Source organism: Pseudoalteromonas sp. OFAV1 (genome assembly GCF_021532595.1).
In the GTDB taxonomy this organism is placed as follows: domain Bacteria; phylum Pseudomonadota; class Gammaproteobacteria; order Enterobacterales; family Alteromonadaceae; genus Pseudoalteromonas; species Pseudoalteromonas lipolytica_C.
Genome location: NZ_JAKGBG010000008.1, coordinates 1 through 57,671, shown reverse-complemented (window position 1 = coordinate 57,671; position 57,671 = coordinate 1). Strand labels below are relative to the sequence as shown.

Annotated in this window: 61 protein-coding genes, 4 tRNA genes and 1 riboswitch (1 of these 66 running past the window's edge); of the genes, 27 read left to right on the top strand and 38 right to left on the bottom strand. The window is 42.0% G+C overall.

All coding sequences use genetic code 11. The annotated features are described in order from the left end of the window. Together L1267_RS06680 and L1267_RS06675 are read left to right on the top strand one after the other, a co-directional pair. A protein-coding gene (locus L1267_RS06680) for a Do family serine endopeptidase (protein ID WP_135923443.1) crosses the window boundary here: on the top strand, positions 1–1,303 show its 3' portion. The gene continues 50 nt to the left of window position 1, outside the view; the window shows 1,303 of its 1,353 coding nt (coding positions 51–1,353); its start codon lies off the left edge, out of view; the stop codon is at positions 1,301–1,303. A 98-nt stretch (positions 1,304–1,401) separates the two neighbouring features. Further along, positions 1,402–2,484, top strand: coding sequence for a trypsin-like peptidase domain-containing protein (locus L1267_RS06675; protein ID WP_135923442.1), 1,083 nt, complete (start codon positions 1,402–1,404; stop codon positions 2,482–2,484). Positions 2,485–2,533: 49 nt separating this feature from the next. On the opposite strand, the gene murA is transcribed toward L1267_RS06675, so the two are convergent. From murA to mlaF, 7 genes are read right to left on the bottom strand one after another with little or no spacing between them, the layout of a single operon-like run. Continuing rightward, positions 2,534–3,793, bottom strand: a complete 1,260-nt coding sequence (gene murA, locus L1267_RS06670; RefSeq protein ID WP_135923441.1) for a UDP-N-acetylglucosamine 1-carboxyvinyltransferase — start codon at positions 3,791–3,793, stop codon at positions 2,534–2,536. Between the two features lie 15 nt (positions 3,794–3,808). Continuing rightward, a complete protein-coding gene (locus L1267_RS06665; protein WP_065978178.1) occupies positions 3,809–4,066 on the bottom strand; it encodes a BolA family protein in 258 nt (85 codons plus the stop codon). 5 nt (positions 4,067–4,071) lie between these two features. Beyond that, positions 4,072–4,365: an STAS domain-containing protein gene (locus L1267_RS06660; protein WP_135923440.1), complete on the bottom strand. Its 294-nt coding sequence runs from the start codon at positions 4,363–4,365 to the stop codon at positions 4,072–4,074. After that, a complete protein-coding gene (locus L1267_RS06655; RefSeq protein WP_135926229.1) occupies positions 4,358–5,035 on the bottom strand; it encodes an MlaC/ttg2D family ABC transporter substrate-binding protein in 678 nt (225 codons plus the stop codon). The genes L1267_RS06660 and L1267_RS06655 overlap by 8 nt, the downstream gene beginning before the upstream one ends. 2 nt (positions 5,036–5,037) lie before the next feature. Further along, the gene (gene mlaD, locus L1267_RS06650; RefSeq protein ID WP_135923439.1) at positions 5,038–5,586 is read right to left on the bottom strand and encodes an outer membrane lipid asymmetry maintenance protein MlaD; all 549 of its coding nucleotides are present in this window, start codon (positions 5,584–5,586) and stop codon (positions 5,038–5,040) included. A gap of 13 nt (positions 5,587–5,599) precedes the next feature. Continuing rightward, a complete protein-coding gene (gene mlaE, locus L1267_RS06645; protein WP_135923438.1) occupies positions 5,600–6,379 on the bottom strand; it encodes a lipid asymmetry maintenance ABC transporter permease subunit MlaE in 780 nt (259 codons plus the stop codon). Beyond that, positions 6,372–7,190 (bottom strand): phospholipid ABC transporter ATP-binding protein MlaF, encoded by an 819-nt coding sequence (gene mlaF, locus L1267_RS06640; RefSeq protein ID WP_135926228.1) that lies wholly within the window; start codon positions 7,188–7,190, stop codon positions 6,372–6,374. The genes mlaE and mlaF overlap by 8 nt, the downstream gene beginning before the upstream one ends. A gap of 247 nt (positions 7,191–7,437) precedes the next feature. Here mlaF and L1267_RS06635 point away from each other — a divergent pair, with 247 nt between their 5' ends. From L1267_RS06635 to mgtE, 12 genes are all read left to right on the top strand, one after another. Further along, a complete protein-coding gene (locus tag L1267_RS06635; RefSeq protein ID WP_235382421.1) occupies positions 7,438–8,409 on the top strand; it encodes a calcium/sodium antiporter in 972 nt (323 codons plus the stop codon). Between the two features lie 3 nt (positions 8,410–8,412). Then, a complete protein-coding gene (locus L1267_RS06630; RefSeq protein WP_138558036.1) occupies positions 8,413–9,384 on the top strand; it encodes a KpsF/GutQ family sugar-phosphate isomerase in 972 nt (323 codons plus the stop codon). 3 nt (positions 9,385–9,387) lie between these two features. Next, positions 9,388–9,939, top strand: a complete 552-nt coding sequence (gene kdsC, locus L1267_RS06625; protein ID WP_235382420.1) for a 3-deoxy-manno-octulosonate-8-phosphatase KdsC — start codon at positions 9,388–9,390, stop codon at positions 9,937–9,939. Further along, positions 9,936–10,490: an LPS export ABC transporter periplasmic protein LptC gene (gene lptC / locus L1267_RS06620; protein ID WP_135923434.1), complete on the top strand. Its 555-nt coding sequence runs from the start codon at positions 9,936–9,938 to the stop codon at positions 10,488–10,490. The genes kdsC and lptC overlap by 4 nt, the downstream gene beginning before the upstream one ends. Further along, positions 10,480–11,001, top strand: coding sequence for a lipopolysaccharide transport periplasmic protein LptA (gene lptA / locus L1267_RS06615; protein ID WP_135923433.1), 522 nt, complete (start codon positions 10,480–10,482; stop codon positions 10,999–11,001). The genes lptC and lptA overlap by 11 nt, the downstream gene beginning before the upstream one ends. Then, entirely contained in the window at positions 10,998–11,723 is a 726-nt protein-coding gene (gene lptB / locus L1267_RS06610; protein WP_135923432.1) for an LPS export ABC transporter ATP-binding protein, read from the top strand. Before lptA ends, lptB begins: the two co-directional genes overlap by 4 nt. 117 nt (positions 11,724–11,840) lie before the next feature. Then, positions 11,841–13,337 (top strand): RNA polymerase factor sigma-54, encoded by a 1,497-nt coding sequence (locus L1267_RS06605; protein WP_135923431.1) that lies wholly within the window; start codon positions 11,841–11,843, stop codon positions 13,335–13,337. A gap of 26 nt (positions 13,338–13,363) precedes the next feature. Next, positions 13,364–13,651, top strand: a complete 288-nt coding sequence (hpf, locus tag L1267_RS06600; protein ID WP_135923430.1) for a ribosome hibernation promoting factor — start codon at positions 13,364–13,366, stop codon at positions 13,649–13,651. A gap of 3 nt (positions 13,652–13,654) precedes the next feature. Further along, complete coding sequence (gene ptsN / locus L1267_RS06595) at positions 13,655–14,107, top strand: PTS IIA-like nitrogen regulatory protein PtsN (protein WP_135923429.1); 453 nt, start codon at positions 13,655–13,657, stop codon at positions 14,105–14,107. Next, positions 14,108–14,953, top strand: a complete 846-nt coding sequence (rapZ, locus tag L1267_RS06590; protein ID WP_135923428.1) for an RNase adapter RapZ — start codon at positions 14,108–14,110, stop codon at positions 14,951–14,953. Between the two features lie 11 nt (positions 14,954–14,964). Beyond that, positions 14,965–15,237: an HPr family phosphocarrier protein gene (locus tag L1267_RS06585; protein ID WP_135923427.1), complete on the top strand. Its 273-nt coding sequence runs from the start codon at positions 14,965–14,967 to the stop codon at positions 15,235–15,237. 211 nt (positions 15,238–15,448) lie between these two features. Continuing rightward, entirely contained in the window at positions 15,449–16,807 is a 1,359-nt protein-coding gene (gene mgtE, locus L1267_RS06580) for a magnesium transporter (RefSeq protein WP_135923426.1), read from the top strand. Between the two features lie 35 nt (positions 16,808–16,842). On the opposite strand, the gene L1267_RS06575 is transcribed toward mgtE, so the two are convergent. Continuing rightward, complete coding sequence (locus tag L1267_RS06575) at positions 16,843–19,020, bottom strand: YgiQ family radical SAM protein (RefSeq protein ID WP_135923425.1); 2,178 nt, start codon at positions 19,018–19,020, stop codon at positions 16,843–16,845. A 121-nt stretch (positions 19,021–19,141) separates the two neighbouring features. Beyond that, a complete protein-coding gene (locus tag L1267_RS06570) occupies positions 19,142–21,337 on the bottom strand; it encodes a bifunctional diguanylate cyclase/phosphodiesterase (RefSeq protein WP_235382419.1) in 2,196 nt (731 codons plus the stop codon). Between the two features lie 233 nt (positions 21,338–21,570). Between L1267_RS06570 and L1267_RS06565 the strand changes: the two genes are divergently transcribed. Further along, the gene (locus tag L1267_RS06565) at positions 21,571–22,107 is read left to right on the top strand and encodes an SRPBCC family protein (RefSeq protein WP_135923423.1); all 537 of its coding nucleotides are present in this window, start codon (positions 21,571–21,573) and stop codon (positions 22,105–22,107) included. Further along, positions 22,076–22,975 carry a TIGR03899 family protein gene (locus L1267_RS06560; protein WP_235382418.1) on the top strand — a complete coding sequence of 300 codons (900 nt, stop codon included), beginning with the start codon at positions 22,076–22,078 and terminating at the stop codon, positions 22,973–22,975. Before L1267_RS06565 ends, L1267_RS06560 begins: the two co-directional genes overlap by 32 nt. A 19-nt stretch (positions 22,976–22,994) precedes the next feature. On the opposite strand, the gene L1267_RS06555 is transcribed toward L1267_RS06560, so the two are convergent. The 9 genes from L1267_RS06555 to L1267_RS06515 all read right to left on the bottom strand — a co-directional run bounded on the left by L1267_RS06555 (position 22,995) and on the right by L1267_RS06515 (position 29,215). After that, entirely contained in the window at positions 22,995–23,762 is a 768-nt protein-coding gene (locus L1267_RS06555) for a TIGR04219 family outer membrane beta-barrel protein (protein ID WP_135926227.1), read from the bottom strand. A 4-nt stretch (positions 23,763–23,766) separates the two neighbouring features. Then, positions 23,767–24,753 (bottom strand): DUF2333 family protein, encoded by a 987-nt coding sequence (locus L1267_RS06550; RefSeq protein WP_235382417.1) that lies wholly within the window; start codon positions 24,751–24,753, stop codon positions 23,767–23,769. An 8-nt stretch (positions 24,754–24,761) separates the two neighbouring features. Beyond that, a complete protein-coding gene (locus L1267_RS06545) occupies positions 24,762–25,268 on the bottom strand; it encodes a copper chaperone PCu(A)C (RefSeq protein WP_135923420.1) in 507 nt (168 codons plus the stop codon). A gap of 80 nt (positions 25,269–25,348) precedes the next feature. Continuing rightward, complete coding sequence (locus L1267_RS06540; protein ID WP_135923419.1) at positions 25,349–25,675, bottom strand: hypothetical protein; 327 nt, start codon at positions 25,673–25,675, stop codon at positions 25,349–25,351. Positions 25,676–25,684: 9 nt separating this feature from the next. Then, entirely contained in the window at positions 25,685–25,891 is a 207-nt protein-coding gene (locus L1267_RS06535; RefSeq protein ID WP_135923418.1) for a PspC domain-containing protein, read from the bottom strand. A gap of 10 nt (positions 25,892–25,901) precedes the next feature. Further along, positions 25,902–26,576 carry a PspA/IM30 family protein gene (locus tag L1267_RS06530; RefSeq protein WP_235382416.1) on the bottom strand — a complete coding sequence of 225 codons (675 nt, stop codon included), beginning with the start codon at positions 26,574–26,576 and terminating at the stop codon, positions 25,902–25,904. A gap of 236 nt (positions 26,577–26,812) precedes the next feature. Next, on the bottom strand, positions 26,813–27,790 hold the full coding sequence (dusA, locus tag L1267_RS06525; RefSeq protein WP_135923416.1) for a tRNA dihydrouridine(20/20a) synthase DusA: 978 nt from the start codon (positions 27,788–27,790) through the stop codon (positions 26,813–26,815). 227 nt (positions 27,791–28,017) lie between these two features. Beyond that, positions 28,018–28,440 (bottom strand): hypothetical protein, encoded by a 423-nt coding sequence (locus L1267_RS06520; RefSeq protein ID WP_171040436.1) that lies wholly within the window; start codon positions 28,438–28,440, stop codon positions 28,018–28,020. Positions 28,441–28,594: 154 nt separating this feature from the next. Further along, positions 28,595–29,215, bottom strand: coding sequence for a MarC family protein (locus L1267_RS06515; protein WP_135923414.1), 621 nt, complete (start codon positions 29,213–29,215; stop codon positions 28,595–28,597). Positions 29,216–29,309: 94 nt separating this feature from the next. Between L1267_RS06515 and L1267_RS06510 the strand changes: the two genes are divergently transcribed. The 3 genes from L1267_RS06510 (at position 29,310) to L1267_RS06500 (ending at position 30,709) form a co-directional block, all read left to right on the top strand. Next, complete coding sequence (locus L1267_RS06510) at positions 29,310–29,744, top strand: transcriptional repressor (RefSeq protein ID WP_138558083.1); 435 nt, start codon at positions 29,310–29,312, stop codon at positions 29,742–29,744. A 75-nt stretch (positions 29,745–29,819) separates the two neighbouring features. Next, positions 29,820–30,287 (top strand): chemotaxis protein CheX, encoded by a 468-nt coding sequence (locus tag L1267_RS06505; protein WP_135923412.1) that lies wholly within the window; start codon positions 29,820–29,822, stop codon positions 30,285–30,287. Then, the gene (locus L1267_RS06500) at positions 30,284–30,709 is read left to right on the top strand and encodes a secondary thiamine-phosphate synthase enzyme YjbQ (RefSeq protein WP_235382415.1); all 426 of its coding nucleotides are present in this window, start codon (positions 30,284–30,286) and stop codon (positions 30,707–30,709) included. The genes L1267_RS06505 and L1267_RS06500 overlap by 4 nt, the downstream gene beginning before the upstream one ends. A gap of 70 nt (positions 30,710–30,779) precedes the next feature. On the opposite strand, the gene L1267_RS06495 is transcribed toward L1267_RS06500, so the two are convergent. From L1267_RS06495 to orn, 5 genes are all read right to left on the bottom strand, one after another. Beyond that, positions 30,780–30,855, bottom strand: a tRNA-Gly gene (locus L1267_RS06495). An 85-nt stretch (positions 30,856–30,940) separates the two neighbouring features. Then, positions 30,941–31,016: transfer RNA gene (locus L1267_RS06490), tRNA-Gly, on the bottom strand. An 85-nt stretch (positions 31,017–31,101) separates the two neighbouring features. Continuing rightward, a tRNA-Gly gene (locus L1267_RS06485) sits at positions 31,102–31,177 on the bottom strand. A gap of 99 nt (positions 31,178–31,276) precedes the next feature. Further along, positions 31,277–31,352 (bottom strand) — tRNA-Gly (locus tag L1267_RS06480). Between the two features lie 93 nt (positions 31,353–31,445). Next, positions 31,446–31,991: an oligoribonuclease gene (orn, locus tag L1267_RS06475; RefSeq protein WP_135923411.1), complete on the bottom strand. Its 546-nt coding sequence runs from the start codon at positions 31,989–31,991 to the stop codon at positions 31,446–31,448. 122 nt (positions 31,992–32,113) lie between these two features. On the opposite strand from orn, the gene rsgA reads away from it, so the two are divergent. Next, a complete protein-coding gene (rsgA, locus tag L1267_RS06470) occupies positions 32,114–33,172 on the top strand; it encodes a small ribosomal subunit biogenesis GTPase RsgA (RefSeq protein ID WP_138558220.1) in 1,059 nt (352 codons plus the stop codon). A gap of 18 nt (positions 33,173–33,190) precedes the next feature. Further along, on the top strand, positions 33,191–34,057 hold the full coding sequence (gene asd / locus L1267_RS06465; protein WP_171040440.1) for an archaetidylserine decarboxylase: 867 nt from the start codon (positions 33,191–33,193) through the stop codon (positions 34,055–34,057). A 65-nt stretch (positions 34,058–34,122) separates the two neighbouring features. On the opposite strand, the gene L1267_RS06460 is transcribed toward asd, so the two are convergent. The 8 genes from L1267_RS06460 to L1267_RS06425 form a co-directional block, all read right to left on the bottom strand. Beyond that, a complete protein-coding gene (locus L1267_RS06460) occupies positions 34,123–34,878 on the bottom strand; it encodes a HesA/MoeB/ThiF family protein (protein WP_235382414.1) in 756 nt (251 codons plus the stop codon). 1 nt (position 34,879) lies between these two features. Next, a complete protein-coding gene (thiE, locus tag L1267_RS06455; RefSeq protein ID WP_235382413.1) occupies positions 34,880–36,403 on the bottom strand; it encodes a thiamine phosphate synthase in 1,524 nt (507 codons plus the stop codon). 15 nt (positions 36,404–36,418) lie between these two features. Beyond that, complete coding sequence (locus L1267_RS06450; protein WP_235382412.1) at positions 36,419–37,201, bottom strand: thiazole synthase; 783 nt, start codon at positions 37,199–37,201, stop codon at positions 36,419–36,421. 1 nt (position 37,202) lies between these two features. Then, a complete protein-coding gene (gene thiS, locus L1267_RS06445) occupies positions 37,203–37,400 on the bottom strand; it encodes a sulfur carrier protein ThiS (protein ID WP_171041525.1) in 198 nt (65 codons plus the stop codon). Between the two features lie 8 nt (positions 37,401–37,408). Further along, the gene (locus tag L1267_RS06440; RefSeq protein ID WP_235382411.1) at positions 37,409–38,413 is read right to left on the bottom strand and encodes an FAD-dependent oxidoreductase; all 1,005 of its coding nucleotides are present in this window, start codon (positions 38,411–38,413) and stop codon (positions 37,409–37,411) included. 74 nt (positions 38,414–38,487) lie between these two features. After that, positions 38,488–40,440: a phosphomethylpyrimidine synthase ThiC gene (thiC, locus tag L1267_RS06435; protein WP_235382410.1), complete on the bottom strand. Its 1,953-nt coding sequence runs from the start codon at positions 40,438–40,440 to the stop codon at positions 38,488–38,490. 144 nt (positions 40,441–40,584) lie between these two features. Then, a riboswitch (TPP riboswitch) is annotated at positions 40,585–40,686 on the bottom strand. A 66-nt stretch (positions 40,687–40,752) separates the two neighbouring features. Beyond that, positions 40,753–41,157, bottom strand: coding sequence for an META domain-containing protein (locus L1267_RS06430; RefSeq protein ID WP_135923403.1), 405 nt, complete (start codon positions 41,155–41,157; stop codon positions 40,753–40,755). Positions 41,158–41,280: 123 nt separating this feature from the next. After that, positions 41,281–41,670, bottom strand: a complete 390-nt coding sequence (locus L1267_RS06425; RefSeq protein WP_054561129.1) for an acyl-CoA thioesterase — start codon at positions 41,668–41,670, stop codon at positions 41,281–41,283. A 123-nt stretch (positions 41,671–41,793) separates the two neighbouring features. Here L1267_RS06425 and L1267_RS06420 point away from each other — a divergent pair, with 123 nt between their 5' ends. After that, on the top strand, positions 41,794–43,893 hold the full coding sequence (locus tag L1267_RS06420; RefSeq protein ID WP_235382409.1) for a TonB-dependent receptor: 2,100 nt from the start codon (positions 41,794–41,796) through the stop codon (positions 43,891–43,893). 69 nt (positions 43,894–43,962) lie between these two features. Here L1267_RS06420 and epmA read toward each other — a convergent pair whose 3' ends face one another. Then, positions 43,963–44,937 carry an elongation factor P--(R)-beta-lysine ligase gene (epmA, locus tag L1267_RS06415; RefSeq protein WP_235382408.1) on the bottom strand — a complete coding sequence of 325 codons (975 nt, stop codon included), beginning with the start codon at positions 44,935–44,937 and terminating at the stop codon, positions 43,963–43,965. A gap of 67 nt (positions 44,938–45,004) precedes the next feature. Then, entirely contained in the window at positions 45,005–45,571 is a 567-nt protein-coding gene (efp, locus tag L1267_RS06410) for an elongation factor P (RefSeq protein ID WP_135923400.1), read from the bottom strand. Positions 45,572–45,612: 41 nt separating this feature from the next. Here efp and epmB point away from each other — a divergent pair, with 41 nt between their 5' ends. After that, positions 45,613–46,626, top strand: coding sequence for an EF-P beta-lysylation protein EpmB (gene epmB / locus L1267_RS06405; RefSeq protein ID WP_235382407.1), 1,014 nt, complete (start codon positions 45,613–45,615; stop codon positions 46,624–46,626). A gap of 260 nt (positions 46,627–46,886) precedes the next feature. Here epmB and L1267_RS06400 read toward each other — a convergent pair whose 3' ends face one another. Beyond that, positions 46,887–47,099 carry a hypothetical protein gene (locus L1267_RS06400; protein WP_054554124.1) on the bottom strand — a complete coding sequence of 71 codons (213 nt, stop codon included), beginning with the start codon at positions 47,097–47,099 and terminating at the stop codon, positions 46,887–46,889. Positions 47,100–47,171: 72 nt separating this feature from the next. On the opposite strand from L1267_RS06400, the gene L1267_RS06395 reads away from it, so the two are divergent. After that, a complete protein-coding gene (locus tag L1267_RS06395; protein WP_054561134.1) occupies positions 47,172–47,462 on the top strand; it encodes a hypothetical protein in 291 nt (96 codons plus the stop codon). A 178-nt stretch (positions 47,463–47,640) separates the two neighbouring features. Here L1267_RS06395 and L1267_RS06390 read toward each other — a convergent pair whose 3' ends face one another. Further along, the gene (locus L1267_RS06390; protein ID WP_235382455.1) at positions 47,641–48,144 is read right to left on the bottom strand and encodes a DUF3016 domain-containing protein; all 504 of its coding nucleotides are present in this window, start codon (positions 48,142–48,144) and stop codon (positions 47,641–47,643) included. Positions 48,145–48,373: 229 nt separating this feature from the next. Here L1267_RS06390 and galE point away from each other — a divergent pair, with 229 nt between their 5' ends. Continuing rightward, a complete protein-coding gene (gene galE, locus L1267_RS06385) occupies positions 48,374–49,387 on the top strand; it encodes a UDP-glucose 4-epimerase GalE (RefSeq protein WP_235382406.1) in 1,014 nt (337 codons plus the stop codon). 439 nt (positions 49,388–49,826) lie between these two features. On the opposite strand, the gene mutT is transcribed toward galE, so the two are convergent. From mutT to L1267_RS06370, 3 genes are all read right to left on the bottom strand, one after another. Then, positions 49,827–50,228, bottom strand: coding sequence for an 8-oxo-dGTP diphosphatase MutT (mutT, locus tag L1267_RS06380; protein WP_235382405.1), 402 nt, complete (start codon positions 50,226–50,228; stop codon positions 49,827–49,829). Between the two features lie 61 nt (positions 50,229–50,289). Continuing rightward, complete coding sequence (secA, locus tag L1267_RS06375) at positions 50,290–52,998, bottom strand: preprotein translocase subunit SecA (protein ID WP_135923393.1); 2,709 nt, start codon at positions 52,996–52,998, stop codon at positions 50,290–50,292. A 1,160-nt stretch (positions 52,999–54,158) separates the two neighbouring features. Next, complete coding sequence (locus tag L1267_RS06370) at positions 54,159–54,632, bottom strand: DUF721 domain-containing protein (RefSeq protein WP_138558877.1); 474 nt, start codon at positions 54,630–54,632, stop codon at positions 54,159–54,161. 740 nt (positions 54,633–55,372) lie between these two features. On the opposite strand from L1267_RS06370, the gene L1267_RS06365 reads away from it, so the two are divergent. Both L1267_RS06365 and L1267_RS06360 read left to right on the top strand, forming a co-directional pair. After that, positions 55,373–56,287, top strand: a complete 915-nt coding sequence (locus tag L1267_RS06365; protein ID WP_235382404.1) for an NTP transferase domain-containing protein — start codon at positions 55,373–55,375, stop codon at positions 56,285–56,287. A gap of 13 nt (positions 56,288–56,300) precedes the next feature. Further along, entirely contained in the window at positions 56,301–57,380 is a 1,080-nt protein-coding gene (locus L1267_RS06360; RefSeq protein WP_199526678.1) for a phosphotransferase enzyme family protein, read from the top strand. Positions 57,381–57,671 lie beyond the last annotated feature (291 nt).

Genomic DNA, 57,671 nt, shown 5'->3' with positions numbered 1-57,671 from the left:
ATTGTTAGCGCCTGCAGTTTCAATGGCTAAACTGCCAGTGGCGGTAAATGGTCAACAGTTACCAACCCTTGCACCAATGTTAGAACAAATAACCCCTGGCGTGGTGAGTATTCAAGTTTCAGGCTCAAAAGAAGTTCGTCGTCGTCCAACACCGTTTGATGACTTTTTTGGCGTACCACGCGGCGGTAGTCAAAAACGTGAATTTAGCGGCCTTGGTTCTGGCGTCATAATTAATGCAGACGAAGGGTATATTGTTACCAATAACCACGTTGTCGAAGATGCAGAAAAAATGATTGTCACCCTTGAGGATGGTCGTGAGTACGAGGCAACCAGAATTGGCAGTGATAAAGAATCAGATATTGCATTGCTGCAAATTGATGCTGATGACTTAACTGAGCTAAAAATTGCCGACTCAGATAAACTGCGCGTGGGTGATTTTGCGGTAGCAATCGGTAACCCATTTGGTTTAAGTCACACAGTAACCTCAGGTATTGTGAGTGCGCTTGGTCGCAGTGGTTTAAACATAGAAGGTTATGAAGACTTTATTCAAACCGACGCGGCTATTAACCAAGGTAACTCTGGTGGTGCATTAGTAAACCTAAATGGTGAGCTGATTGGTATTAACACCGCAATTTTAGGCGCATCAGGTGGAAACGTAGGTATTGGCTTTGCTATCCCATCAACCATGATGAAAAACCTCGTTGATCAAATTATTGAGCATGGCGAAGTTCGTCGCGGTTCACTGGGCATTTCAGGTCGCCCGCTTGACGCTGGCCTTGCTAAAGCACAAAAACTTGATGTAAAACAGGGTGCCTACGTTATGCAGGTGATGGATGACACCGCAGCAAGCAAAGCGGGTATCAAAGCCGGTGACGTGATCATCAGCGTCGATGGCACTGAGATCAGCGGGTTCCATGAACTACGCAGCAAAATTGCTACGCTTGGTGAAGGCAAACGCGTAAAACTAGGTATTTATCGAGATGGTAAAGTTAAAATAGTAAATGTAACCCTCGATGGCGCAGCTTCACTAACAGCAGCTGGCGAAGAAACTCACCCAGCTTTCCAAGGTGCAACACTAGAGAACACTCAGAAGAGTGATGGTAAAGGAGTTGAAATAACCAGTGTGGCAGCACGCTCTCCAGCTGCGCGGGTAGGCCTTGAAGAAGGTGACGTGATTATGCAAGTAAACCGTCAACGTGTTGAAACAATCCGCGACATGAATAAGATTATCGAAAACACTAAAGGTAATATCGTCCTAGGAGTAAAACGAGGTCGAGAACTTATTTTTGTATTAATTCAATAATTTTATTTGATTTTTCATGAAAAAATAACAGTGGTGCTTGCCGCTGTTATTTTTTTTGTGCCATCATTAAATAATTGCTCATTGATAATAAGAATATTGTGCTAAAACTTTTGAAATTTATCCTACCGCCGCTTTTTACTGGTTTAGGTATCGCCTTCTTGGTCGTGCTTTTTAGCCCGAGTTTACGTAGCGCTTTATTACCCAACATGAATTTACCCGTTGCGATCAGCTCGCAGCATATGAGCTTTGCCGATGCAGTGCAACGTGCAGCCCCTTCTGTGGTAACTATTTTTTCCGAAAGTATTTCTAACCAACCACGCTACAAACGTCAAAACACTGTTCAGGCACTTGGCTCAGGCGTCATTATGTCGCAAGACGGTTACATTCTGACTAATTATCACGTTATTAAAAATGCTGACTTGATCATTATTACCCTGGCAGACGGTCGTCGTTTTTATGATGTTCAAGTGATTGGTTTTGATAGTGAAACAGATTTAGCTTTATTAAAAATAAACGCTGAACACTTACCTGTCATTCCTGTTAATGACAATTTTAAACCACGTGTAGGCGATGTTGTTTTAGCTATTGGTAACCCACTTAATTTAGGTCAAACCATTACCCAAGGTATTATTAGCGCTACAGGAAAGCAAAACTTAATCGACAGCCCTTACAGCAGCCTATTACAAATGGATGCCGCCATAAATGTAGGAAACTCAGGTGGCGCATTAGTTAATTCACGTGGTGACTTAGTAGGTATCACGTCGGCGCAATTCAAAACCCATGCAGACTTGGATATCCAAGGTATTTTCTTTGCAGTGCCCTACTCAATCGCTAAAGACATCATGGATATATTAATCAAACATGGTCGTGTTGTACGAGGTTATTTAGGTTTTAGAGGCACCGGCATAGATAGCACAGGCAAAGATGTTAGTGATAACTTTACGCCTGTAGCAGGAATGCGTATTACCGAGCTAGACCCGTTTGGACCAGCGTGGCAAGCGGGGATCAGAGAAACCGATATCGTAATTAAAATCGGCGGTATTTCGGTTGCTAACCCACAACTAGTTTTAGACAAACTAGCAAAAACTGAACCGGGCAATAAGCTAGAATTTGAAGTCTATCGTGATGGTGAGATATTAAAGATTATGGTTACTGTTGGCGAACTAGAGTCAAAATCTTAACCAAAAAAAAGCCTAACAGACGTTAGGCTTTTTTATAAGTATTAAGTTATTAGCTTGAACGGCGCTTAATATTAGCACCCAGCGCACTTAGTTTGTCTTCAATACGCTGATAACCACGGTCAACGTGGTAAATGCGATCAACAACTGTCTCACCTTGCGCCACAATACCAGTTAAAATAAGGCTTGCTGACGCACGTAAATCTGTCGCCATCACTTGCGCGCCCGATAACCTTTCTGTATCACCACAAATTGCTGTATTACCTTCTAAGCGAATATTTGCGCCCATACGCTGTAACTCAGGCACGTGCATAAAACGATTTTCAAAAATCGTTTCAGTGATGGTAGCACTGCCCTTCGCTACCACATTTAAAGCGGTAAATTGCGCTTGCATGTCGGTTGGAAAGCCCGGGTGTGGCATGGTCTTAATGTTAACCGCTTTTAATTCACGACCACGCATATCAAGGTAAATACTGTTATCAGTCACTTCAACCAAAGCATTCGTGGCGCGTAACTTTTCAATCACGGGATCTAGGCTATGGTGATCTGTGTTTTTACACAATACTTCGCCGCCAGCCATTGCCGCAGCTACCAAGAAAGTACCTGTTTCAATGCGGTCTGGAAGAATACTGTACTCACAACCAGATAACGACTCAACACCTTCAATTTCGATGCGGCTTGTACCTGCACCGCTGATTTTAGCGCCCATCGCAATTAAGCAATTCGCAAGATCAGTGATCTCAGGTTCGCGTGCAGCGTTTTCAAGAACTGTTTTACCATCAGCCAGCGTTGCGGCCATGAGTAAGTTTTCTGTTGCGCCAACACTCACCATTTCCATGAAGATTTCGGCGCCTTTTAAACGACCATCAACTTTGGCATTGATATAACCATTTTCAACCTTGATCACTGCGCCCATGCGCTCAAGTCCTTGAATATGAATATCAACCGGGCGGGCACCAATGGCACAACCACCAGGCAGTGAAACTTGTGCTTCACCGAAACGTGCCACTAAAGGCCCCAGAGCAAGCACAGAGGCACGCATTTGTTTTACCAGCTCATACGGAGCTAAAGTTTTATCAACCGTCGCGCCATCAATGATCAGCGTATCTTGCTGCCATTCTACCGTTGCACCAAGCGTTTTAAGTAAAGCTTCGGTGGTGCCGATATCACGTAAGCGAGGTACGTTACTAAAAGTACTTTTACCTTGCCCAAGCAGTGCTGCAAACAAAATAGGAAGTGCGGCGTTTTTAGCGCCAGAAATAGTGACTTCACCTGCCAGCGAGGTGCCACCTTGAATAACAAATTGATCCATGAGGAGGCCCTGAAACTATTGAGGTAAAATAAATTTTTGTTCGCGTTTCCATTCAGTCGGCGTGAACGCTTTGATTGATACAGCGTGGATTGTACCGTCTGAGATTGTTGACATTAACGGAGCATAGACCAATTGTTGTTTCTTAACGCGCGTTAAACCGTCAAAACACTCACCAACAGCAATCACTTCGTAGTGGCTACCGTTTGCTTTAACAATCACTTCGTCTAGCTTTAATTCGTCGCGTAATAACGTTTCGACTTGGCTTGTTTCCATAAATCTCACTCAAATAAGGTTGTGACCTGTCCCAACTGCATCAAGTTTTGCAGTTGCTCAGGAATATTTTGCAATTCAAGGCGAATACCTTGCTGCTTTAATTCTGCGAAAGAGTGAATTAACCAAGCTAAGCCCGCCGTGTCAACCCTAGATACACCAGAAAGGTCAAAATACCACGTTTTGTGTGTAGATTGTGACTTGGTGTTCAGAAGGCGTTCATTGGCGATAGAGTTTCGGGTCAGTTCACCACTGACCCGAAACTGATTATCCTCGAGTTGAGTAATATCAACGTTACTCATCGCCACCTTCACCTCTAAACTGCACTGGTAGTTGGCTCTTTTGCTCAAGTAAGTCACTCACGTGTTCGATACCTTGTTGACGCAAAATGCCTTGTAATTCACTTTGTTTAGCGTCAAGCAGGCTAATACCCTCGGCAATCATGTCGTATGCACGCCAATCACCATCTCGGTCTTCACGTACTTTAAAGTCAATTTTAATATCAGGCTTACCTGGTTCCACAATTTTCGTTTTGACTAGTACCACATCTTGACCTTTAAAAGGCTGGGCTGGGCCAAACTCAACACTTTGGTTTGTATACTGCGTAAACACACCAGCGTATGTAGCAATTAGGTATTTTTGAAACACATCAATGAAGTGTTGCAAATCTTTGATTGCTTTTGCCTTTTCTTCTTTATCTTCGATTGCACGTACTTTTGATACATGGTTACCTAACACACGAAGTGCAGCGTACTTGTAGTCAATGTAAGGCATTAACTCTTCTTCTACGATCACTCTTAGATATTCTTTATCTTTGGCGATTAAAGGCTGATCTTTAGTAATACGTGCAAAGGTATTATCTGATACTTTGCGCACCATTTTGTATGGGTCTTTTAAATCGACCTCAGGCTCTGCAGCGTGTACACCTACCGTAAACACCACGCTTAAAGCGATTAGAAATTTTTTAAATATCATTATTCACTTCCTTGGTTGAACAAGAACTGACCTATCAGCTCTTCTAATACTAATGCTGACTTGGTATCGGTGATGTAATCACCATCAGCAAGCGCTTTACTTTCAACACCAAACAAATCATCTAAAGCAGCATCATCTTGAGCGGCTGTCACTTTTTCACCCATGCAGCGTTGCTCTGCAGAATCGGCAGCAATAACCGGGTTAATACCCAAGTACTGCTCCCCTAAAATACCTGATGTTAAAATAGAGATAGAGGTTGTATCTGAAAACTTACACAAATAGTTTGCGTCAATCGCCATGTTAACTACTGGCACAAACTCTTTTGGATCAATTGAAATTGACTCAACACGCCCCACAACAACTCCGCCGACCTTAATTGGCGCTCGGGCTTTTAACGAACCAATGTTTTCAAACTTGGCATTTAGTTGGTACGTTTCACCGCTACCACTAATGCCGGCATTTGCTACTTTGAATGCAAGCAATGCAAAAGCCGCAATACCTAGGGCTACAAAAAAGCCAACTAAAATTTCTAATTTCCGTGAATTCATCTTTATACCCTAATTAGCTGGTAAACATTACCGCTGTTAAAATAAAGTCAAAACCTAAAACTGCCAGTGATGAGTGTACAACGGTTTCTGTTGTCGCTTTACTTATCCCTTCAGAAGTAGGGATACAGTCATACCCTTTGTAAAGCGCAATCCACGTTACAATCAAGGCAAATACAAAGCTTTTAATCATGCCATTAACAATATCTTGCTGAAACGACACTTGCGCTTGCATGATTGACCAGAAACTACCTGAATCAACACCAAGCCAATCAACGCCAACTAAGTGAGCACCGATAATAGCAACAGCAGAAAATATCAATGCAAGCAATGGCATACTAATAAAGCCAGCCCAAAAACGCGGGGCAATAATGCGTTTTAGTGGGTCAATTGCCATCATCTCTAAGCTAGATAATTGCTCAGTGGCTTTCATCAAACCGATTTCAGCTGTTAGTGCACTGCCCGCGCGACCAGCAAATAATAACGCCGTGACCACAGGCCCTAATTCGCGTAACAAACTTAGTGCCACCAATGGCCCTAAGCTATCTTCAGCACCATAACCGACTAATACGGTATAGCCTTGTAAAGCGAGCACCATACCGATAAACAGGCCCGACACCATAATGATTAAAAGCGATTGTGAGCCGACCATATACAACTGACGGATCAGTAACGGCGTGCCTTTTTTGAAGTTTGGCATATTAACTAATGCGCCAAACAACATTTGCGTAGAGCGACCAAGCGCAGCAAAACGGCCTAACGTCTTGTGACCTAGCTTTTGAAACAGATCAAGCATTCGGTACTCCCAATAATTCATCATCATAAGCAGGAGCAGGATAATGGAATGGTACAGGACCATCCGATAATCCTTTTAAGAACTGCTGAACAAGCTCTGATTGATGATTTTGCATTTGCTCAGGTGAGCCTTCACCAATCACACCTTGATCAGCAATAATGATCACGTGATCTGCAATACTAAGCACTTCGGTTACATCGTGCGTTACAATAAGCGACGATAAACCTAACACCTCATTCAGTGATTTGATCAGCTTAACAAGTACCCCCATCGATATAGGGTCTTGGCCGGCAAAAGGCTCATCATACATAATCAGTTCGGGGTCAAGGGCTATCGAGCGAGCCAAAGCTGCACGGCGTGCCATACCACCTGATAATTCAGACGGCATTAAATCTTGTGCACCACGAAGACCTACAGCTTGTAACTTCATAAGGACTACAAGTCGAATTAAATCTTCACTAAGTTGAGTGTGTTCGCGTAAGGGGAAAGCGATATTGTCAAACACAGACATATCAGTGAATAAAGCACCACTTTGAAAAAGCATACTCATTTTAGTGCGGGCAGCATAAAGCTCCTTGCGAGACATGCTAGGAATACTATTGCCTTCGAACAAAATATCACCAGAATCAGGCTTAAGTTGACCACCTATCAAGCGTAACATGGTGGTTTTACCTATGCCGCTCGGTCCCATGATAGCGGTGATCTTGCCTTTCGGAATGTTAAAACTCATATTTTTATATATGATTCTATCGCCCCGTGAAAAGGTTACATCCTTGATTTCTACTATTGATTGCGACAAGTCGCTCTCCATAACGTTTTTCACTCGTTTTGCCATTTTAAAGTTTTTTTAGTCAAGATGGAAAAAACAATTCGTAAAATTTTGTAATATTTTCTATTCGCCAAATTAAACTCTACGCAGTTGCTCCTTAACCACACCTGAAATCTCATTCCTAAAAAACCGCGCTTTGTGCCTGCCAGCCTATTCTTTTACTTATACTTTCCTGCTCGCTTTTGTTACTATTTGCAGTCATCTGTTTCAGTAATGTTGGCGTATCACAATGGTGACTTCTTTTGTCATTTTAATTATTGGTTTTGCAGCACTTGTTTGGAGTGCCGATCGGTTTGTTTATGGTGCGGCTGCACTCGCAAAAAATATGGGGATCCCAACCCTAATCATAGGTTTAACGGTTGTTGCTATGGGTTCTTCAGCCCCTGAAATGATGGTATCTGCTTCTGCCGCGCTTGCCGGTAAAACTGATACAGCAGTAGGTAATGCTGTTGGCTCAAATATCACCAATATCTTACTTGTACTGGGTGTAACAGCACTACTTCGCCCTCTTTCTGTCTCGTCAATGACCTTAAAACGAGAAATGCCTTTAGTACTACTTGTCTCAATTGCGGCATGGTACGTGTTTTCAGATAACTACTTTTCGTTTGCCGAAGGTATCGCATTAGCTCTTGCCTTTGTTGTCTTCATCGCAGGCTTAGTGATTGTTTCTTTACGCGCTAAAAATCAAGACGATGACCCTTTCGTGAGCGAGGCATGTGAAGATGTTCCCGATAATGTCACTACTAAATCAGCCATCCTATGGCTTGTTATCGGTATGATACTTTTACCTATCAGCTCACATTTTTTAGTCGAATCAGCCGTTGATATTGCTAAATACTTTGGCCTTTCAGACCTTGTAATTGGTTTAACAATTATCGCTATTGGTACCAGTCTACCTGAACTGGCTGCATGTATTGCTGGGGTATTGAAAAACGAAGATGATTTAGCATTGGGTAATATTGTAGGCTCGAACATTTTCAACCTACTCGCTGTTTTACCACTGGCTGGGATCATCAACCCATCGATTATCGACCCATCTGCAGCGAACCGCGATGCCCTTATCATGATTGCAGCTACTTTAGTGCTGATTGCCATGTCATTGAACTTTAAAGGTGCTCGCCGCATCAATAGAGTAGAAGGTGGCTTTTTGTTAGTCGCATTTATTGCATATCAAGGCTATATTTTTAGCCAAATAGGATAATCAATGACCCAGCTAAATTTTATTGCGCAAGGTAAGCGCGTTCTTGAAATTGAAGCGCAAGCTTTACACGAAATAGATCAGTACATCGATGAACATTTCGAGCAAGCTTGTCAGCTAATGTACCAATGCACAGGCCGTATCATCGTTATAGGCATGGGTAAGTCTGGCCACATTGGCAATAAAATAGCTGCCACATTAGCAAGCACTGGTACACCGGCATTTTTCGTTCATCCTGGCGAAGCAAGCCATGGCGACCTAGGGATGATCACTCGAGATGATGTAGTAATGTGCATTTCGAATTCGGGCGAAACCAGTGAAGTGTTAAGCATTATTCCTGTTATTAAACGAATTGGCGCAAAAATGATTTCGCTAACAGGTAACCCTGACTCAACAATGGCAAAGCTCTCTAATGTGCATGTTTGCATTAAAGTTAGCCAAGAGGCATGCCCACTGGGTCTTGCGCCAACGGCAAGCACTACAGCAACCTTGGTTATGGGTGATGCAATGGCTGTTGCTTTACTCGAAACACGTGGCTTTACAGCCGATGACTTTGCATTATCTCATCCCGGAGGCAGCCTAGGTAAGCGCTTGTTGCTTACATTAAACGATGTAATGCACAGTGGTGATGCAACACCAATAGTGCACGAGTCGCAAAGCATTAAAGATGCGCTTATTGAAATGTCTGCTAAAGGGTTAGGTATGACAGCCGTGGTCGCGGAAGACCAAAAACTCTGCGGCTTATTTACGGATGGTGATTTACGTCGTATTTTAGAGCAACGTATTGATATTCATAGTACCGCCATTAGCCAGGTCATGACGCGCTCATGTACTACAGCCAGTGCAGAGATGCTGGCTGCTGAGGCGTTAAATATTATGGAACGCAAACGTATCAACGGCTTGATTGTAATCGATAAAAATAACACACCGATTGGCGCGCTTAATATGCAAGACCTATTAAAAGCAGGAGTTCTGTAAGTAATGACATTCGCCGAGCTATACCAGCCCCTTAGTCCTGATGTAAGTCAGCGTGCTCAAAAAGTTAAGTTACTAATATGTGATATTGATGGCGTTTTTTCTGATGGCCGAATTTATCTTGGAAATCAGGGCGAAGAGCTTAAAGCATTTAATACCAAAGATGGCTTTGGCATAAAAGCACTCATTAATAGTGGCTTTGAAGTTGCCGTTATTACCGGGCGCCATTCACAAATAGTTCAGCAGCGAATGACTAGCCTAACCGTACAGCATATTTATCAAGGCCAAGAAACAAAGCTGATTGCATACCAAGAGTTAAAAGATAAACTTGGCCTAGAAGATGAGCAAATTGCGTACATTGGTGACGATGGCCCTGATTTGCCTGTAATGGAAATAGTAGGCTTTGCGGTAGCAGTCAATGATGCGCACCCATTGATAAAAAAACTGGCTCACTATACGACCATGCTACCGGGTGGCTTTGGCGCTGTACGTGAATTAACAGATTTACTGATGTTAGAAAACGGTAAGCCGTTAACTAGCGATGGAACCAGCGCATGAATATAGCCCGTATTTTACTGAGTATTGTTTTTGTTTGTTGCATGGTGTGGTTGTGGTATCCGTACTTTAACCAAACAACAAACACAATAAATAGTGAAGACGAGATTATTGCAACTCCCGATTATACGGCCGTTGCACTAAAGCAAACCGCTTATGATGAGCAAGGCAAGATTAGCCATAAGGTGGCGGCTGCAAAAATGGAGCTTTATCAGCAACTTGGGTTTACCTTTTTTGAGCAACCTATTTTTACACTTTATGGCGACCAGCAAATTTGGCAAGTAAAAGCTAAAGAAGCCACCTTATATGAAAACGATCAGCTTATTTTTGAAGGCGATGTTGTTGCTAAAAACTTAACCCATAATGGCATGATCGAAGATATTAAAGCTGAAAACATTAACGTTGATATAGAACAAATGACCATGTTTTCGAAGCAACCTGTGACGCTAACAGGACCAAATTTAAAAATTACCGGTAAAGGCCTAAAAGCTAATTTAAAAACCGAGATTGTAGAGCTAACTAACCATACACGAACCATATACTATGACCAATAAACTGAAGAAATTACTCCTGATCCCAAGCTTATTGATTGCCTTTTCAGGCGTAGCTGCCGAGCAGACAGGCGCACAAATTAGCATAAGCTCAGATCGCCAAACTGGTAAGCTAAAAGATGGCGTTGGTATATTTGAAGGCAATGTCGAAATTATACATGGTAACCGCCGGATCACAGCCGAACGCCTTGAAGCCCATGGTGGTGATACAGAAGGTACTGTTGAGTTAATTATCGCCACAGGTAAGCCTGCTTATTTTGAAGAAAAGCAAGCAGATGGCACGGTAATGAGCGCCAGTGCAGAAGAAGTTCGCTACGACGTAGCCAAGCGCTTCTTAACTTTAAATGGCGAAGCCGAAGTGACTCAAGCAGGCCAAAAAGTAACAGCGAAAAGCATTACTTATGATATGGCACAACAACTAATTAGCGCAGAAAAAGACGAAAACTCAACAGACCGTGTACACACAATCTTAGTGCCTGTTGACAACAAACAAGACGATAAAGGCCAACCATGAGCACATTAAAAGCAGAGCTTTTAGCAAAAAGTTATAAAGGCCGCCAAGTTGTCAAAAATGTGGGTCTTGAGGTTGAAGCGGGCAGTATCGTTGGTTTGCTTGGCCCAAATGGCGCAGGCAAAACCACCACTTTCTATATGATTGTTGGCTTAGTACCTAGCGATAAAGGCAAGATCAGCATTGATGATAATGATATTACACTTTTGCCAATGCATAGCCGAGCACGTTTAGGGATTGGTTACCTACCACAAGAGTCATCTATTTTTAGAAAGTTAACGGTTTATCAAAACCTAATGGCTATTTTAGAAACGCGTAAAGATTTAAATAAACAAGGCCGAGAAGAAACACTCAACAACTTACTTGATGAATTTAGTATTCAGCATATTCGTGATAGTCAAGGTATGGCTTTATCTGGGGGCGAGCGTCGTCGCGTAGAAATTGCTAGGGCATTAGCCGCAAATCCTAAATTTATCTTGTTAGATGAGCCTTTTGCTGGTGTTGATCCTATTTCAGTGTTAGATATAAAGAAAATTATTGAACACTTAAAAAATCGTGGTATTGGTGTATTAATCACTGACCATAATGTTAGAGAAACCCTTGATGTTTGTGAAAAAGCCTACATTGTTTCTCATGGGGAGCTAATTGCATCAGGAACACCTGAGCATGTTTTAGCTGACCAAACCGTACGCGATGTGTATCTAGGTGAGCAATTCAGGCTATAACCAATAAGCCACCATCTAGCGCATCTGCTAAACTAAATAACAATGACAATAAATCGATATAAATTTACCTGTGACTGCACAGGTGTCGATAACACATAAAAGGATTGTTAGGGATACATGAGGCAATCATTACAGCTGCGCATGGGCCAGCAACTTACAATGACTCCACAACTGCAACAAGCAATTCGCTTGCTGCAGCTTAGTACATTGGATCTCCAGCAAGAAATTCAAGAAGCACTTGATAGTAACCCTCTGCTTGAAGTGGAAGAAGCAGATTACAACGATGAAAACATTGGTAAGAACGAGCAAAAAGCTGAATCTGATGATACTCAGCTAAGTGCATCGGCCGAAGAAGCGCCGAGTGAGTACGAACAAGAAAGCAGCGATGCCCTTAACAAAGACACCGTTAGTGACGATTTAGCCATGGATGTGACATGGGATGAGTACATGAGTGCTGCCCCATCAACATCATCAGGTCCAATGCCAGAAGATGAGTCAATTTATCAAGGTGCATCGACTGAAACCCTCCATGAATACCTTATGTGGCAATTACAACTCACACCATTTAGCCCAACCGATGAAGCGATCGCTGTCGCCATCGTAGAGGCAATTGATGACTCAGGTATTTTAACTGTTAGCTGCGAAGACATAGTCGAAAGTTTTAATCAAAATAATGATGAAGAAGAAATCGAACTAGATGAAGTCGAAGCGGTCTTAAAGAGAATACAGTTGTTTGATCCAGTAGGGATTGGTGCCCGTAGCTTACAAGAGTGCTTATGTATCCAGCTTCGCCAATTCGATGCGAGTACGCCGTATTTAGCTGAAACTAAAATGGTTTTATCTGAGCATATTGAATTATTAGCAAGTCGCGACTATCGCACTTTGATGAAAAAGACTAAGCTTAAAGAAAGCGAACTAAAAGAAGTAATGACGCTGATCCACAGCTTAAACCCTAAGCCAGCAGACAGCATAGTTCGCGAAGAGTCTGAGTACGTTATACCCGATGTATCGGTTAAAAAAGTTAAAGGTCGTTGGGTCGTTGAACTAAACCCAGATTGTATGCCAAAAATTAGAGTGAATAGCCAATATGCAGCTATGTCACGCTCAGTAAAATCGAGCAGCGATAGCCAGTTTATTCGCTCTCATTTACAAGAAGCTAAATGGTTTATTAAAAGCTTAGAGAGCCGTAACGATACACTTTTAAAAGTGACCAATTGTATCGTACAGCAACAACAAGCATTTTTTGAACATGGCCCAGAAGCCATGAAACCAATGGTGCTGAACGATGTCGCAGAAATGGTCGAAATGCATGAATCGACAATTTCACGTGTTACAACACAAAAATACATGCACACCCCTCGCGGGATTTTTGAGTTGAAATATTTCTTCTCAAGCCATGTCAGCACAGAAAACGGTGGTGAGTGTTCATCAACAGCAATTCGCGCTTTGATCAAAAAGCTTATCGCTGCAGAAAACTCAGCTAAACCATTGAGTGATAGTAAAATTGCAGATATATTGGCTGAGCAAGGAATTAAAGTAGCTAGACGCACAATTGCAAAATATCGAGAGTCTCTAGCGATACCTCCGTCTAATCAGCGTAAGAGTTTGATTTAGACGTTTTACATAGAAGGAAAATGCTTATGCAACTAAATTTAACTGGTCGTCATGTAGAAATCACTGATTCATTAAGAGACTATGTAAACAGCAAGTTTGCAAAACTAGAAAGGCATTTTGACCACATTAATAATGTACATGTCATTCTAGATGTAGAAAAATTAAGCCAAAAAGCAGAAGCAACTTTACATGTAAATGGAGGCGAGCTCTTTGCCTCAACTGCACACCAAGATATGTATGCAGCCATTGACTCGCTAATCGATAAACTAGATCGTCAAGTCATTAAACACAAAGAGAAATTAGCTCGACACTAAATTATGAAACTTAGTTCACTTACTAACCAGGACTGCAGCAAAGCTGCGGTCCTTTTTAATAGCAAAAAAAGAATCCTTGAATATATCAGCGAGCTGGCTCACCAGCAGCTTCCTCATTTATCTCAACAAGACGTCCTTGATGCCTTACTCAATAGAGAAAAATTAGGCAGTACAGGTATTGGTCGTGGCATTGCTATTCCACATGGCCGCATGAGTGGTGCAGAGCAACCACAGGCATTTGTCATAGTGAGTGAATCCCCAATCAATTTTGACGCAATTGATAACCGACCTGTGGATATTTTCGTTGCACTCATCGTACCAGATGGAGACAGCCAACTTCACCTAAAGACCTTATCGACAATTGCTGATAGACTAAAAGATAAGGAGTTTTGTAAACAGTTACGTAGCGCCAAAACAGACCACGAACTGTTTCAGGTCATATCAGCAGAGGCATAAATGGAATTAATTATCATCAGCGGTCGCTCAGGCTCAGGTAAATCGGTCGCTTTACGTGTACTTGAAGACTTGGGTTACTACTGTGTTGATAATATCCCAGTCAACTTATTACCTTCGCTTGTTCGTAGCGTTTCAGACAACTATGACAAAATAGCAGTCAGCATAGATGTGCGTAACTTACCGAAAGAGCAGCAAGAGTTTAATGATATTCTTGAATACCTGCCAGGTTTCGCAAACCCAACACTGTTCTATTTAGACAGTGATGACCAAACTCTGATCAAACGCTTTTCTGAAACGCGACGCTTACATCCTCTATCGATTGACTCGCTGCCACTCGATTTAGCAATTAAGCAAGAAAGAGTATTACTGGATGTACTGATCACGCGCGCTGATTTTATGATTGATACCACCGACCTGAGTGTTCATCAGTTAGCTGAATCTATTCGTGAAAAGATCTTAGGTAAAAAAGATAAAAAGCTGATTATCACCTTTATGTCGTTTGGCTTTAAACATGGTATTCCTAAAGAAGCCGATTACGTATTTGATGCACGTTTTTTACCAAATCCACATTGGGAGCCAGATCTAAAGCCACTCACAGGCTTAGATCAACCAGTAAAAGATTACCTTGCAAGTCATAGCATAGTGCAAAAATTTACATGGCAAATTCAAACATTTGTGCAAACATGGTTACCTCACCTTGAGCGTAACAATCGAAGCTATCTTACTATCGCAATTGGCTGTACTGGCGGGCAACATCGCTCGGTATATTTAGCGCAGACCATTGGTGATAGCTTTTCAAAAACGCATGCGAACGTAAAAATCCGCCATCGCGAGCAAGATATTTAATTGGATGCCAGATGCACGCAGAAGACACGTTTTTAATTCAAAATAAGCTTGGCTTGCACGCACGAGCAGCCACTGTTTTAGCACAACTTGCTTTGCAATTTGATGCTAAAATTATGCTTTATCAAGACGATAAAGAAGCTGAAGGTGATAGTGTTTTAGCCTTAATGTTACTTGAAAGTAGCCAAGGTAAAGAAGTGCGTGTGGTATGTGAAGGCCCAGATGCAGAGGCTGCACTGAACGCAATTGGAGAATTAATTGCACAACGCTTTCATGAACAAGAATAGCGTTTGCTAAGGCTTAACCGTTTAAGTTAAACTTAGTTCAGGTATTTATAATTCTCTTTAAATATCCTACTTTTATATCGTTCACACCTTAAAAATACAAAGCACTTAATAATTTTATCGCAGTGTGAAGATATCCTGCAAATACACCACTTAGCAACTATGCTGTATTTGCAGAATCTGTATTAATCTATTTTCAGTTGTAAGGACGCCAATGCCAGAAGCCTTTGAACAAGACTACCCACTACAACAACTTAAACAAGTGACCAAGTCACTCAATAGTGGACAATTTGTTCAGGTGCGAGGCATGCTCGCTAAAACAGCTCCGTGTGATACCGCTTTATTATTAGAGTCATCTCCCCATAAAATTCGTCGCATGCTATGGCAGTTGGTAGACCCAGATGTGCGTGGTGATGTTTTAGAAGAACTCTCAGAAGACGTACGTTTAGGTATTATTGCTCAGATGGAGCCTGAGCACATTGCTGCTGCAACCGAAGACATGGACGACGATGACTTAGGTGAAGTTCTTCGTAGCCTTCCTGACACCGTTTATCAAGACGTAGTCAGTGCAATGGACTCGCAAGATAGAGAAAGGGCAACGCAGGCACTGTCGTACCAAGAGCGTTCAGCCGGTGCCCTGATGAACAGCGATACGGTAACAATTCGTCCAGATGTTACCTTAGATGTAGTCCTGCGCTATTTACGCTTGCGTGGTGAACTACCAGAAGGTACAGATGACTTATACGTTGTTGATAAACATAACTGCTTTTTAGGCGCGCTCTCGTTAACCACATTACTGACCAACTCATCGGATAAAATTGTTCGTGATTTAATGGATGAAGAGTGTGAGTCAATCCTAATCTCAATGGATGAAAGTGATGTAGCGCAATTGTTCGAGCGTCATAACTGGATTTCAGCCCCTGTTGTTGATGATAACGCTCACTTGCTTGGTCGTATTACCATCGATGATATCGTTGACGTCATCCGTGAAGATGCTGAACACAGCATGTTAAGCCTTGCTGGTCTTGACGACGAAGAAGATACCTTTGCGCCAGTACTCAAAAGTTCGCAGCGTCGCTCTATTTGGCTGGGAGTTAACTTATTAACCGCATTGCTAGCAGCAATTGTGGCAAGCTTTTTTGAAAACACCTTAGCAATCTTGCCTATTTTGGCGGTACTAAATGGTATCGTACCTTCAATGGGTGGTGTTGCAGGTAGCCAAACATTAACACTGGTTATTCGTGGTATAGCGGTTGGCCATATCAACCAAACAAACCAACGCTTCTTATTACTTAAGGAACTGGCGATAGGCGCACTGAATGGTGTTATTTGGTCGATATTGATTGCTGGTGTGGTTGCCCTATGGCAATGGGACTTTAAGCTCGGTGCGGTCTTAGCGTTTGCGATGTTTATGAATCTTGTTGCCGCTGGTATCGCGGGTGCGAGTATTCCGTTAATTCTTAAGAAAATGAAAATTGACCCAGCCCTAGCAGGCAGTGTGGTACTGACAACCGTCACCGATATTGTTGGTATTTTTGCCTTTTTAGGCACCGCAACCTGGTTATTGATCTAATATAAAAACGGCCCTTTAAGGGCCATTTATATCTTTTACTTTGCGCGCTGCTTATTTTTACCTACTCTAGGTTTGGTATTGGCCTTTTTAAATTGGCTAAAACCAGTGTGGCGTGTAAGTGCCGCACGGCCTTTACCACCTTTACTGTTTGCCGCTTTTTCGTTGCGACTCTCTTCAGGCACCAAACAGTTTGGCCCTTTACCGATTAGATTCGCTTTGCCCATTTTTCTAAGAGCTTCGCGGATCATCGGCCAGCCAGCAGGATCATGATAACGTAAAATAGCTTTATGCAAGCGACGCTGACGTGCCCCTTTTGGCACAGGCACTTGTTCAGTATTGTTTTTAATATTACGTAACGAGTTCATCTCGGTATGATAAATTGTCGTTGCATTGGCCATTGGCGACGGGTAAAAATTTTGTACCTGATCAAGCTTAAAGTCATTGGCCTTTAACCATAGCGCCATGTTAACCATGTCTTCGTCTTTCGTTCCTGGATGTGCAGAAATAAAATACGGGATCAAATACTGTTTCTTACCGGCTTCTTTTGAGTATTTATCAAATAGCTCTTTAAACTTATCGTAAGCACCCATACCCGGCTTCATCATCTTAGATAGTGGGCCATCCTCGGTATGCTCAGGGGCAATTTTTAAGTACCCGCCTACGTGATGAGTAACCAGCTCTTTTACATAGCGTGGATCTTCCACTGCTAAGTCATAGCGTACGCCTGACGCAATTAAGATTTTCTTCACGCCTTTCACATCACGGGCTTTTTTATAAAGCTCAATCGTTGGGGTGTGATCGGTGTCCATATGCTTACAGATATCAGGATAAACACATGATAAACGTCGGCACGTGCTCTCGGCCTTTTTGCTCTTACAGCGCAATTTATACATATTCGCTGTTGGGCCACCTAAGTCAGAAATTACCCCTGTGAAGCCCGGTACTTTGTCACGAATTTGCTCAATTTCATCAATAATTGATTGCTCTGAACGGCTTTGAATAATGCGTCCTTCATGTTCTGTAATCGAACAGAAAGAACAACCACCAAAGCACCCGCGCATAATATTCACCGAGGTTTTAATCATTTCATAGGCAGGAATTTTTTCATCGCCATAGCTTGGGTGCGGAATACGCTGATATGGCAAACCAAATACGCCATCCATTTCTTCAGTTTCAAGCGGAAATGCAGGCGGGTTCACCCAAATCGAACGGTCGCCATGGCGTTGAAACAAGGCACGTGCACAACCTGGGTTTGTTTCTTGGTGCAAAATACGCGACGCATGGGCATAAAGCGGTTTATTTACACTCACTTGCTCATACGCTGGTAACTTAACGTAGGTCTTTTCCCATGGCTTAGGACGCGCAGGCTGAATAGTGATTGGCTTGGCAGCCTCTGCGCTTAAATCAATACCCGCTTGTTTAAACTCAGACTTACTACAACCGACATCATCTGCACCATACGGGTTTGGAATTGGATCAATCTTACCGATTTTATCGATAGCCGTAGAGTCACTGCCACGCCAGCCCGGCAAAGGCTCTTTTCGAATAACCGCGGTACCACGAATATCTTGAATGGTATCAACCGACTCACCACCAGCAATTCGGTGCGCAACTTCAACAAGCGGACGCTCGGCATTACCGTAAATTAGAATGTCAGCTTTGGCATCAAACAAAACACTTCGGCGTACTTTTTCTTGCCAGTAATCATAGTGCGCAATACGACGTAAACTCGCCTCAATACCACCAATAATTAACGGCACATCTTTATAAGCTTCACGACAGCGTTGACTATACACAACCACAGCACGATCAGGACGTTTACCACCTATGTTACCCGGCGTGTATGCATCATCATGGCGCATACGCTTTTCAGCAGTATAGCGGTTGATCATCGAGTCCATATTGCCCGCAGTCACACCAAAAAATAAGTTAGGCTTACCTAACGCCATAAAGGCATCTTTTGAGTTCCAATCAGGCTGAGCAATAATACCAACGCGAAACCCCTGCGACTCAAGCATTCGGCCAATTACAGCCATACCAAAACTTGGGTGATCAACATAGGCATCGCCACTGACGATAATCACATCGCAACTATCCCAGCCTAATGCATCCATCTCTGCACGGGTGGTTGGTAAAAATGGCGCCGTGCCATAGCATTCAGCCCAATACTTAGGGTAAGAAAACAGGCCTCGCTCGGCTTTTAATGCGCTCATAAAGTGTACTCTGCTAACAAAAGGGGCGAATTATACCCCACTCTTATGGATTATTATAGAAAACAAAACGCCCTTCACATTGAAGGGCGCTGCAAGTAACTAGGGTCAAGAGCTAAGCTAATTAATGTTTGGCTTGTAAATATGTGATTAGCTCGTTCTCAGGCATAGGCTTAGCGTACATAAATCCTTGTACTTCATCACAACCAAGCTCAAGTAAATAATCGGCTTGTGCTTGTGTTTCAACACCCTCTGCAATTGTTTTTAGACCTAATCTTGCACCCAAAGAAATAATTAACGCAGCGATAGCCTCACACCCCTTACCTGGTAGGTCTTTTATAAATGCTCTGTCGATTTTGAGTCTATCTAACGGCAGTTTTTGCAAATAACTCAACGATGAGAAGCCTGTACCAAAGTCATCAATCGCAATTTCAATGCCAAATCCTTTTAACTCCTCAAGAGTGGTAATAACATTGCTCAGCTCATCCATTACCACACTTTCGGTTACTTCAAGCTCTATAAACTGTGGCTTAACTTCATATTTTATTAGAGTGTCTTTAACCTGCTGCGCATAACCTTTCACTTTAAACTGTGGCACTGAAACGTTTACAGCAACACTAATGTTAAAGCCAAGCTGTTCAAGACGCTTTTGTTGTAAACATGCTTGTTCTAGTACCCATTGCCCTATTTCAACAATTAAACCTGCATCTTCAGCCAAGGGAACAAATATAGCTGGGGAAATATATTGGCCATTCCCTGACGGCCAACGTAGCAATGCTTCACAGCCAATGATCTCTAATGTATTCAAATCTAGTTGCGGCTGGAACCACACTTCAAGTTTACGTTGTTCAAAGTCTTGACGAAGCTGCCTAATAATCCCTAAGCGCCATGCCATCTGCTCTTCCATTTCTGGAGTATACGTGACGACCATTTCAGAGGAATTCTTTTTAGCTTGGTTCAAAGCTATATATGCCAATTTTAGTGTTTCAATACCCGCTTTCTGAAAGTCACCTTGAAGGCACAAGCCAATCTTAAAATTGATAGGTAAAATATGTTCGCCAGCAGTAAAAGGTAAACTAAGATGTTCGCGTAACTGCTCAAGGTCATAACGCTGTTTTGGTAATATCAAACCAAACACATCAGCACCTATTCGAGAAAGTAGCTCGGCTTTTGGATACTCTTGTTGCAGCCTTTCAACAATAGCATTTAAAAGCAAATTACCAATTTCTTGCCCTAAACCATTATTGATATCAGAGAAATGGGCAACATCAATCAATAAAAAAACATAGTCTGTTTTACCGGGCTGATAAAAGCGCTCTACTTTGTTGATAAAATCATTACGATTAGGAAGACCTGTTAAAATATCTTTATACGCTGCATCACATAAACGGTTAAACAAGCGCACATTATCAAGACCAACACTTACATTGGTTAAAAAGATCTCGGCAAATTGTAACTGCGACGGGCTTGGCGTTTGATTAGTTTCTAAGTAAATCGCGGCTTGGCGATTTTTACTTTTTAGTAGATAGGTACTGTCAAGCTCAGTATGTTGATGCTCACCTTGTGCTAAGCAGTTTTTCACTTGTAAAATGATACGACCATTATCAAGCTGCTCAATTCGCTGACCAATTACATCGTTGTATTCAGCGCCACCGCCCAAAACAAAAACCCGATCGTCATCTTCAATCGAACCACACAGTAAGCCGTGAGGCTCACAATCTAAAATAAACGAAAGCTGCTTTAATACAGCCATGGTAAAAGCTTTGATATAGGTAAAGCCTAAAATAGCCTTCGAGGCGAGTAGAATATTGTTTAATGCGCGGCTTTGAAATTCGAGCTGGCAAACTTGTTCATAAGAACGGATAGCTGTTACCAGTGAAGTAATCAATTTACTACGAGTCAGCTCAGTTTTAGTTTTGTAATCATTAATATCGTACTCGCGGATTACTTTTTCTTCAGGGGCATACCCAGGCTGACCAGTACGAAGAATAATACGAATATTATGATTTTTTAGGCATTCCCTGACCTGCTTCACAACTTGTAAGCCAGCATCATCTGACTCCATCACAACATCAAGTAAAATAACAGAAATAGAATGGTCTTTTTTAAGTAATTCGAGCGCTTCTGCACCAGAGTAGGCATGATGGAATCGCAAGCCTTTATCCCAAAACTCAACCCCAGATAAAGCTAGCTTAGTGACAGAATGTATTTCAGGATCATCATCGACTATTAATACATCCCAAAAATCAGATACAGTTTCTTCGAGAAGCTGCTCATCATCTTGGTCGTTAAATAAAAAGTCATTACTGTCTGATGTCATTAATAATTCCTTAAAGTGAACACCGTAAAACTGTATCGATGGTGACTCTCCACTTTACAACGATGCATAAAAATTCTATCACTTATTCGACTGTGGTACATTAGTGATAACATATACAGTCGTATCAAAAAGATTATAGCCTAAGATACGTATAATGTTATGAAAGATATAAAACTATTGCCTGAGGTGAGATTATTAAATTATTCTTTGTGAGTTTAAAAGCATTATTTGTTATGACACTCATCGCGCTTGTGGTGGGTTTAATGCTTTCTCAACAATACACTGTTGATAAGTCGATAAGAATATCAGCAAGCGCCGAAGAAATCGCAGGTTTGGTTAGTGATTTTAACCAATGGCCTGAGTGGCAACCTTGGCAAGCAGTTGACCCAAGTATTGAATTTATAATTGCAGAGCCAAGCCAAGGTGTTGGCGCTCATCAGTTTTGGCAAAGTCGCTTTGGCAAAGGCGAGATGACCATTACCCAACTAAATAAAAATGCAATGATGTTTAATATTTTGTTTAACCAAGAACACATTGCAAAAGGCGAGATACGTTTTTCAAATGCCGCTGATGGCGTTGAGGTTAGATGCACATTACAAGGTGAAGTCAACACTCCTATTATTGGCGGCTACCTCGCTTTATTAAGCCAATATATACTTAATAACTCGGTTAAGTTGGCTTTGAACAATATAAAAACCTATGCGCAGTTAGCAACAACAGAAAAGGCAATTGCTACCGATGACAGTCAAAGCGGCTCAAGCGAGAATTAATCTTGCTAACATAATCGAAAACCAGCTTGGATACCCTATCCATAAAACATCGTCTGTAAAAATCAATCAAACAAACGATGAACAATACTCGCCGCAAGGACAACAACAGCTACCCTACCAAGTAAAAGCTGAAGCAACATTACTCGACAGAGCCCATACACGCCAAGAAATCCAATTAATAAAGCGCCAAGAAAATATCGAAACCATTATGGCAATGGCGATGGCGTTTTGCCCCGATGTAACTGGCCAACAACGACCGGATTTCGATTGGATAGAGCGCTTTATTAGCTTATGCGAAGATACTGCAAATACTGCAATGCAAAAACTGTGGGCAAAAATATTGGCAGGTGAAACTGTTGCTCCAGGTACATTTTCAATCAAAAGCTTACAAACGCTTAAATTTATGACTCAGCGTGAAGCCGATGCATTACAGCGCTGCACCTCGCTGTGTGGATTTAACGAAAAAGACCACAGTCACTTAATTCTCTTGGGCTTTTACAAAAAGCCGTCGCTTTTTGATTTATTAAGAAAAGGCAATAAAGTGTCATTTAACTTGGGCAAAACCCCGGTTAGTTTTCCTGACATTTTGACTTTAATGGATATTAACTTGTTGTATCGAAAAGAAATTGAATCAGCAGTATTAAAAGCAGGACAAGAGTTAGCCCTTAGTTTTATGAATCAGCGCCTTGTATTAAAAGCTAAAAGTAATGATTTGGTGCTTAGTTACTATAAGTTTACTCAAACCGGTGATGAGCTTAAAAAACTCATTAGTACACCGATAAATAAAGCTTATAAAAATATTTTATCAACATCCTTAGAAGATGAGTTTGACGTTAGCTGGCATGCTTTAAAACAGCCTGCCAGCTAATAATAGATTCACCATCTATTTAGAAGTGAATTTGAATACCTGCAAATGGCCCAGAAGCATCAATATCTGTGTAGATATCATCGATATCATCAAGCTCTAGCGTCATTGAACGATAGCCCGCTTTAATATCCATATCAATAGCAAGGTTATCAAGTAACGCATAAGCAATACCGGCTTGATAATCTTGAACCTTACTATCATCAATAGCCAGTAAGCTACCTTCAAAGAAAACACTCAAGCCAGTTAATGGTAAGCCAACTTCAGCACGGCCATACACTAATGGTACAAAGCCTGAAAAATCAACACGCTCAGTAGTGCTTGGTCCACCGTTTTGCGATGTACCCGTTACCGTAATCTCACCATCAAACTGTTTAGCATTGACACCTAAATCGATAGACACTAAATCGTTATCAAAAATCTCATAGTAAAGAATATAATCAACATGTGACAAATCACTTACCGTACCAACGGTTGTACCTACCACATAGTTAGAATCGCCAAAGCTAAAGCTTTCATCAAGCATGGTTGAACCGTTTAATTCAAGCTCTGTGTACTTAAGTTTAATATTTGGTACAAGTGGTACTGGGTGCTCTAGTGCTGCGTAGTAGCTCGTAAACGTCTCATCATCAAATTTGAAGCTTTGTAGATTACCGTCTTGGGCAAAACTACCGCTGTTATCAGATTGCCAGCCATCAACACCAAGATATAAACCTAATAATGTGTCAGCTTGCGCTGTCGGAGCTAAACAGGCCATCGATAAAGCGGCCGCTAAACAGTACTTTTTCATCATTTTATCCTTGCGCTAAAAGTTCGCTAAGTTCAATTAGAGCCGCATTGGCTCGAGAAATATAATTCGCCATTACTAATGAATGATTGGCTACAAAGCCAAAACCACTACCATTTAATATCATTGGACTCCACACGGTTTCTTGTGTGGCCTCTAATTCACGAATAATCTGTTGCAGGCTAACACGCGCATTTTTCTTTTCTAAGACATCGGCAAAATCATATTCAACTGCCTGTAAAAAATGCAGCAACGCCCATGTTGCACCACGAGACTCATAAAACACATCATCAATTTGCCACCACGATGTTTTTACCTGATTCTGTAAAGGCGTATAGGTTGCTTGATGGGCTGCGGTATCACCGGCTAGATCTGTGTTTAAGCGTTCTTGGCCGACACTGGCACTTAAGCGTTGGCTTAAACTGCCTAGGCGTTTTTCAGCCTCTTTTAACCAACCACGTAGATTATCTGCACGGGCATAAAACTGGCTATCGCGGTCATTTTGATCCGCAATTTGAGTTCGATATACAATCAGTGAATCAATGCCTTTTTGATATTCAGCCTCAGCACTTGGCCATGCCCATGCTACTGAACTTATATTAAATTGCGGCTGTGCTTTTTTTAGAGCCTCATGTTCGGTCGACTGTGATTGCGAACGACTAAAGTCTTTACGCATCGACAATACCAGGTCTCGAGTCATCTCAAGCGCCCCGTATTCCCATGCCGGCATATTATCCATCATCACACTTGGTGGCATAATATCATTTGATAAATAGCCACCCGGTTTATTTAACAATGTACTTGCAACATTAATGAGTGTTGACGTGGTTGTGTAACCAGTGACAAACTTTTCACCCCGTTGTTGGGCTTCTTGTTTTGCCTTGTTTACAACATCCATGCGATCTGGTTCACTACTCCAGTAAACCGCAATTGCATAGAAAATAATTAAAATGATAAGTAATGCGCTGGCTATTTTTCCTTTATGCTCAGACATGGTACCTCCTAGTGGTGTGAGTGTTGTTCACTCTTATTTGCAGCCTGTTCAGACATTTCTTGTAAAGACACAACCTTAGCTTGAGTAAAAACTCGGTTGCCGTTTTTAAAATATAGCGTGAGTTTACGCTCTTGCCCTGCTTTTAGTTCATCCTCTGGTTCAAAAACCATTAAATGATAACCGCCAGGTTTAAATTCCACCTGACTATGAGCGCTAATTTCCAGTGAAAGAACCTGTTGCATTTTCATCATGCCATCAACATGAGTATGCTGATGAATCTCAACGCGGCCTAAACCATCCAGTTCGGCTTTGGTAAGCACTGTGGCGTGATCGCTTGGATTGGTAATAGTAAGATAAGCAACTGTCGCTTTACTAGCGGGTAAGAATTCTCGAACTTGGGCGTCACTCACGGTAACTTCTGCAACCTCGCTGTGCTCATGACCGCTATGGGCAGATGTAAACGTACTAAATAATAAACTTGCAGTAAAAAAAGACAGTGCGGGTAACAACTTCATTATGTTTTAATCCTTGTTAAGACATCTACTTACCCGCTAAATTTAGCATACTTTGGCTATTAAGGCAGTTTATTCACAGCTTAAGCCACTGATTTTTTGTTATCGGCAACCAGCCAACACAACGCGGCGATTAACAATAACGGCCATGCAATTACAACTGAGCCAAATAAAAACGCAAGCACTACGCCAATCACAGCAACAACACCTGCGCCAATTAAGCCAATAGTAAATAAAGCAACCCCAGCCACAACAGCAATTACTGCGATGATAGCACCAAGCACTTCAAGCCCAGCCCAGCTCATATCCGCAATTGACAAAGGCAACTGCCATGTATCAAACGATACAAACGAAATTGTATCTGTGCACAGTAATAACATTGCTAAGATGATGATAGCTAACGTTTTCATAAAAGACTCCTAGTAACCTTTAACTGGTAAAGTGCAATGAGCCACTAAATAACCCAAGCCTATTAACAACGGCATTTGAATAAGTAGTATGATCATGACTAAACGTGTAGACCATACCGGAAAGCCTAATCGTGCAGCTAAGCCACTACACACACCAGAGATCTTCTTGTTACTTAGATCTCGGTACCAACGTGTTGATGTATGATATGTATTCATCACTAAACTCCTAAGCAGATTGCTTCATACTTGCTTTTAAATCAGCAAGTTCTTTATCAATCGCGTCATTTTTCTCAAGCGCTGCAATTTGTGCTGCTGTTGAATTTGCCGCATCACTTTGCGTAAGTTCATACGCTTCAACCTGCGATTCAATATTTTCAACGCGTTGCTCTAAGTAGTCAAAACGCGCTAATGCATCTTCAACTTTACTGCTATGCAGCTGCTCTTTTACTTTTAAACGTGCTGTAACAACGCGCTCTTTTTGCATATAAGTCAGTTGCTTTGCTTTTGCATCTGCAAGCTTATTTTGTAAACGCTGACAATCTTCAGTGAGCTTTGCTAGTGACTCAGCCACTTTATTCATTTCAGCTTGTTGCGCTTCGATTTCTGTAGTTAAACGCTGTTTTTCAACTAATGCTGCTTTGGCAAGATCGTCACGATCTTTACTCAGTGCTTTTTCTGCCTTCGCTTGCCAGTCAGCTTTTTTTGCTTGTTTAGCGGCAATTTCACGCTTTATTTGCTTTTCTTGCGTTAGAAACGTGGCTGCAGTTGCACGACACTCACTCAATGCATCCTGCATTTCTTGCACAAGTAAGTTCAGTAGCTTTTCAGGATCTTCTGCTTTGTCTAATGCAGCTGAAAGGTTTGCCTGAATAATGTCATTTACGCGATTTAAAACACCCATGTGACTCTCCTGTTGATTATTGGGTTAATACATCAAGGAGATTCCAATTCTTGTGCCAACTACCACAAAAATAAAAATAACTATTTAAATACAATAAGTTGAGATTTAAAAATCAAGAATTAGACTGACTGGTGACTGAATGAAAAATAACTAATTTGACTAAAAAATTAACTTTTTCACCAAATTTTAGGATCAAAAAAAGCCACAAAATGTGGCTTTTTTAATGAGGGATATGATTAGGCTTCTGGGACAAAACTTAAGGCTTTATCCATAACAGATAAATCAGCCGCTTTACCATGTCCCTTTTCTGAAAGGTGACGTCTGAAACCACGCGCGCCAGGTTGGCCTTGGAAAATCCCCAACATGTGGCGAGCAATATGCCAAAAGTTAGCACCTTTGCTCATTTCATCTTCGATATAGTCATACATAGAGCGCACAACCTGATGACGAGTAAGCGTAAAGGCTTCATCACCATAAATGTTTTCATCAACCTCAGACAAAATAAACGGATTACTATACGCTTCACGACCAATCATAATGCCATCAACATACTCAAGGTGAGCCACACTATCAGCAATGGTTTTCACGCCACCATTTAAACTTAAGTGAAGTTGCGGATAATCTTTTTTCAGCTGATAAACACGCGGGTAATCAAGTGGTGGGATCTCACGATTTTCTTTTGGGCTTAAACCATTTAACCATGCTTTACGGGCATGGATAATAAAGTCATCACAACCAACATCATGACTTGCTTCAATTAAGGCACATAAAAACTCATACGAGTCTTGCTCATCAATACCAATGCGCGTTTTAACTGTAACAGGAATAGTCACTTCGGCCTTCATTGCTGCAACACAGTCAGCAACCAGCTTCGGCTCTGCCATTAAACAAGCACCAAAACGACCATTTTGCACACGGTCTGAAGGACAACCAACATTAAGGTTAACCTCATCATAGCCACGCTCTGCCGCTAACTTTGCACACTTAGCCAACGCTTCTGGATCTGAGCCACCAAGCTGCAATGCCACAGGCCCTTCATGCTGGTTAAAATGAAGGTAGTCGCCTTTACCAAATAAAATAGCCCCTGTTGTCACCATCTCAGTGTAAAGCACAGCATGCTTAGTCATTTTACGGTGAAAAGTTCGACAGTGACGATCTGTCCAATCTAACATGGGTGCCACGGAAAAACGGCGGTTTAATGTCGTTGTGCTCATAACATGGCCCCTATAAAGATCAATACGTTTACTTGCAACTTGATTACCTAAATACGATTAACGCTCAGTACAGCGATGACGCAATTTTAAGAGATGCATCATGCCCTGACAAAATTTTCGATATTATATCACTAATGCTCAATCGCAACATGACATAATCAAAGATGGGGAAGAAAAGAATAAAAGAAGTGGACTACACACTCACTTCTTACAAAATGGTGGATAAGTTAACTTTTAACTTCATTAAGGAGGTGTTCTAAGTTTTTACCTGTAAGTTCAAATATGGTGATTTCTAACTCTTTATAATCTTCGTTCTTAAGGTTAACTAGTTTGGCACCCACTGCAATACGCGCTACTTTTTCAACAGGGTCGATTTCAACAATTTCAATTGATGCATGAGTATCATGATCTTTTGACTGCACATAGTATTCACTAAAAAATGTACCATCAGCGCGAACATTCGGGTTGCTGTCAGACACTGATTGTAAAAGTGTACCTTTCTTTAAATCACTTTTACGAAGTGAAAAGCTGTACTCAGCAACATTTGCATGACCAATGATCACTGTTACTGCGCTTTCACCATTAATTTTAAAATCATGATCAGTTACTTCAATAACTTTTAACTTACCACTGTCATAGGTTGGCTCCATGCAAGCACCTAAACTAAAAATCAGAAAAACTGATAAAACAACATTTTTGAGTAGCATTCTCTATTCCTTAAATTTTTATTGCCTACTTCTTAACTTAGATAAAAGAAGACAAATATTCAAAGTTTAAATTACTGAAAATGCACTTTAATTCATCTTATCCAACGACACTCAAACCAAAGTAGTGAGCTATGCCGCCAAGAATGTTTGTCACAGCCACTGAAGATAAAATTAGTCCCATCACTCGGCTGATTATACTGGCACCACTATCACCAATTAATTTGTGAACTTGAGTAGCCAATAAAAGTAAGACTAAGACGATAATGAGCACCGATAACATTATCGCAGAGGTAACTAGTTGCTCTAACCATGTGTATTCATTATTGCGTGTCATCAACACTGCACCGAGCATTGCCCCCGGGCTTGCAATAGATGGAATTGCCAGCGGAAAGATAGCCGTTTCGGTACTATCACGGACACTTTTAATTTCGCTTTCAGGCTTACTCTCGCCAAAGATCATAGACAGCGCAAAAAGTAATAGAACAATGCCGCCAGCAATCTGAAATGCCGATAAAGGAATTTTAATTGCGTTTAACAGCAACTCCCCAGCAATAACAAAGAAAAGTAAAACTAATGCCGACACTCCTACCGCTTTAAGTGCAACTTTGCGTTTAAACTTGGCATCATCCCAGCGGGTTACAGCAATAAAGACAGGCACCGTACCGATTGGATCAATCACAGCAAAAAAGAAAATGAACGCGGCGAGCAACTCAGTCATTAACAAACTTCCTTGAAAACGAGATAGCGAATAAAAACACTGCAACTACAATACAGTATGTTAGTATATCACGGTAGCGTAAGGATAAGAGAAGATGAATATAGAATCACTCGTTAGTAAAGCAAAACAAGTCTGCGACAATCGTGGTGCACGTTTCACGCCTATCCGTGAAAAAGTATTTCGCCTTTTAGCTAGTGCGCAAGGTGGTGTAGGTGCTTATGACTTATTAGAACAACTTAAATTAACTGAGTCTGGTGCAAAACCTGCCACTATTTATCGCGCGTTAGATTTTTTGTCTGAACTTGGCTTTATTCATAAAATCGAAAGTACTAACTCTTTTATGTTGTGCCATCATTTCGATCATATTCACCCTGTACAACTATTAATTTGCGACAGCTGTGGTTTTGTTAAAGAGTTACATTCAACAGTGATTTCTCACGAACTGAATAATCTCGCCGCAGAAAGTGGATTTATTGTCTCTGGACAAACTATCGAAGCACATGGAAAGTGTGAAAATTGCAAAGATTAAGTGCACTGTTCTGAACAGCCACTACACTTAAGTTATAATTGCAGCTTGGCTGCGTAACCTGAGGGAAATTAAATAATGAATGTGGAGTTCATCAACCCATTTTTATCATCATTATTAAATGTATTGAGCACCATGGCTCAAACAGAATTGAAACCGGGTAAACCTAGTTTAAAAAAAGATGAAGTAGCCCGTGGTGATGTTTCCGGTTTAATAGGTATGGTTGGACCACAAACAAAAGGCTCACTTTCAATCTCATTTGATGAAAGCCTAGCATTAACCATTATGGAAAGAATGCTCGGAGAACGACCAGAAACTATCGATGAAGAAGTTACCGATATGGTCGGTGAAATCACTAACATGGTGACAGGTGGTGCTAAAAACCTACTTGGCGAAAAAGGCTATGAGTTTGATATGGCAACGCCAGTTGTAGTGTCTGGCAAAGGACATACAATTGCTCACAAATGCGAAGGTGCCAAGGTGTTAATTCCATTCACGTCAGCTGACGGTAACGCCAATATCGAAGTAAGCTTTGATAAACTATGAGTTGGCAGCAAAAAACAATTCAATTAAAGCCTCGCTCGCGAGGCTTTCACATTATTGATGACGAAATACTTCGTCAACTCCCCGAAATAACACAGTACAAATTCGGTTTATTACACCTTTTCATTCAGCATACTTCTGCAAGCTTAACCATTAACGAAAATGCAGATCCGACTGTGCGAATGGATATGGAAAGTCACTTCAATCACTTTGTACCAGAACGACAAAGTTATTATCGTCATGATTATGAAGGTGATGACGATATGCCAGCCCATATAAAAAGCAGTACATTAGGTGCTGAACTCACCATACCAATTAATCAAGGCCGCTTAATGCTAGGCACATGGCAAGGTATTTATTTAGGTGAACACCGAGACCATGGTGGTGCTAGACGGATTGTCGCGACAATCCAAGGTCAGATCTAAAACTAGCGGTAAGCTGTAAGCAAAACTTGGCTTTATATTTAAGAAAGTGTTTTGGGGTTTATTTAGAGATTGGAGCGGCACACGAGGCTCGAACTCGTGACCTCAACCTTGGCAAGGTTGCGCTCTACCAACTGAGCTAGTGCCGCATAATAAGTTACTAGTTTTAAGTTACAAACTTCAAGTTAGTTACTTTCCCCTTGAAACTTATATCAATTTCTTTTGGTGAGAAATTGGAGCGGCACACGAGGCTCGAACTCGTGACCTCAACCTTGGCAAGGTTGCGCTCTACCAACTGAGCTAGTGCCGCACAATAAGTTACTAGTTTTAAGTTACAAGCTTCAAGTTAGTTACTTTCCTCTTGAAACTTAAGCCAATTTCTTTTGGTGAGAAATTGGAGCGGCACACGAGGCTCGAACTCGTGACCTCAACCTTGGCAAGGTTGCGCTCTACCAACTGAGCTAGTGCCGCACAATAAGTTACTAGTTTTAAGTTACTAGTTTTAAGTTACAAGCTTCAAGTTAGTTACTTTCCTCTTGAAACTTAAGCCAATTTCTTTTGGTGAGAAATTGGAGCGGCACACGAGGCTCGAACTCGTGACCTCAACCTTGGCAAGGTTGCGCTCTACCAACTGAGCTAGTGCCGCATTCAATTACTTAGAGACATACCAACCCCGCGGGGGTTAACGTCTTAAGCGGGGCAGGATTCTACAATAATCCGATGTGTTTGCAAATGTTTTTTACAAATTAAAGAATTTTTCTTGGTAAACCTTTAATTCCATGATCGAATCTTTGATATCGTCGAGGGCTAGATGCGAACCTTTTTTGTTCACTTGTGCTAACACGTCAGGTTTCCAGCGACGCGCAAGCTCTTTAACTGTGCTTACATCGAGGTTACGGTAGTGAAAGTAGTCTTCCAATTCAGGCATGTACTTATTCATAAAGCGGCGATCTTGGCCGATAGAATTACCACACATAGGCGAAGCACCCGCAGGTACCCATTGCTTCAAAAATGCCAGTGTTTGCTCAATGGCATCTTGCTCTGTGAATGTGCTTGCTTTACAGCGAGCTGTTAAACCAGATTGACCGTGCTGAGTCGTACACCACTCATCCATGCCATCAAGCAGTTCATCGCTTTGATGAATAGCAATAACAGGGCCTTCAGCCAAAATGTTTAAATCACTGTCGGTGACAACAGTGGCAATTTCGAGTATTTTATCTGTTGCTGGTTCGAGGCCGGTCATTTCCAGGTCGAGCCAGATAAGATTTGATTTATGAAAAGACATAGTTACCTTAGCGGTGCTTTCCTTTAGATCCAACGCATTTAGATATATCATATTAGTATCATCAGTCGACCTAAAGCTTTTTTTTCAAAAAGCCCGACATTTACTCAAGTTATAGGCCAAAAGTGGCAAAACAAAAGAAATTAAGTAAAGGCCAATCGCGTCGAATTAAGGCCAACCATCAAAAACGCCTCTCTAATGCAGATAAAAAGCAAGAGAAAGGGGCAACTGTGCAATGGCAAAATGACAATTTAGGTCCTGCCGAAAATGCGGTAGTGATCAGTCGATTTGGCCAACATGCCGACATCGAAACCGAATCAGGCAGCATATTACGTTGTAATATTCGCAGAACAGTATCGAGCCTTGTCTGTGGTGATGAAGTTATTTTTCGCCGTGCAAAAGTTAGCGAAGGCGACTTAGCTGGCGTTATTGAAGCAACTCATGAACGTCGCTCACAACTAACGCGCCCTGATTTTTATGACGGGGTAAAAGTCGTCGCTGCCAATATCGACCAAATTTTAATGGTCTCTGCGGTACTGCCTGAGTTTACGCCAAACATTATCGATCGCTATTTAGTTGCCTGTGAAGACATGGGAATTGAGCCTATTTTAGTGCTCAACAAAATAGATTTAATTGACGATGAAGGCCTTGCTTTTATTGATGAAATTCTCGATATCTATCGAGAGTTAGGTTATCAAGTACTGTTAGTTAGTAATAAAACGGGTCAAGGCATCGATGAACTTAAACAAAAACTGGTCGGTAAAAACAGCATTTTTGTTGGTCAAAGTGGTGTGGGTAAATCAACCTTAGTGAACACTGTACTGCCAGATGCTGACATTCTAACCCAAGAAGTCTCCGAGAACAGTGGCCTTGGTCAACACACAACAACCGTATCTCGATTACACCATTTACCAAGTGGCGGTAACCTTATCGACTCACCAGGAATTCGTGAGTTTGGCTTGTGGCATTTAGATGTTGAGCGCGTTACATGGTGCTTTAAAGAGTTCCGTGATTTTATTGGTGGCTGTCGTTTTCGAGATTGTAAGCATTTAAACGATCCTGGCTGTATAATTCGCCAAGCTGTTGATGATGGTGAAATTTCAGAACTTCGCTTTGACAGTTACCACCGAATTTTAGAAACTATGGCCGACGGCCGTGCTGGTGCACGCGCTCCTCGCGTATAACTATTTAGGAAATAACAAGTGAGTTTAGATAAATTCAAAATTGCTATGCAATATGCCATGCCAAAACATTTCATTTCGCGCATGGTTGGCAAGTTGGCAGCAGCAAAAGCGGGTGGCTTAACAACGGCCTTAATTAAATTGTTTATCAAACAATACAAAATTGATATGAGTGAGGCTAAATACCCAGATCCAGCTCATTACAAAACTTTTAATGAGTTTTTCACTCGCCCATTAAAAGAAGGCATTCGTCCACTTGCTGAAGAAAGCGACATTATTGCTCACCCAGTTGATGGTGCAATTAGCCAATTAGGCGATGTAGTAGACGGTCAAATCATCCAGGCAAAAGGCCACGACTACAGCTTACAAGCACTACTTGGTGGCAAAGAAGAAGACACAGCGCCGTTTTTAGGCGGTAAGTTTGCGACTATTTATTTAGCGCCTAAAGATTACCACCGTATTCACATGCCTGTTGATGGTACGCTGAGCAAAATGATTTACGTTCCGGGTGATTTATTTTCGGTAAACCCGTTAACAGCGCAAAATGTACCTAACCTATTTGCTCGTAACGAGCGAGTTGTGGCTATCTTCGAAACCGAAATTGGCCCGCTAGCTATGGTACTAGTTGGTGCGACAATTGTTGCTAGCATCGAGACTATTTGGGCAGGCACAGTAACGCCACCAGCAGGTAAAGATGTATTTAGTTGGAATTACCCAACTAAAGGTGACAACGCGATTACTCTGAAGAAGGGTGAAGAAATGGGTCGCTTTAAATTAGGCTCTACCGTTATTTTAGCCTGGGGTGCAAATCAAGCTGAGTTCTTATCAGATCAACACCCAGAGACAGTAACACGTATGGGCACACCATTTGCGAAAATTAACGATTAATAAGTTCAATTAAGCAAACCACTTTAGCTAAAGTGGTTTGCTTAAAATTCACTATAAAACCGCGCCTATACCCCACGATTACACTCTAAACATTCACTATCTTTTTGAATATTAAAGCGCTGCTGTTTTAGTGTTAGCCCATCAAATTGAATAAACTCACTACCGACTTTATGGCCAAGCAATATATTGATAGCCAATAAGCTTTGTATGCTGCCCATAACCCCCAGTAACGGGCTCAATACCCCAGCATTATCGCAATTAAGCGCTGTTTTCTCCTCAGTTTGCGGGAACACACAACCATAGCAAGGGCTCTGTTCATCACGAAAATCAAAACTCATCACTTGCCCCTGTGTTGCAATAGCCGCAGCTGATACAAGTGGGATAGATTTAGCTAAACAATAGCGATTAACCAAATAGCGGGTAGCAAAGTTATCACTACAATCGAGGATAATGTCAGCACCTTCAAGTAACTCAGCACAGTTACTTTCATCAAGCTTTTGGCATAGAGGCTTAACCGTAATTTGATTATTTAAACTGCTTAATACCTTGGCAGCCGCCTGTGTTTTTGCCTGCCCCAAGTGGTTTACTTTATAGAGTATTTGTCGCTGTAGATTTGAAAGCTCAACTTTATCGTCGTCAATCAAAGTGAGCGTTCCGATTCCTGCAGCCGCTAAATAAAACAGTGCTGGTGAGCCAAGCCCACCTGCCCCGACAACCACAATATGTGCAGACTTTAACTTTTGCTGCCCCGCATGCCCCACCTCTTTTAATAGCAAGTGGCGGCTATAACGAATTTGCTCTTTGTCGCTTAAAGCGCTCATATTAAAACTGACCTTCGACCAGCAGTTTTAACTTGGCAATGGCTGCTTGGTAGTCTTCGGCTTCAGTAATCGCACGTACTACGGCAACACTGCCAACCCCCGTACTCGCAACTTGCTCTGCACGTGATATATCAATTCCACCAATCGCCACAGTTGGGTAATCGGCCATTAATGGCACAAATTTTTCGAGCTTTTCTAAACCTTGAATTTGCCCTGTCATGTCTTTGGTGGTGGTTGGATAAATAGCGCCAAACGCCATATAACTTGGTCTGTAATTGTGCGCGCGTAGCATTTCGTAAAAGCCATGAGTCGAAACACCTAAGCGTAACCCAGCCTCTTTTATGGCAATTAAATTAGCGGTTTGTAAGTCTTCTTGCCCTAAATGCACACCATAAGCGCCGTGTTTAATCGCTAATTGCCAATAATCATTGATATACACCTGCGCATCGTACTTCTGCCCCAGCATAACCGCACTAGCAATGGCATCTTCGAGTGTTGCATCGTCTGCATTTTTCATTCTTAATTGAACTGTTTTAACCCCTTCGGCTAAACACTTCTCTAACCAATTAACCGTATCAACAACGGCATATAACCCAAGCTGTTTAGAGTCGCATTCGGCAAAGCCTGCTGCCATGGTAAAATCAACTGGGCAGTCAAAGTCGAGCTCATCACCTAGCCAACTTCCCGCCTCGATGACTTGTGGGTAATCCGCGAGATTTGTTGGAAAGCAAGTGTGTGCAACGGGGCCAATCCCTTCGCCATAACGAACGGCTGCTTTTAAACCTTGGTTTATATAGGCTTTTGCTAAAATAAAGGCATCTTTGAGTGGATACTGTTTGGCTAAACACGCAGCAATAACAGATGCCATACTGCATCCAGTACCGTGACTATGCGGAGTTTGAATTTTTTCGTTACCAAGCCAATATGCCTGCTCACCTTGTACGCAGTAATCAATACAATAGCCACTTGGGTAATCCCAATGACCCCCTTTTATGATCACCGCTTTTGCACCATAGCCTGTTAACTTCTCGGCGGCTTCTTTCACTGCGCTTGGGCCAATCAAATAAACACCGGTTAATAGCTGCGTTTCGTGAGTGTTCGGTGTTACAACATCGACTAATGGCAATAAACACTCTTTAATGGCACTAACAGTATCTTCTTCTGTAAGTAAGTCACCACTTGAGGCAATGGCAACCGGATCATAAACAACCAAAGGCGGCTCTGCCCAAGTTGCTTTGTAATGTTTTAAATGCTCACTAATAAGCTGTATTTGCTGCACATTGGCAAGCATGCCAATTTTAATCACGCTGGCAGGCATATCACTGGCTAAGGCTAATAGTTGCGACTCAATCACTTCTGTTGAAATCGGGTTCAGCGCTTCTACACCTAAACTATTTTGTGCCGTTAAAGCAGTAATAACCGTACAGCCATGTACATTAAAACTTTGCATTGCCTTGATATCGGCTTGAATTCCTGCACCGCCGCCCGAATCTGAGCCAGCTATGGTCCATACAACCTGATTCATGTTACTCCTCACATTTTATTCTTGATGCCAAAATGGCATTCCGAGCGTCGGCGTTGATGGGCTTGCTACGTCTTTCTCTGGCATCGCTTTGGCCAAATAGCTATATCGCCCCGCTTCAACCGCACTCTTAAACGCTTTACTCATCGTCACTGGGCAACCTGCACCTGCAATTGCCGAGTTTAATAATACGGCATCATACCCTAATTCAAGCGCTTGGCAGGCATGAGATGGTAAACCTAAGCCCGCATCAACAATTAACGTATGGTTTGGCAAGCGCTCACGGATCATTTTTAAGTTGTAAGGATTCAGCAAGCCTTTACCCGTACCAATCGGTGCGCCCCAAGGCATTAATACTTCGCAGCCTAAATCAGCGAGGCGCTGACACAGCACTAAATCATCTGTGCAATAAGGTAAAACTTTAAAGCCATCGGCCAATAAAATTTTAGTGGCTTCGAGCAGTGCGATTAGATCTGGCTGTAAATTATATTCATCACCAATTAGTTCTAACTTGATCCAATCAGTGGCGAACACTTCGCGGCACATTTGTGCCAAGGTCACCGCTTCTTTCACACTATGACAACCCGCCGTATTTGGCAGCACCTTTAACCCGGTGTTTTTTATCAATTGCCAAAAATCATCACCCGCAGAAGCGCTTTGCTGACGTCTTAATGAAACCGTGACAATCTCAGCCTGTGAGGCCACTATCGAATCCTGCATAACACTTGGCGAAGGGTACAGTGCTGAGCCAATCAGTAACCGACTCGTAAATTGCTCACCATAAACCGAAAAACTATCCATCTTAGCCTCCTTGAATTGGCGACAATAACTCAATGCTGTCGCCTTCGTTGAGGGTTTTAGCATCGCACTGGCTGCGCGGTACAAAGTCACCATTAACGGCAACGGCAAATGGCGGTCTTGCACCAAACTGGCTCAACGCCTGAGTCAGCGATGTATTGTCGTTCACTGTAACTGACTGACCATTAATTAAAATATTCATTTTTATCCTTAAGCAATTAAGCTCACTGCGTCATCAACCACCTGAGGCGCAAGTAAATAGCCATGACGGTACAAGCCATTAATACTGATCACTCGACCTTGCTTTGTGACTTTCGGGCGGTTGTCTGCAAACGCTGGACGAAGCCCCGATTGCAAGCTTTCTATACGCCCTTCAGCAAAGCCGCTATGCACCGTATAAGCAGCAGACAATAACTCCAGTGCCGAACGCACGGTGACTTTACCTCGGTCTTGCGATTCGATTTCAGTCGCACCAATCACAAATTGATGATTTGGTTTAGGAGCAATATAAATTGGGTAACGCGGATGCATCAGTCGTATCGGTCTAGTTAGGTTCACCTCTGGTGCATATAAACGCGCCACCTCCCCTCTTACTCCACGCAGTAAAGGTTCAGTCTGTTTTGCACCTAAGCCTCGGCAATCAAATACATAATCAAAGCTTTGGCCATTCACCTGATGGGCGTTCAATTCAACTTTACAGCCAAAGTTAAATTGCACTCCTTGCGAGGTAAGCTTTTTAAAACTAGCGCCATAAAATGCCTGATTATCGAGTTGCCCTTCACAAGGTAAATACACTCCTTGATGGAAACGCCCAGCTAGTTCAGGCTCAAGATCAGCGATTTGAGAACCCACCAATGCCTGTGCCTGATAGCTTTCAAGCGGTTTTAAGCGGCTAACAAAACTTTGTAAATCGCCCCTATCTTGCTGATGAGCAACCACTAAACTGCCTGTTTGTTGAAAATACACAGCTTCATTGAGCTCACTTAAAATTTGCTGCCAACGAGTGATGCTATTAAGCCCTTGTAGGGCTAAATCCTGTTCACACAGGACTGATTCAGCAAGGGGTGCCAACATCGCTGCAGCAACGCTGCCGGCACTGTTGCTAGCATGTTCATCATCTTGCTCAAACACGCTCAGCTGGTGCTCTTTAGCAAGTGCCAATGCAGTTAAACGGCCAGTTAAACCAAAACCCAGTATCGCTATCTTTAATGACATAAACTTTCTAGGCCCCAGACTCTGGGCCCTAGGCAAAAAACCCAGAGCCTATCGCTGATGCCTAGCTCCATCAATTAAACTGCTTTGTGGTAAATCTCAGAGCCCGTTTTTTTGAACTCGTCTGATTTCGCTTTCATTTCGGCTTCAACATCAACCATTTTGATTTCGATAGCATCACCTACGTTATTTGGATCTATGCCTCTTGCTTCAAGATCTTTGGCGTAATCACGTACTTCTTGAGTGATCTTCATCGAACAAAACTTAGGTCCACACATAGAGCAGAAATGTGCAATCTTGCCTGATTCTTGTGGCAATGTTTCATCGTGATATTCGCGGGCGCGTTCTGGGTCTAAACCTAGGTTAAATTGGTCATGCCAACGGAACTCAAAGCGTGCTTTTGATAATGCATTATCTCGCTCTTGCGCACCCGGGTGGCCTTTTGCCAAATCGGCAGCATGGGCAGCAATTTTGTAAGTGATTAAACCTTCTTTAACGTCTTCTTTGTTTGGTAAGCCTAAATGCTCTTTAGGGGTTACATAACAAAGCATAGCGCAGCCGTACCAAGCAATTTGCGCAGCGCCAATACCTGATGTGAAATGATCGTACCCCGGTGCAATATCCGTGGTTAATGGACCAAGAGTATAAAACGGTGCTTCTTCACAGTGTTTTAGCTGCTCTTCCATGTTCTCTTTGATCATATGCATTGGCACATGGCCTGGGCCTTCGATGAATACTTGCACATCGTGTTTCCAAGCAAGTTTTGTCAGCTCACCTAAAGTACGTAATTCGCTGAATTGGGCTTCGTCATTCGCATCGGCAATAGAGCCCGGACGCAGGCCATCACCTAATGAAAAACACACATCATACTGTTTTAAAATTTCACAAATTTCTTCAAAGTGCGTGTATAAGAAGTTTTCTTTATGGTGCGCTAAACACCATTTCGCCATGATAGAACCACCACGCGAAACAATACCGGTAACACGCTTTGCCGTCATCGGCACGTAACGCAGTAATACCCCAGCATGAATAGTAAAGTAATCAACGCCTTGTTCTGCTTGTTCAATCAAGGTATCGCGGAAAATCTCCCACGTTAGGTCTTCAGCCACACCGTTTACTTTTTCAAGCGCTTGGTAAATTGGTACCGTGCCAATTGGTACTGGTGAGTTACGTACCACCCATTCACGGGTTTCGTGAATATAGCGACCCGTTGATAAGTCCATTACCGTGTCGGCGCCCCAACGAGTAGACCACACCATTTTTTCGACTTCTTCTTCGATTGATGAAGTGACCGACGAATTACCAATATTCGCGTTCACTTTAACTAAAAAGTTTCGGCCAATGATCATCGGCTCGGTTTCTGGATGGTTAATATTGTTAGGAAGCACAGCGCGGCCACGAGCAATTTCATCACGCACAAATTCAGGAGTAATAAAATCAGGAATGCTAGCACCAAACGATTCGCCTTTGTGCTGGGCTGCAAGTAACTCTTCACGAATTTTAGCGCGACCCATGTTTTCACGGATTGCCACATATTCCATTTCAGGCGTCACGATGCCTTGTCGCGCATAATGCATTTGCGTGACGTTTTTACCTGCTTTTGCACGGCGGATCTTTGGTAGGTGCTCAAAGCGGATATGATCTAGCCCTTCATCTGCCATACGCTGTTGAGAAAATTGTGAAGTCACTGAGTCTAAAATTTCAGTATCGCCGCGGCTTTCAATCCACTTTTCACGGTATTTCTCAAGACCCTTGCGCACATCGAGTTTAAAGTCAGGGTCAGTGTATGGACCTGATGTATCGTAAACACGAATTGGCGCGTTAGGCTCAAATACAGGGTTCTCTTCAGTACCACCGATGAAGGTATCGCTAAGGGTGATTTCACGCATCCCTACTCGCACATTATCTTGCGTGCCTTCTACATAAACTTTATGAGAATTAGGAAACGGTTGACCCGTTAAGTTATAAATATACTCTGATGCAGCCGCACGAACTTCACGGCGAGATGGTTTAGTTGTTGTGTTTGACATGACTTACCTCATTGCTTTAAGGGTTGTCTTGTCAGATATTGCATGTGCAATAGAGAGTGGCAAACGCCATTGGATCGTTAGTAAGTTAAATGCTTACCAGTGCAGCCTGTGCCGCTTATGCCCCAAAATTTGGCGCACAAGCGCCTAGTGAGGCAGCTTGTTCCCTACGCAGGTGTTAGCCTGATCAGGTTCACGGATCCCGCTTTCGCGATCTCAGCCTTGTTAAAGGCACTCCGACAAGTTTAAATTCGTTATTTTTTATTAACGCAATGAGTGTACGTTAGTTAAAAATTTGCTGCAAGCACATGCGCTTTAGTTTTTGGCGATAAAGGTAAAGCGATGCGTACCTTGCAAAGTCAGTTGCTCACCTTCAAGCTTAATGGCTGCACCTTCTCTTAACGCGGTTAACAAACTACGTTCGAGTTCATCGGCTTTCTCACCGCATGATTTACGTGTCATGCCTAGCTTGTTTACTACAATTGAATCATCGTCAGTTAGAACTGCTTCGCCAAAAAATTTATTACAGCCAGCAAAGCCATTTATTTGCATTGCTTCAATAAATCGCATTGATGCACTTTGCGACACATCAAGACTTAAGCCATTCACCTTTGATAACTGCCACTGAGTATATTTTAATTGTTCACTTGTGACTGTACTGGTTGATGAACACCCTAAACAAAATAATACAAACAAAAGTGGTACGGCTAAACGCTTCATATTTTTTACAATTCAAATTCCAATACCATAATAGTAACAATATTTGACTGCTTTGATCGTTAAAAAAACATGTTTTATCTGTAAAAAATTGTTCTAAGCCCCATTTTTTTGAAACACTCTCGCTTACTTGAATAAGTTATCGACTTCTTCTGGTAAAAAAGGACGACCTTTTTCATTTACCGACGTACCAATCACTAACGCTTGTAGCATCACTTTATCGTCATGTTTGCGATACACCGTTTGTCTAAATGCAAACTTTAAACGGCTGATACGCTCCGGCTCAACGGCCACGTAAAATTCATCACCCGGCACAAGTGATGCCTTGTAATCCATTTCGCTGCGAAGCACCACAAGGTTAACTTTTTCTCTTGCTAGCTTTGCAAAGTCGATACCTTGAGCATGTAAAAATTCATGGCGAGCATGTTCTAAGTAATTAAAATAAACACTGTTATTTACAATACCTTGTAAATCACACTCATAATCACGCACTTTAAAGTCGACTTTAAAGGTCATAGTCGTATTCCTAATCAATTTACGTATAATTGCCTGCGTTTATACCATAAAAATTGATTTTATAGCCATTTGGCTAGCTAGGTTGCTAGAATAGCAGTCCCGAAAATGGAGTTAAGAATCCACATGAAACGACGTTTATCATTATTATCTGCTGCCATCCTGCCTTTATTTGCAGCATCTTCGATTGCCTACGCTGAAGATGGTGAGTTGGAAACAATTGTAGTTACCGGTGATTTCAAAAAAGAAAGCATTCAAACATTAAGTGCCAGTGCTAGTTTATTTTCAGACCATGAAATCAATCAACGTGGTGCAAAGTTTTTAGATGAAATGCTTGCTAGTGCAGCGAATGTAAACTTTACCTCAGGGGCATCTCGTGGTCGTTTCGTGCAAATTCGTGGTGTAGGTTTACGCTCACAGTTTGTTGACCCCATTAATCCTTCGGTTGGCTTAGTGATCGACGGCATCAACTACTCTGGTTTAGGCGGCAGTTCACTGTTATTTGATATCGACCAGGTAGAAATTTATCGCGGCCCACAAGGGACTCGCTTTGGTGCTGATGCATTAGCTGGCATGATTCAAATGGAATCTGCAACACCCGCCCTTGACCCAAGTGTGAAAGTACAATTAGGTGCGGGCAACTACAACAGCTATGAAGCAGGTATTGCCGCAGGTACGGGTATTACCGACGACACAGCAGTACGCGCCAGTATTTATCAACGTGAGTCTGATGGCTATGTTGAAAACCGTTATTTAGGCGAAGATACCCAACAACAAGATGAGCTCGTTTCTCGCTTTAAATTACACAGCCAATTGACCGATCACCTACGTACTGAACTGAGCGTTCATTACATTGATATTAATAACGGCTATGATGCCTTCACCTTGGATAACAGCCGTTACAGTGTGGCTGATGAACCAGGCCAAGATAACCAAGAAAGCATTGCAGTTGGCCTTGCCAACATTTACACCGGCTTCGACTGGTTTGATGTTAGCCTAAACCTTTCAGGTATCGACAGCGAGCTGCTATACAGCTACGACGAAGACTGGGTGTGTAATGATGAAGCCCAACCAGAGTTATGTGCTGCAGGCTTGCATGAATGGGGCTATAGCTCAACAGATGCTTACTTTCGCGATCGTCAAGATCAAGCAGCCGAGCTGCAATTTAGCGGTAAGTCTGGTGAGTGGGTTGCCGGTATTTACTACCAAGGCCGCGAAGTTGATTTAGAACGCCAATACACTTGGCTTACGCAACCATTTGCATCAAATTATGAAACCAGCAATATTGCAGCGTATGGTCAATTAGCAACACCTATTGGTCCAAAAACAACCTTAATTACGGGTTTGCGTGTCGAGCAGTATCAAGGCGACTACACCGACAACAACGGTTTTATTGAAGAAACTGATGATGTCATGGTGGGCGGTAAGCTTGCACTTGAATACCAAGTGATTGATCGCACCATGATCTACACCAGCATTACTCGTGGCTATAAGGCTGGCGGTATTAACTCTGAAGCGTTAGCAAAAGCAAAAGATGAAAGCTTAAATCTAGATGCTGATTTCTTCGCTAATCACACATCATTTGCCCCTGAATACCTTTGGAGCAGTGAGTTTGGTGTGAAAGGCAGCTCACTAGACGATAAGTTTGTGTTACGTCTTGCCGCTTTCTACATGTATCGCGAAGATATGCAGCTAAAATCGTGGCAAGTTGAAGGTCAAAAATTCACAGGCTATATCGATAATGCCAGCTCTGGTGAAAACTACGGTTTAGAAATTGAAGGTAGCTTCCAAGCTACTGACAATTTACTACTCACGGGTAGTGCAGGTTATTTACATACAGAAATCAATAACTTTGTTGCGCAATCAGGCCTTGATCAAGATGGCCGTGACCAAGCACAAGCACCTAAATACCAATATGCATTCACTGCGCGTTATAACTTTACGCCAGCACTTTACGCATCAATTGGTGTAGAGGGCAAAGACGATTATTACTTCTCTGACAGCCATAACTCACAAGCACCAAGCACCAACTTGGTAAATGCTTCGTTTGGTTATGAAAGTGATAATTGGAGCATTAATGCATGGGCACGCAACTTATTTGATGAAGACGTACCAACTCGTGGTTTTGAGTTTGGTAACGACCCATTAGATGGTTACACCACTCATACTTACACCCAACTTGGCGAACCTATGGTTGCCGGTGTGACATTTATTTACGAGCTATAAACCGTAGGCGCGACTTTATGTCGCGCTTTTAAAATCAATGAAAATCGCGGGTTAAACCCGCTCCTACATTTAAGCCCTTTCAACATCAAAAGCGATCACGTCTTTGATCTTTTTCTTATTCGTTGCCAGCATAATGAGTCGATCAATACCCAGTGCGACACCCGCACATTGCGGCAAACCATGCTCTAGAGCAGCTATTAAACGCTCATCCATTGGCACTTGCTTTAAGCCATTTGCTTCACGGTACTGATTATCTTCACTAAAACGAGCTGCTTGCTCTTTGCCATTGGTCAGCTCATTAAAGCCGTTTGCCAGTTCCATATTTTTAAAATATAACTCAAAGCGCCCTGCTACTCGCTCATCGTGCTGACAAATTTGTGCAAGAGCTGCTTGCGAAGCTGGAAAATGATAAACGAAACAAGGCTTTTCTTGGCCAATTGTTGGTTCAACCTTCATACAAAATAATAGCTGTAATAAGGTATCGCGATGTGTTTCATTCGCGGCAATATCGGCAAAGCCCTGCTCTGTTGCTAGTTGCTGCAATGTGCTGATATCAGCAGTTAAAGGGTCTACACCTAAGGCGTTCATAAAGGCTTGCTGATAAGTGAGTCGCTCTGCGCTATCTACGCCAAGCACCAATTGCATAAGCTCATCCATTTCATCCATAAGCGCAAATTCATCAAAACCCGGACGATACCACTCAAGCATCGTAAATTCAGGATTATGATGGCTACCCGCCTCTTCATTTCGAAAGGCTTTGCACAGCTGGAAAATAGCCCCAGAGCCCGCAGCAAGTAAACGCTTCATGGCAAACTCAGGTGACGTTTGCAAATAAAGTGGTAAGCCACCAGCATGACCTGGGCCAACAAACTCGGTACTAAATGTCGCTAAATGCACGTCGGTTACACTGGCAGCACTTAGGCTTGGTGTTTCAACCTCCATAACATCCCGCGCATAAAAGAACTCACGAATACGGCGAATGATGGCGGCACGGTGGCGTAAAGTTTCAATATCGGCGCTTGGTTGCCAAAGGGCTTTAGACATAAACTGTTTCTCAAAAAAAATCCCAGCAGAAGCTGGGATTTTATAATAAATTGCTTAACAAAGCCTATTACTTAACGCGGCTCACGTATTCACCGCTACGTGTATCAACCTTGATCACTTCGCCGATTTGTACGAAAAGAGGAACACGAACAACAGCACCAGTGCTTAATGTTGCTGGTTTACCGCCAGTACCTGCTGTATCACCTTTTAGACCTGGATCTGTGTCAGTGATTTCTAGTTCAACAAAGTTTGGTGGAGTAACGGCGATTGGGTTACCGTTCCAAAGCGTGATTGTACATACGTCATTTTCAACTAACCATTTAGCGTTGTCGCCAAGTGCTTTTTCGTCAGCAGCGATTTGCTCAAATGTTTCGTTGTTCATGAAATGCCAGAACTCACCGTCAGTATATAGATACGCTAAATCGGTATCCATTACGTCTGCACCTTCAACGGTCTCACCTGACTTGAACGTTTTTTCTAGTACTTTACCTGTGATAAGTTTACGAATACGAACACGGTTAAACGCCTGGCCTTTACCTGGTTTTACCATTTCATTTTCTAAGATGCTGCAAGGTTCGCCGTCTAACATAATTTTTAGGCCGCCCTTGAACTCATTGGTGCTATAATTCGCCATCGTTTCCTCTGTCTAAATAATTTCGAGTAATCTACGTGTCAATGATACAAAGAAATGAAGTAAATTTGCATAAAAACTGGCAAAAAGAATTGGCAAATGTTGTCACTTGTCCTGAACGCTTGCTAGAAATGCTAGGATTATCAAGCAAAGTAGACGAAAAAGACCTCAAAGCACGCAGTCTTTTTCCTGTCCGCGTGCCGCTGCCTTTTATCAAAAAAATGCGTTATGGCGACATAAACGACCCTCTTTTGCTGCAAGTGATGCCTCGCCATCAAGAATTTTTAGCAAAAACAGGTTACGACAAAGACCCCTTAAAAGAGCAAGATAACAACCAACCTGGTTTGTTACACAAGTATCGCTCTCGCGTTTTAGTGATGTTTAAAACCGGTTGTGCGGTAAATTGTCGCTATTGTTTTAGACGCCATTTTCCGTATCAAGAAAACCAATTAAACAAACGTAGCTTAATTGACGCACTGGCTTATATAAAAGCAGACAGCAACATCAACGAAGTCATTTTAAGTGGTGGCGATCCATTAATGGCCAAAGACGATGCTGTTAGTTGGTTTATGGATGAGTTAGAGCAGCTTCCGCAAATTAAACGCATGCGTATTCACAGCCGCTTACCTGTTGTGATCCCAGCAAGAATTACCGATGAGCTATGTGCACGCTTTGCTACATCGCCCTTAAAGGTGGTGTTTATAAACCATATCAATCACGCTAACGAAATTGATGATGATTTTAAAACGGCCATGCAAAAATTAAAAGCTGTGGGTGTTACCTTATTAAATCAAGCGGTGTTACTAAAAGATGTGAATGACTCTGTTGAGTCGCAAGTTGCGCTAAGTGAGGCACTGTTCGAGGCCGATATATTACCTTACTACTTACATCTACTAGATAAAGTGGAAGGTGCCAGCCACTTTGATATAGCTGAGAGTCAGGCACGAGAAATCGTTACGGCTATGCTGGCAGCATTGCCGGGGTTCTTGGTTCCTAAGCTAGTACGCGAGATCGGCGGCGAAAAAAGTAAAACGCCTATCGATCTAAGGGCGTGCTGACCTTTATTGATTAAAGTTTGTTCACTCTAGGGGCGATTTAATCGCGGCGCGAGATTTGTAACCTAGTGGGCTAAGTAAAAATCGAGTAACAAAGAGTTAATCGCCCCTAGGAAGAACCCGAAGGGCAGCGCGTGTTTGGCATTAATGCTGCGTTATCGCCTATTTATGGGGAACAACCACACTGCATAGGCTCTGCCTTGCCTAAATACCAAACACACTGCTGCAAAATCAATCATAAAGGGTCAACACGCCCTATCTAGTTAAACGTATACGTTTACGTTGTTACCTAGTGTCGCAGTTACCGACTTAGCAGGTGTTTGTGCAGCACTGGTATTCATTGCTGCGCCTTCGATAAGTGCAAGTGCCGCAGCACCATCAGCCTTTTGCTGTTTTTTAGCAAGTGACGCGCTGTAAACTTCGGCGCTTTCGCCACCGCCACTCATCGCTGGTAAGCTTGATCCTGATATATTCATAGTTCATTACCTGACTTTTTATGACAATCCACGTACTATATCGGCATTGCAGTCTAAAGCTTTAGGAAAAAAATGGATTCAATTATTGAACAACTCAATGCTAACCTAAAAATCGTTTACCGTCAGGCACTTGATGCCGATAAAAAATTAGATGATTTACAGCAGCAAGGCCACGGCAAATTCACTGCCTTATTTGCAAAAGATGCTGGCTTTGATTTTGAAGCAAAACGTTTTAAACCTTACGTTCTCGATGTTGCTGCTGATGTAGAAAGCTTAAGCAACGACGGTATGGACGAAGAAAAACTGAAAAAAACCGTTATTAAACTTCAACAGCTATTACAACTGTTAGCGACGTTTAAGTAACGTAGAAGCCTCTATTTCATTTATTGTGAATAGAGGCTAACGCGCGAAATAAATTTCACGCCTACATCAAACGTAGGCGTCACGCTTGCTTGGCGTATCTACCATTCAACCTCTAGCTTGCAAATTCACAAAACCAAAAAACAACACAGTTCGACTTAAAACTTACAGCTTTGAGTTATCATTCATCAAGGTTTAACGACGGTAATAGCTCATCTTCGAACCAATCAGTAATTAAACGTTTATCGTAATAATAAGCCTCGTCACGACCCATCTTCATACGATCCATGAATCCCATATCTTTGAGTTTTACATCGTTTGCTTCGCTTACGACCTTACCGTTTTTATCGGTAATTGAATAATTTAAGTCGATACGCGGAAAGTAAATTGGTTTGATAATACGTAGCTCATTCATGGTACCAAAACGCACATCACCAGCTAGATCGAGCTCTGTCACCTCAACATTAAAGGTATAACCTTCGGGTAACTTTTCAGCTAGTTTGTTAAAGTGTTTTTCAAAATTATTAGCCACATTTTTATGAAATGCGCCTTTTGGTGAGTTATTCCCTGGGCGTACATCACGATAATCATTAAAGTCATGCCATTTAACTTTTGCTTCGCCTGCATGAGCAAAAGCCGGGAGCGTAACAATAAGCGCTAACGCAACTTTTTTTACTATATTCATCATATTCTCCAGTTAACAGGTGTAGCTAGTGCTTAAAAATTTAGCAGCTGACGATTAACTATAGCTTAATATGTAATCAGCTAGGTGTAACCAATATGGTATAAAGTGTAATCAAAAACAACTACCTCACCTTGCCATACAGAATGATAATCACATTTTATTCATGTAATTTAACGCGAAATATGATGAAATAAGCCTAATTTAATCAGGTATAGTTTATGGAAATCTTATGACCATTTTAGTCACCGGCGGAGCCGGATATATCGGTTCACATACCGTTTTAGAATTATTACAACAGGGTAATGATGTTGTTGTACTTGATAATTTAAGCAATTCATCAAATGAGTCATTGGCTCGTGTTAAAAAAATCACGGGTAAAGATGTCACGTTTTACCAAGGTGACATTTTAGATAGAGCCTGTTTAGATAAAATCTTTAGTGAGCACTCAATCGACAGCGTTATCCACTTTGCAGGTTTAAAAGCAGTGGGCGAATCGGTTATTAAACCTATTGAGTATTACCAAAACAACGTACAAGGCACGTTAACGCTGGTTGATGCAATGCGCGACGCTGGTGTATTCAAATTAGTATTTAGCTCATCAGCAACGGTTTATGGCGACCCAGCAAGCTTACCAATTCGCGAAGACTTCCCTGTTGGTGGCACAACAAACCCATACGGTACATCTAAACTCATGGTTGAGATGATGCTACAAGATATTGCTAAATCGGATGAACGCTTTGCCTTTGTAATTTTACGTTACTTTAATCCTGTTGGTGCGCACGAGTCGGGGCTAATCGGTGAAGACCCTAATGGCATTCCTAATAACTTACTGCCGTATATTTCTCAGGTGGCAGTTGGCAAATTAGAAAAGCTAGGTGTATTTGGTGATGACTACGATACGGTAGATGGCACGGGCGTGCGTGATTATATTCATGTAGTTGATTTAGCACTTGGTCACTTAAAAGCGCTGAACCGCATTGCTAGTGATACAGGTTCGCACGTATTTAACCTTGGCACAGGCAATGGTTATTCGGTATTACAAATGGTTAATGCCTTTGAAAAAGCCAGCGGACAAGCTGTTCCTTACCAAATATCGCCGCGCAGAGCGGGTGATATTGCTGCATGTTACGCTGCCCCAGAAAAGGCGCTAAAGGAGCTTGGCTGGCAAGCTGAGCGCGGCATTGACGAGATGATGCAAGATACGTGGCGCTGGCAAAGTAAAAACCCTAACGGTTATAAATAAGCACTAGCCTTGGTGTTAAACAAATGGCTGTTCTCTGTGTCCTCTGTGGTTAGAAAAGCTCTTTAATTCACAAAGAGGACAAGAGGCGCTGCGCTTTAGAGGAAACAAAAAACACAATTATCACTTCCTCATTCTCTTCTCATTCACTTCTCTTTGTGCAAATTTTTTAAAAACATATTGAACCACAGAGAACATAGAGGCGCTTCGCACTACACAGAGAAAATAAATATCACAAAGAGATTATGGTCTCTTCCTCTGTGCTCTCTGTGACCTCTGTGGTTAGAAAAAGATCTTTAATTCACAAAGAGGACAAGAGGCGCTGCGCTTTAGAGTAAACAAAAAACATAATTATCACTTCCTCATTCTCTTCTCTTTGTGAAAATATTTTCGGTACTAAAGTACCTCTTACACGCATCTCCCACCAACAACACCGTTCATCTTACAGCTCAAACTTCTGCTTTATCTTTTCGATAATCTCAACATTCGCAGCTGGGAAACTGTAATCATCAAGCTCGCTCAGTGCAACCCACTTACTTTGTTGGCCTTCTGCACCATGGGCAGTGCCTGTGAAATCATCAACAATGTGCACATCTAAGCGCACGCATTTATCGCCGTAGTCATGCTCGATAACCATTAGCTCTTCACTGCCGTTTACGGTTAGGTTTACTTCTTCTAACAGCTCACGCTGAAGTGCTGCAAACACACTTTCGCCCTGCTCTACTTTACCGCCAGGGAATTCCCACAAGCCGCCTTGGTGTTTGTCGTCTGGGCGCTTACAAATAAATAACTGCTGATCTTTATAAATAACGCCAACAGCAACATGCACTACTTTTTTTGTCATTTGTTATTCCTCAATCATAAAAAAAGCGACGCAAGCGTCGCTTTTTATCAGCGTATTTTGGTTACTTTAATTTACCGCAACACTGTTTAAATTTATTACCTGAACCACATGGACAAGGCTCGTTACGGCCAACTTTTGGCTCTGCGCGGTGAGTTACTGTTGCACCTTCTGGTGTTTCGCCACCGATGTGCTCAGCTTCTTCGTGTTGGTATTCACGAGGTGCATTTTCGCTACGACGATGTTGCTCTTCAACTTTCTCAACATCTTCTTCTGCGCGAACTTGCACTTTACTTAAAATACCAACAACGTCGATTTTTAAGTTCTCAAGCATTTCAGAGAATAGCTCGAACGACTCACGCTTGTACTCTTGCTTTGGATTCTTCTGTGCGTAACCACGTAAGTGGATACCTTGACGAAGGTGGTCCATCGCTGCCAAGTGATCTTTCCAGTGTTGGTCTAGGCTTTGTAGCATAATCGCTTTTTCGAATTGACGTAGTACAGACTCACCTACCATCTCTTCTTTTTGCTTGTATGCTTGCTCAACCGCTTCTTCGATACGCTCACGAAGTTTTTCTTCGTATAGTTTGCTATCGTCAGCTAACCATTGTGAAATTGGCAGCTCAATTAAGAAGTCTAGTTTTAAGCGCTCTTCAAGACCTGGAATATCCCACATTTCAGCTAAGCTTTGCGGTGCAATATATTGGTCAATCGTACTGTTAAGAACGTCGCTACGAATTGCTGTGATAGTTTCTGAGATATCGCCTTCTTCAAGTAGCTCGTTACGCTGTGAGTAAACAACACGACGTTGGTCGTTTGCTACATCATCGTACTCAAGTAGTTGCTTACGAACGTCGAAGTTGCGTGCTTCAACTTTACGTTGTGCGTTTTCGATTGCACGGTTTACCCAAGGGTGCTCAATCGCTTCGCCGCGTTGCATACCTAGTTTACGCATCATGTTAGTCATGCGCTCACCAGCGAAGATACGCATTAGCGCGTCGTCCATTGATAAATAGAAACGGCTTGAACCCGCATCACCTTGACGACCAGAACGACCACGTAACTGGTTATCGATACGACGAGACTCGTGACGCTCAGTACCAATGATGTGTAAACCACCCGCTTCGATTACTGCATCATGGCGTTTTTGCCACTCATCTTTAATCGCTTTGATTTGTTCATCAGTCGGGTTTTCTAGCTTTTCAACTTCGCTGTGCCAGTTACCACCTAACACGATATCGGTACCACGACCGGCCATGTTAGTTGCAATGGTTACTGTGCCAGGTAAACCTGCATCGGCAACAATGTCTGCTTCTTGCGCGTGGAACTTAGCATTAAGTACGTTGTGCTTAATTTTTTCTTTACGTAAGAACTGCGATAAGTACTCAGAACTTTCGATAGAAATCGTACCCACAAGTACCGGTTGACCGCGTTCTTGACAATCTTTGATATCAGCAAGAATTGCTTCGTACTTCTCTTCTTGTGTTAAGTACACAAGGTCAGCACGATCGTCACGGATCATCGGTTTGTTAGTTGGCATTACTACGGTGTCTAGACCATAGATAGACTGGAACTCAAACGCTTCGGTGTCTGCTGTACCTGTCATACCCGCTAATGTGTCGTATAAACGGAAGTAGTTTTGGAATGTGATTGATGCCAATGTTTGGTTTTCGTTTTGAATGCGAACACCTTCTTTTGCTTCAACAGCTTGGTGTAAACCTTCTGACCAACGACGACCTTCCATTGTACGGCCTGTATGCTCATCAACAATGATAACTTCGTTTTCTTTAACAACGTAATCAACGTCTTTTTGATACAGCTTGTGAGCTCGTAGCGCCGCATACACATGACTTAATAATGTGATGCTAGAAGCTGAGTAAAGTGAATCACCTTCTTCGATTAAGCCACGCTCAATTAATAGTTCTTCAACTTTAATTTGGCCACGTTCAGTTAAGTGAACTTGCTTAGATTTTTCGTCGATAGTGAAGTCGCCGTCACCTTCAACGCCTTCTTCATCTTCTTTTTCTTGCAGCTCAAGTTCTGGCACAATTTTGTTGATTTCGATGTAAAGCTCAGAGCTGTCTTCCGCAGGGCCTGAGATAATAAGCGGCGTACGCGCTTCATCTATTAGGATTGAATCCACCTCATCCACTACTGCGTAGTAAAGTGGGCGTTGCACACGCTCTTCAATGCTAAATGCCATGTTATCGCGTAGATAATCAAAGCCAAATTCGTTATTCGTACCGTAAGTAATGTCGGCAGCATAAGCGATTTTCTTTTGCTGTGGCATCATGCCCGGTACGTTGCAGCCTACTGTTAGGCCTAAGAATTCAAATAATGGACGGTTAGTTTCGGCGTCACGTTTTGCAAGGTAGTCATTCACTGTAATAACGTGAACACCTTTACCTGTTAAACCACGAAGGTATGCAGGTAATGTTGCAGTAAGTGTTTTACCTTCACCGGTACGCATCTCTGCGATACGACCTTGATGTAACACCATACCACCTAGTAGCTGTACGTCGAAGTGACGCATGCCATTTACACGCTTAGATGCTTCACGTACCACAGCAAATGCTTCTGGTAAGATATCATCTAGGCTTTGTCCGTTATCGTAACGCTCTCTAAATTCAGCTGTTTTTGCTTTTAAATCTTCATCAGAAAGCGCTTCTAATTGCTTTTCAAGCGCATTAATTAGAGCGACCGTCTTTCTTAGGTTTTTAATAGTGCGGTCATTGCGACTACCAAAAATCTTGGTAAATAAATTAGATATCATGATAAAACCGTTACAATATATTCTTTGTTAGCTAGTCATTAGCTAACCCACTTTCTTCAATTGATAATTAATATGCGCTTATGCTCATGATGTAGGGCATATTAATTAACAATTTATCAGTACGCTGTTCAAAACACCGCTTATTTCGTGCGCTATCATACCAGAGTCTGCGCAACATCAAACCTTCTGTGTGTGAAGATATGGAATTTCGGCAAGAAAATTTAAAAATCAGCCATAATCTTTGGTCTAACCCCATAAAAAAGGTGAAAACAAGACCACTGAGTAGATATGGCGACAATTGAAATAAAATCAAGATCAGGGATGAAAAAAGGAGCTCGATTGTAGGCGCGATTTTATATCGCGAAACCTGCAAAAGTGAAAAATAATATTCACAAAGAGGATAAGAGGCGCTGCGCTTGAGAGAAAACAAAAAACATAATTATCACTTCCTCACTCACTTCTCATTCACTTCTCTTTGTGCAAATCATGTAAAAAATATTTGAACCACAGAGTACACAGAGGCGCTTCGCGCTACACAGAGAAACCACTATCAACAAAGAGATTATGGTCTCGCTTTCTCTTTCTCTGTGCTCTCTGTGACCTCTGTGGTTAGAAAAGCTCTTTAATTCATAAAGAGATTATGAGGCGCTGCGCTTTAGAGGAAAACAAATTAAGTAAGTTATTGGTTTACCTCATTCTCTTCTCATTCACTTCTCTTTGTGCAAATCATGTAAAAACAATATTTGAACCACAGAGAATATAGAGGCGCTTCGCGCTACACAGAGAAAATAAATATCACAAAGAGATTATGGGCACTCCGCGCTTCAGTGAATAACGATTTACAATCTACTATTCTCTCCCTCTGTGCTCTCTGTGACCTCTGTGGTTAGAAAAAAAGATCTTTAACTCACAAAAAGGTTATGAGGCGCTACGCTTTAGAGGAAACAAAAAACATAATTATCACTTCCTCATTCTCTTCTCATTCACTTCTCTTTGTGAGAAAGATCTGACGCGCGAAATAAATTTCACGCCTAAATCAAATGTAGGCGTCACGCTTGCTTGGCGCGCCTGCCATACAACGCGAATCATGCACATCAACACATAACCAACAGGCAATGCTGGGCAACTCAAAACTGACGGCTGAAAGCTGATGGCTTTGCTTATTTTTTCCGCCCGTGTTGGGCTAAGCGCTCTAATTTTTCTTTTAACGATGGAGGGGCGTCAGCAGCGATAGCTGTTAAATAGTCCGCCGTTTGCTCACTCATATGGCGCTTTGCTTGCGGTTTTTTTTCAGCTTCTTTTGATGTAGATAAGCGCTGAGTAGCTTGTGGGTTGGCGGTAATTTTAATTTGTCCAAGCTCTACCATGCCAGCGGCACGAAAATGCGAGAGCATATCCATTTTTAAATAATTTAAACGCAGTGCAATCGGTGCAGAAACCGCTTCAATCATCAAAGTACCATCGCGGTAATTACTTACCCGGCATTTTTTGGAAAGCGTTTCACCTAAAAACTCGTCTAAAATCGTTTGTTGACTCGACAGGCCTTGGGTTTTACCAGCATAAGACGCTAAACGACCACTCAAGCCCGCCATAATATCGCCAAGAGCCTTTGGCGCATATCTATCTTTTGCCATTAAATCTTCTACCTAAAGGGGTTAATCACCACATAAGGAATATACCACCTACGTAAATATGAAGCTATCAGGTTTAAGGCACAATGTGCGAGATGCGATTTTGTTAATGTATGTCGTCATTTATGGCGACAAGATATTACGTACGTTTCATCAATGACGCGCTAAAGCACGACCCACAAGAAAGCGCGAAATAAATTTCACGCCTACATCAAAGACATCTAATCGCACAAAGAGGGTAAGAGGCGCTGCGCTTGAGAGAAAACAAAAACCATCATTATCACTTCCTCACTCACTTCTCTTTGTGTAAAAAATATTTGAACCATAGAGAACACCGAGGCGCTTCGCGCTACATAGAGAAACCAAATATTTATAAAGAGATTATAGTCTCTTCCTCTGTGCTCTCTGTGACCTCTGTGGTTAGGAAAAAGATCTTTAGCTCACAAAGAGGATAAAAACCGCTGCGCTTTGAAGTAAAAATTAAGTAAGTTCTTGGTTTACCTCTTTCTTTTCTCATTCACTTCTCTTTGTGAAAATCGTATAAAAACATGTTTAACCACAGATCTCATTGTAAAAATATTTTCGGCACTAAAGTACCTCCTACATGCATCACCCATTCCGTTTAAAGCTTCTTGAATTCCTCAATCGTTTAAAATAATTCTTTGCGTTTGCTAGCTCGCAATAATATTTTTCCTTTGGGGTTTCTGGTACTCTTTTCCTTTATTTTTTAACTTATTCACACAATGACACAACACTCTCTTACTTTAATCGTATTAGCCGGTGGGCTTGGTAGTCGTTTTGGCGGAAACAAACAAATAGCAGAGATCCCAGGGTTGGGCTGCACCATAATGGAATTAAGCATTCGTGATGCGATAAAAGCGGGTGTAAGCCAAGCTGTTATCATCATAAATAAAAAAATCCGCGCCGAACTTGAAGCCACCATACTGCCTCGCTTTCCTAAATCACTCGAGGTTGTGCTTGTTGAACAAGAAATTAGTATGGTACCTGAGCGGTACAGCCATTTAGCGAAAGATCGTATCAAGCCTTGGGGAACTGGGCATGCTCTGTTATGTGCAAAGCCCTATGTAAAGAACCCCGCTATTGTCATCACTGCTGATGATTATTATGGGGCATCCTCTTTTGAAATAATGGCTAAACACTTTAAAAATAATAACGATTGGGCCATGGTTGGTTACCCAATCAAAAACACACTTTCTGAAGAAGGTGGTGTAAATCGTGGTGTTTGTGAAGTGAATGAACAGCAACAACTTACTAATGTGATTGAGTATTTAAATATAAAACTTGAAGATAAGACCTTGTATGGTGACAACCCTCAGGGTAAGCGCGAAGTAATTTCGAACGAAGCTCTAGGCTCTATGAGTTTTTGGGGAGTAACGCCAAACATATTCAACGAGTTAGAAATAGGCTTTGCGCAATTCCTAGAACATAATGACAACGGTGTCACAAAAGAGTATTATTTACCGGATCAAATCCAAACTGCTGTTAAAAACAACCAACAATCTGTCATGGTCTATCAAGCGCAATCAGCCTGGTATGGCGTCACTTACAGAGAAGAGCTAGAAAAGGTTTCGAAAAAGCTTTATGAATTACATCATGGACGAACAACCAGCAACCACAGCTGTTCAAACGCATTTTAAAAGTGAACTTTCTATGAAGTCTAACCCTGTTGCAGAACACCTATCAGAGTGTTTTGGCCTAAATAAAGTGGATATTAGCCTAAAACCGATTGGCAATGGCCATATAAATACCACCATGCTATTAAAAGCAGATGATCAAGCACTTGTGGTTCAAAAGTTAAATACAACCGTTTTTCCGAATCCTGAACAACTTGTTGAAAATGCTCGCTTAATTGAACAGCATTTAACTGAAAAGCACGACAATGGTGAATATAACCTCGACATTATTCGTCATGTGCCCACCATTCAAAATGACTTTTTAGTTGAGTGTGATCAAGGCGTTTGGCGCGCACTCGAATTTATTGGCGGCAGCTACAGTGAAGATGTGGTAGCAACCATATCGCAAGCACAAACTGCAGCCAATGCATTTGGACAATTTGCTTTAGCCTTACAAGATTTTCAGGCTGATCAGTTGCATCATGTGATCCCTGATTTTCATAATTTAGCAATGCGTTTTGACGCGTTCAAAAACGTGTTAGCAAAAGATCCAGCAAGCAGAGTAGCGCTATGCCAAGACGATATTGACTTTTGTTTAGCACAACAAGGGTTAGTAACTGAACTTAAAGAGCTTGAGGGTAAGATCCCACTTAGACCTTGCCATAATGATACTAAGATTAACAACATGCTGTTTTGCACACAATCTGACGATGCAAAAGCAGTGATTGACCTAGACACCTGTATGCCGGGTTATTGGTTATTTGATTTTGGCGATATGGTGCGCACCTTCTGCTCACCTGAGCAAGAAGATTCTACTAATTTGAGCAATGTTCGTGTTCGTGAAGAGATATTTGCTGCAATTGTAAAAGGTTATGTTGAGCCTTTAAAAGATGTGATCACCGACACTGAAAAAGAAAGCTTTTGGTTAGGCACAAAAGTAATGACCTTTATGATCGGCCTGCGCTTTTTAACAGACTTTATTGATGGCGATAATTACTTTGCTACCAAGCATGCAAACCATAACCTAGAGCGTGCCCGTAATCAGTTTGCTCTTTATCGTGATATTCTTGAAAAAGAACATACTTTAAAAGCGATTTTAGAGATAAATAAGGGGTAAAGTTGCTAGTTGCTACTTGCTAGTTATCGTAGGCGCGATTTTACATCGCGCAGCACAACTGATATTCAACACCCTTCAAGAAAATGTATACAGTGCTAACAAACAACACTATTTCAGCTGAAAGCTTACGGCTATAGATGTTCTTTCTCTGTGCTCTCTGTGTCCTTATATGGACTCCCCGTTTTTTGTCAACGGAGTATTTATTAAATAAAGATTAGATGCTGGCTTATATACGGACTCTATTTGGGGAGCTACCCCTGGTCACTTTAATGTATTCGCCCCTTTATGACT

Coding starts and splice junctions, on each gene's coding strand:
- murA (WP_135923441.1), bottom strand. CDS start 3,793: ATGGATCAATTTGTTATTCAAGGTGGCACCTCGCTGGCAGGTGAAGTC.
- L1267_RS06665 (WP_065978178.1), bottom strand. CDS start 4,066: ATGGAAACAAGCCAAGTCGAAACGTTATTACGCGACGAATTAAAGCTA.
- L1267_RS06660 (WP_135923440.1), bottom strand. CDS start 4,365: ATGAGTAACGTTGATATTACTCAACTCGAGGATAATCAGTTTCGGGTC.
- mlaD (WP_135923439.1), bottom strand. CDS start 5,586: ATGAATTCACGGAAATTAGAAATTTTAGTTGGCTTTTTTGTAGCCCTA.
- mlaE (WP_135923438.1), bottom strand. CDS start 6,379: ATGCTTGATCTGTTTCAAAAGCTAGGTCACAAGACGTTAGGCCGTTTT.
- mlaF (WP_135926228.1), bottom strand. CDS start 7,190: ATGGAGAGCGACTTGTCGCAATCAATAGTAGAAATCAAGGATGTAACC.
- L1267_RS06635 (WP_235382421.1), top strand. CDS start 7,438: ATGGTGACTTCTTTTGTCATTTTAATTATTGGTTTTGCAGCACTTGTT.
- L1267_RS06630 (WP_138558036.1), top strand. CDS start 8,413: ATGACCCAGCTAAATTTTATTGCGCAAGGTAAGCGCGTTCTTGAAATT.
- kdsC (WP_235382420.1), top strand. CDS start 9,388: ATGACATTCGCCGAGCTATACCAGCCCCTTAGTCCTGATGTAAGTCAG.
- lptC (WP_135923434.1), top strand. CDS start 9,936: ATGAATATAGCCCGTATTTTACTGAGTATTGTTTTTGTTTGTTGCATG.
- lptA (WP_135923433.1), top strand. CDS start 10,480: ATGACCAATAAACTGAAGAAATTACTCCTGATCCCAAGCTTATTGATT.
- lptB (WP_135923432.1), top strand. CDS start 10,998: ATGAGCACATTAAAAGCAGAGCTTTTAGCAAAAAGTTATAAAGGCCGC.
- L1267_RS06605 (WP_135923431.1), top strand. CDS start 11,841: ATGAGGCAATCATTACAGCTGCGCATGGGCCAGCAACTTACAATGACT.
- hpf (WP_135923430.1), top strand. CDS start 13,364: ATGCAACTAAATTTAACTGGTCGTCATGTAGAAATCACTGATTCATTA.
- ptsN (WP_135923429.1), top strand. CDS start 13,655: ATGAAACTTAGTTCACTTACTAACCAGGACTGCAGCAAAGCTGCGGTC.
- rapZ (WP_135923428.1), top strand. CDS start 14,108: ATGGAATTAATTATCATCAGCGGTCGCTCAGGCTCAGGTAAATCGGTC.
- L1267_RS06585 (WP_135923427.1), top strand. CDS start 14,965: ATGCACGCAGAAGACACGTTTTTAATTCAAAATAAGCTTGGCTTGCAC.
- mgtE (WP_135923426.1), top strand. CDS start 15,449: ATGCCAGAAGCCTTTGAACAAGACTACCCACTACAACAACTTAAACAA.
- L1267_RS06575 (WP_135923425.1), bottom strand. CDS start 19,020: ATGAGCGCATTAAAAGCCGAGCGAGGCCTGTTTTCTTACCCTAAGTAT.
- L1267_RS06570 (WP_235382419.1), bottom strand. CDS start 21,337: ATGACATCAGACAGTAATGACTTTTTATTTAACGACCAAGATGATGAG.
- L1267_RS06565 (WP_135923423.1), top strand. CDS start 21,571: ATGACACTCATCGCGCTTGTGGTGGGTTTAATGCTTTCTCAACAATAC.
- L1267_RS06560 (WP_235382418.1), top strand. CDS start 22,076: ATGACAGTCAAAGCGGCTCAAGCGAGAATTAATCTTGCTAACATAATC.
- L1267_RS06555 (WP_135926227.1), bottom strand. CDS start 23,762: ATGAAAAAGTACTGTTTAGCGGCCGCTTTATCGATGGCCTGTTTAGCT.
- L1267_RS06550 (WP_235382417.1), bottom strand. CDS start 24,753: ATGTCTGAGCATAAAGGAAAAATAGCCAGCGCATTACTTATCATTTTA.
- L1267_RS06545 (WP_135923420.1), bottom strand. CDS start 25,268: ATGAAGTTGTTACCCGCACTGTCTTTTTTTACTGCAAGTTTATTATTT.
- L1267_RS06540 (WP_135923419.1), bottom strand. CDS start 25,675: ATGAAAACGTTAGCTATCATCATCTTAGCAATGTTATTACTGTGCACA.
- L1267_RS06535 (WP_135923418.1), bottom strand. CDS start 25,891: ATGAATACATATCATACATCAACACGTTGGTACCGAGATCTAAGTAAC.
- L1267_RS06530 (WP_235382416.1), bottom strand. CDS start 26,576: ATGGGTGTTTTAAATCGCGTAAATGACATTATTCAGGCAAACCTTTCA.
- dusA (WP_135923416.1), bottom strand. CDS start 27,790: ATGAGCACAACGACATTAAACCGCCGTTTTTCCGTGGCACCCATGTTA.
- L1267_RS06520 (WP_171040436.1), bottom strand. CDS start 28,440: ATGGAGCCAACCTATGACAGTGGTAAGTTAAAAGTTATTGAAGTAACT.
- L1267_RS06515 (WP_135923414.1), bottom strand. CDS start 29,215: ATGACTGAGTTGCTCGCCGCGTTCATTTTCTTTTTTGCTGTGATTGAT.
- L1267_RS06510 (WP_138558083.1), top strand. CDS start 29,310: ATGAATATAGAATCACTCGTTAGTAAAGCAAAACAAGTCTGCGACAAT.
- L1267_RS06505 (WP_135923412.1), top strand. CDS start 29,820: ATGAATGTGGAGTTCATCAACCCATTTTTATCATCATTATTAAATGTA.
- L1267_RS06500 (WP_235382415.1), top strand. CDS start 30,284: ATGAGTTGGCAGCAAAAAACAATTCAATTAAAGCCTCGCTCGCGAGGC.
- orn (WP_135923411.1), bottom strand. CDS start 31,991: ATGTCTTTTCATAAATCAAATCTTATCTGGCTCGACCTGGAAATGACC.
- L1267_RS06460 (WP_235382414.1), bottom strand. CDS start 34,878: ATGAGCGCTTTAAGCGACAAAGAGCAAATTCGTTATAGCCGCCACTTG.
- thiE (WP_235382413.1), bottom strand. CDS start 36,403: ATGAATCAGGTTGTATGGACCATAGCTGGCTCAGATTCGGGCGGCGGT.
- L1267_RS06450 (WP_235382412.1), bottom strand. CDS start 37,201: ATGGATAGTTTTTCGGTTTATGGTGAGCAATTTACGAGTCGGTTACTG.
- thiS (WP_171041525.1), bottom strand. CDS start 37,400: ATGAATATTTTAATTAATGGTCAGTCAGTTACAGTGAACGACAATACA.
- L1267_RS06440 (WP_235382411.1), bottom strand. CDS start 38,413: ATGTCATTAAAGATAGCGATACTGGGTTTTGGTTTAACTGGCCGTTTA.
- thiC (WP_235382410.1), bottom strand. CDS start 40,440: ATGTCAAACACAACAACTAAACCATCTCGCCGTGAAGTTCGTGCGGCT.
- L1267_RS06430 (WP_135923403.1), bottom strand. CDS start 41,157: ATGAAGCGTTTAGCCGTACCACTTTTGTTTGTATTATTTTGTTTAGGG.
- L1267_RS06425 (WP_054561129.1), bottom strand. CDS start 41,670: ATGACCTTTAAAGTCGACTTTAAAGTGCGTGATTATGAGTGTGATTTA.
- L1267_RS06420 (WP_235382409.1), top strand. CDS start 41,794: ATGAAACGACGTTTATCATTATTATCTGCTGCCATCCTGCCTTTATTT.
- epmA (WP_235382408.1), bottom strand. CDS start 44,937: ATGTCTAAAGCCCTTTGGCAACCAAGCGCCGATATTGAAACTTTACGC.
- efp (WP_135923400.1), bottom strand. CDS start 45,571: ATGGCGAATTATAGCACCAATGAGTTCAAGGGCGGCCTAAAAATTATG.
- epmB (WP_235382407.1), top strand. CDS start 45,613: ATGATACAAAGAAATGAAGTAAATTTGCATAAAAACTGGCAAAAAGAA.
- L1267_RS06400 (WP_054554124.1), bottom strand. CDS start 47,099: ATGAATATATCAGGATCAAGCTTACCAGCGATGAGTGGCGGTGGCGAA.
- L1267_RS06395 (WP_054561134.1), top strand. CDS start 47,172: ATGGATTCAATTATTGAACAACTCAATGCTAACCTAAAAATCGTTTAC.
- L1267_RS06390 (WP_235382455.1), bottom strand. CDS start 48,144: ATGAATATAGTAAAAAAAGTTGCGTTAGCGCTTATTGTTACGCTCCCG.
- galE (WP_235382406.1), top strand. CDS start 48,374: ATGACCATTTTAGTCACCGGCGGAGCCGGATATATCGGTTCACATACC.
- mutT (WP_235382405.1), bottom strand. CDS start 50,228: ATGACAAAAAAAGTAGTGCATGTTGCTGTTGGCGTTATTTATAAAGAT.
- secA (WP_135923393.1), bottom strand. CDS start 52,998: ATGATATCTAATTTATTTACCAAGATTTTTGGTAGTCGCAATGACCGC.
- L1267_RS06370 (WP_138558877.1), bottom strand. CDS start 54,632: ATGGCAAAAGATAGATATGCGCCAAAGGCTCTTGGCGATATTATGGCG.
- L1267_RS06365 (WP_235382404.1), top strand. CDS start 55,373: ATGACACAACACTCTCTTACTTTAATCGTATTAGCCGGTGGGCTTGGT.
- L1267_RS06360 (WP_199526678.1), top strand. CDS start 56,301: ATGAAGTCTAACCCTGTTGCAGAACACCTATCAGAGTGTTTTGGCCTA.